53 protein-coding genes and 1 riboswitch (1 of these 54 only partly in view) are annotated in these 56,032 nt (G+C 72.8%); of the genes, 32 read left to right on the top strand and 21 right to left on the bottom strand.

Going from position 1 to position 56,032, the window contains the following annotated elements; all coding sequences use genetic code 11:
• Positions 1–7: 7 nt before the first annotated feature.
• A complete protein-coding gene (locus ACFZB3_RS11265) occupies positions 8–1,066 on the bottom strand; it encodes an NlpC/P60 family protein (RefSeq protein WP_391373090.1) in 1,059 nt (352 codons plus the stop codon).
• A 465-nt stretch (positions 1,067–1,531) separates the two neighbouring features.
• Between ACFZB3_RS11265 and ACFZB3_RS11270 the strand changes: the two genes are divergently transcribed.
• Positions 1,532–1,885, top strand: coding sequence for a hypothetical protein (locus ACFZB3_RS11270; RefSeq protein WP_365700879.1), 354 nt, complete (start codon positions 1,532–1,534; stop codon positions 1,883–1,885).
• Positions 1,886–1,897: 12 nt separating this feature from the next.
• Here the strand turns inward: ACFZB3_RS11270 and ACFZB3_RS11275 are convergent, their stop codons facing one another.
• A complete protein-coding gene (locus ACFZB3_RS11275; RefSeq protein ID WP_391373093.1) occupies positions 1,898–2,872 on the bottom strand; it encodes a tellurite resistance/C4-dicarboxylate transporter family protein in 975 nt (324 codons plus the stop codon).
• Between the two features lie 95 nt (positions 2,873–2,967).
• Positions 2,968–4,116, bottom strand: coding sequence for an NlpC/P60 family protein (locus tag ACFZB3_RS11280; protein WP_391373096.1), 1,149 nt, complete (start codon positions 4,114–4,116; stop codon positions 2,968–2,970).
• 7 nt (positions 4,117–4,123) lie between these two features.
• Positions 4,124–4,298: riboswitch (cyclic di-AMP (ydaO/yuaA leader) on the bottom strand.
• Between the two features lie 312 nt (positions 4,299–4,610).
• Here ACFZB3_RS11280 and pcrA point away from each other — a divergent pair.
• A complete protein-coding gene (pcrA, locus tag ACFZB3_RS11285; RefSeq protein WP_391373099.1) occupies positions 4,611–7,124 on the top strand; it encodes a DNA helicase PcrA in 2,514 nt (837 codons plus the stop codon).
• Between the two features lie 73 nt (positions 7,125–7,197).
• Here pcrA and ACFZB3_RS11290 read toward each other — a convergent pair whose 3' ends face one another.
• Together ACFZB3_RS11290 and ACFZB3_RS11295 are read right to left on the bottom strand one after the other, a co-directional pair.
• Positions 7,198–8,679 (bottom strand): peptidoglycan DD-metalloendopeptidase family protein, encoded by a 1,482-nt coding sequence (locus tag ACFZB3_RS11290; protein WP_391373101.1) that lies wholly within the window; start codon positions 8,677–8,679, stop codon positions 7,198–7,200.
• Between the two features lie 241 nt (positions 8,680–8,920).
• On the bottom strand, positions 8,921–9,796 hold the full coding sequence (locus tag ACFZB3_RS11295; protein WP_391373103.1) for an alpha/beta fold hydrolase: 876 nt from the start codon (positions 9,794–9,796) through the stop codon (positions 8,921–8,923).
• Positions 9,797–10,121: 325 nt separating this feature from the next.
• On the opposite strand from ACFZB3_RS11295, the gene ACFZB3_RS11300 reads away from it, so the two are divergent.
• Positions 10,122–10,538 carry a cobalamin B12-binding domain-containing protein gene (locus tag ACFZB3_RS11300; RefSeq protein WP_294008099.1) on the top strand — a complete coding sequence of 139 codons (417 nt, stop codon included), beginning with the start codon at positions 10,122–10,124 and terminating at the stop codon, positions 10,536–10,538.
• 119 nt (positions 10,539–10,657) lie between these two features.
• On the opposite strand, the gene ACFZB3_RS11305 is transcribed toward ACFZB3_RS11300, so the two are convergent.
• On the bottom strand, positions 10,658–12,250 hold the full coding sequence (locus ACFZB3_RS11305) for a DUF5691 domain-containing protein (RefSeq protein ID WP_391373106.1): 1,593 nt from the start codon (positions 12,248–12,250) through the stop codon (positions 10,658–10,660).
• 223 nt (positions 12,251–12,473) lie between these two features.
• Positions 12,474–13,829 (bottom strand): SWIM zinc finger family protein, encoded by a 1,356-nt coding sequence (locus ACFZB3_RS11310; RefSeq protein WP_391373109.1) that lies wholly within the window; start codon positions 13,827–13,829, stop codon positions 12,474–12,476.
• A gap of 132 nt (positions 13,830–13,961) precedes the next feature.
• On the opposite strand from ACFZB3_RS11310, the gene ACFZB3_RS11315 reads away from it, so the two are divergent.
• The 7 genes from ACFZB3_RS11315 to sucD all read left to right on the top strand — a co-directional run bounded on the left by ACFZB3_RS11315 (position 13,962) and on the right by sucD (position 22,994).
• Entirely contained in the window at positions 13,962–15,080 is a 1,119-nt protein-coding gene (locus ACFZB3_RS11315) for an AAA family ATPase (RefSeq protein ID WP_391373112.1), read from the top strand.
• Entirely contained in the window at positions 15,077–17,533 is a 2,457-nt protein-coding gene (locus ACFZB3_RS11320) for a DUF5682 family protein (RefSeq protein ID WP_391373114.1), read from the top strand. Before ACFZB3_RS11315 ends, ACFZB3_RS11320 begins: the two co-directional genes overlap by 4 nt.
• A complete protein-coding gene (locus ACFZB3_RS11325; RefSeq protein ID WP_391373116.1) occupies positions 17,530–18,738 on the top strand; it encodes a VWA domain-containing protein in 1,209 nt (402 codons plus the stop codon). The genes ACFZB3_RS11320 and ACFZB3_RS11325 overlap by 4 nt, the downstream gene beginning before the upstream one ends.
• Positions 18,739–18,942: 204 nt before the next feature.
• On the top strand, positions 18,943–19,845 hold the full coding sequence (locus ACFZB3_RS11330) for a hypothetical protein (RefSeq protein WP_391373119.1): 903 nt from the start codon (positions 18,943–18,945) through the stop codon (positions 19,843–19,845).
• Between the two features lie 234 nt (positions 19,846–20,079).
• Complete coding sequence (locus ACFZB3_RS11335) at positions 20,080–20,424, top strand: hypothetical protein (protein WP_391373122.1); 345 nt, start codon at positions 20,080–20,082, stop codon at positions 20,422–20,424.
• Positions 20,425–20,900: 476 nt separating this feature from the next.
• Entirely contained in the window at positions 20,901–22,082 is a 1,182-nt protein-coding gene (sucC, locus tag ACFZB3_RS11340) for an ADP-forming succinate--CoA ligase subunit beta (protein WP_391373125.1), read from the top strand.
• Between the two features lie 27 nt (positions 22,083–22,109).
• On the top strand, positions 22,110–22,994 hold the full coding sequence (gene sucD, locus ACFZB3_RS11345; RefSeq protein WP_391373128.1) for a succinate--CoA ligase subunit alpha: 885 nt from the start codon (positions 22,110–22,112) through the stop codon (positions 22,992–22,994).
• Between the two features lie 229 nt (positions 22,995–23,223).
• Here sucD and ACFZB3_RS11350 read toward each other — a convergent pair whose 3' ends face one another.
• Entirely contained in the window at positions 23,224–24,066 is an 843-nt protein-coding gene (locus tag ACFZB3_RS11350; RefSeq protein WP_391373131.1) for a sigma factor-like helix-turn-helix DNA-binding protein, read from the bottom strand.
• 96 nt (positions 24,067–24,162) lie between these two features.
• On the opposite strand from ACFZB3_RS11350, the gene ACFZB3_RS11355 reads away from it, so the two are divergent.
• A complete protein-coding gene (locus ACFZB3_RS11355; RefSeq protein WP_391373134.1) occupies positions 24,163–26,055 on the top strand; it encodes a DUF6350 family protein in 1,893 nt (630 codons plus the stop codon).
• Between the two features lie 31 nt (positions 26,056–26,086).
• Here ACFZB3_RS11355 and ACFZB3_RS11360 read toward each other — a convergent pair whose 3' ends face one another.
• A complete protein-coding gene (locus ACFZB3_RS11360; RefSeq protein WP_391373137.1) occupies positions 26,087–26,827 on the bottom strand; it encodes a hypothetical protein in 741 nt (246 codons plus the stop codon).
• A 341-nt stretch (positions 26,828–27,168) separates the two neighbouring features.
• Here ACFZB3_RS11360 and purN point away from each other — a divergent pair, with 341 nt between their 5' ends.
• Both purN and purH read left to right on the top strand, forming a co-directional pair.
• Entirely contained in the window at positions 27,169–27,798 is a 630-nt protein-coding gene (gene purN, locus ACFZB3_RS11365; protein ID WP_391373139.1) for a phosphoribosylglycinamide formyltransferase, read from the top strand.
• A complete protein-coding gene (purH, locus tag ACFZB3_RS11370) occupies positions 27,795–29,378 on the top strand; it encodes a bifunctional phosphoribosylaminoimidazolecarboxamide formyltransferase/IMP cyclohydrolase (RefSeq protein ID WP_391373142.1) in 1,584 nt (527 codons plus the stop codon). The genes purN and purH overlap by 4 nt, the downstream gene beginning before the upstream one ends.
• Before the next feature lie 129 nt (positions 29,379–29,507).
• On the opposite strand, the gene ACFZB3_RS11375 is transcribed toward purH, so the two are convergent.
• Positions 29,508–30,098: an RDD family protein gene (locus ACFZB3_RS11375; RefSeq protein WP_391373145.1), complete on the bottom strand. Its 591-nt coding sequence runs from the start codon at positions 30,096–30,098 to the stop codon at positions 29,508–29,510.
• Between the two features lie 229 nt (positions 30,099–30,327).
• Here ACFZB3_RS11375 and ACFZB3_RS11380 point away from each other — a divergent pair, with 229 nt between their 5' ends.
• The 5 genes from ACFZB3_RS11380 (at position 30,328) to ACFZB3_RS11400 (ending at position 35,159) form a co-directional block, all read left to right on the top strand.
• The gene (locus ACFZB3_RS11380; RefSeq protein WP_391373148.1) at positions 30,328–31,182 is read left to right on the top strand and encodes a bifunctional methylenetetrahydrofolate dehydrogenase/methenyltetrahydrofolate cyclohydrolase; all 855 of its coding nucleotides are present in this window, start codon (positions 30,328–30,330) and stop codon (positions 31,180–31,182) included.
• Positions 31,172–31,600 (top strand): DUF3017 domain-containing protein, encoded by a 429-nt coding sequence (locus tag ACFZB3_RS11385; protein WP_391373151.1) that lies wholly within the window; start codon positions 31,172–31,174, stop codon positions 31,598–31,600. Before ACFZB3_RS11380 ends, ACFZB3_RS11385 begins: the two co-directional genes overlap by 11 nt.
• A 287-nt stretch (positions 31,601–31,887) precedes the next feature.
• Positions 31,888–32,364: a helix-turn-helix domain-containing protein gene (locus ACFZB3_RS11390; protein WP_391373154.1), complete on the top strand. Its 477-nt coding sequence runs from the start codon at positions 31,888–31,890 to the stop codon at positions 32,362–32,364.
• A 330-nt stretch (positions 32,365–32,694) separates the two neighbouring features.
• Positions 32,695–33,762, top strand: a complete 1,068-nt coding sequence (locus ACFZB3_RS11395; RefSeq protein WP_391373157.1) for a helix-turn-helix domain-containing protein — start codon at positions 32,695–32,697, stop codon at positions 33,760–33,762.
• 407 nt (positions 33,763–34,169) lie between these two features.
• The gene (locus ACFZB3_RS11400) at positions 34,170–35,159 is read left to right on the top strand and encodes a malate dehydrogenase (protein WP_361283170.1); all 990 of its coding nucleotides are present in this window, start codon (positions 34,170–34,172) and stop codon (positions 35,157–35,159) included.
• 69 nt (positions 35,160–35,228) lie between these two features.
• On the opposite strand, the gene ACFZB3_RS11405 is transcribed toward ACFZB3_RS11400, so the two are convergent.
• Positions 35,229–35,915 carry an SIP domain-containing protein gene (locus ACFZB3_RS11405; protein ID WP_391373160.1) on the bottom strand — a complete coding sequence of 229 codons (687 nt, stop codon included), beginning with the start codon at positions 35,913–35,915 and terminating at the stop codon, positions 35,229–35,231.
• A 40-nt stretch (positions 35,916–35,955) separates the two neighbouring features.
• Positions 35,956–37,359, bottom strand: a complete 1,404-nt coding sequence (locus ACFZB3_RS11410; protein WP_391373163.1) for an MFS transporter — start codon at positions 37,357–37,359, stop codon at positions 35,956–35,958.
• Between the two features lie 94 nt (positions 37,360–37,453).
• Between ACFZB3_RS11410 and ACFZB3_RS11415 the strand changes: the two genes are divergently transcribed.
• The 9 genes from ACFZB3_RS11415 (at position 37,454) to ACFZB3_RS11455 (ending at position 44,100) form a co-directional block, all read left to right on the top strand.
• Positions 37,454–38,380: a LysR substrate-binding domain-containing protein gene (locus tag ACFZB3_RS11415; protein WP_391373166.1), complete on the top strand. Its 927-nt coding sequence runs from the start codon at positions 37,454–37,456 to the stop codon at positions 38,378–38,380.
• A gap of 209 nt (positions 38,381–38,589) precedes the next feature.
• A complete protein-coding gene (locus tag ACFZB3_RS11420; protein WP_362652427.1) occupies positions 38,590–38,769 on the top strand; it encodes a hypothetical protein in 180 nt (59 codons plus the stop codon).
• A gap of 21 nt (positions 38,770–38,790) precedes the next feature.
• On the top strand, positions 38,791–39,492 hold the full coding sequence (locus tag ACFZB3_RS11425; RefSeq protein ID WP_391373170.1) for a DUF2637 domain-containing protein: 702 nt from the start codon (positions 38,791–38,793) through the stop codon (positions 39,490–39,492).
• A 350-nt stretch (positions 39,493–39,842) separates the two neighbouring features.
• Entirely contained in the window at positions 39,843–40,709 is an 867-nt protein-coding gene (locus ACFZB3_RS11430; protein WP_391373173.1) for a tyrosinase family protein, read from the top strand.
• Between the two features lie 125 nt (positions 40,710–40,834).
• On the top strand, positions 40,835–42,247 hold the full coding sequence (locus tag ACFZB3_RS11435; protein WP_391373176.1) for a condensation domain-containing protein: 1,413 nt from the start codon (positions 40,835–40,837) through the stop codon (positions 42,245–42,247).
• A 188-nt stretch (positions 42,248–42,435) separates the two neighbouring features.
• Positions 42,436–42,681 (top strand): hypothetical protein, encoded by a 246-nt coding sequence (locus ACFZB3_RS11440; protein ID WP_391373179.1) that lies wholly within the window; start codon positions 42,436–42,438, stop codon positions 42,679–42,681.
• A gap of 35 nt (positions 42,682–42,716) precedes the next feature.
• Positions 42,717–43,109, top strand: a complete 393-nt coding sequence (locus ACFZB3_RS11445; RefSeq protein ID WP_391373181.1) for a hypothetical protein — start codon at positions 42,717–42,719, stop codon at positions 43,107–43,109.
• A 131-nt stretch (positions 43,110–43,240) separates the two neighbouring features.
• Positions 43,241–43,591 (top strand): hypothetical protein, encoded by a 351-nt coding sequence (locus ACFZB3_RS11450; RefSeq protein ID WP_391373184.1) that lies wholly within the window; start codon positions 43,241–43,243, stop codon positions 43,589–43,591.
• Positions 43,592–43,755: 164 nt separating this feature from the next.
• Positions 43,756–44,100, top strand: a complete 345-nt coding sequence (locus tag ACFZB3_RS11455; protein WP_391373186.1) for a hypothetical protein — start codon at positions 43,756–43,758, stop codon at positions 44,098–44,100.
• A gap of 69 nt (positions 44,101–44,169) precedes the next feature.
• Here ACFZB3_RS11455 and ACFZB3_RS11460 read toward each other — a convergent pair whose 3' ends face one another.
• The 3 genes from ACFZB3_RS11460 to ACFZB3_RS11470 all read right to left on the bottom strand — a co-directional run bounded on the left by ACFZB3_RS11460 (position 44,170) and on the right by ACFZB3_RS11470 (position 45,617).
• Complete coding sequence (locus ACFZB3_RS11460) at positions 44,170–44,460, bottom strand: hypothetical protein (RefSeq protein ID WP_391373189.1); 291 nt, start codon at positions 44,458–44,460, stop codon at positions 44,170–44,172.
• A gap of 194 nt (positions 44,461–44,654) precedes the next feature.
• Complete coding sequence (locus ACFZB3_RS11465; protein WP_391373192.1) at positions 44,655–44,936, bottom strand: hypothetical protein; 282 nt, start codon at positions 44,934–44,936, stop codon at positions 44,655–44,657.
• Between the two features lie 207 nt (positions 44,937–45,143).
• Positions 45,144–45,617, bottom strand: coding sequence for a hypothetical protein (locus tag ACFZB3_RS11470; RefSeq protein ID WP_391373195.1), 474 nt, complete (start codon positions 45,615–45,617; stop codon positions 45,144–45,146).
• A gap of 464 nt (positions 45,618–46,081) precedes the next feature.
• On the opposite strand from ACFZB3_RS11470, the gene ACFZB3_RS11475 reads away from it, so the two are divergent.
• From ACFZB3_RS11475 to ACFZB3_RS11485, 3 genes are all read left to right on the top strand, one after another.
• The gene (locus tag ACFZB3_RS11475; RefSeq protein WP_391373197.1) at positions 46,082–46,882 is read left to right on the top strand and encodes a hypothetical protein; all 801 of its coding nucleotides are present in this window, start codon (positions 46,082–46,084) and stop codon (positions 46,880–46,882) included.
• Positions 46,883–46,956: 74 nt separating this feature from the next.
• Positions 46,957–47,235, top strand: a complete 279-nt coding sequence (locus ACFZB3_RS11480) for a hypothetical protein (RefSeq protein WP_391373199.1) — start codon at positions 46,957–46,959, stop codon at positions 47,233–47,235.
• A gap of 135 nt (positions 47,236–47,370) precedes the next feature.
• Positions 47,371–48,021: a chaplin family protein gene (locus tag ACFZB3_RS11485; RefSeq protein WP_391373202.1), complete on the top strand. Its 651-nt coding sequence runs from the start codon at positions 47,371–47,373 to the stop codon at positions 48,019–48,021.
• On the opposite strand, the gene ACFZB3_RS11490 is transcribed toward ACFZB3_RS11485, so the two are convergent.
• Both ACFZB3_RS11490 and ACFZB3_RS11495 read right to left on the bottom strand, forming a co-directional pair.
• On the bottom strand, positions 48,018–48,728 hold the full coding sequence (locus ACFZB3_RS11490; protein ID WP_391373204.1) for an isocitrate lyase/phosphoenolpyruvate mutase family protein: 711 nt from the start codon (positions 48,726–48,728) through the stop codon (positions 48,018–48,020). The two genes, ACFZB3_RS11485 and ACFZB3_RS11490, sit on opposite strands and share 4 nt — an antisense overlap.
• Positions 48,725–49,222, bottom strand: coding sequence for a carboxymuconolactone decarboxylase family protein (locus ACFZB3_RS11495; RefSeq protein ID WP_391373207.1), 498 nt, complete (start codon positions 49,220–49,222; stop codon positions 48,725–48,727). Before ACFZB3_RS11495 ends, ACFZB3_RS11490 begins: the two co-directional genes overlap by 4 nt.
• A 47-nt stretch (positions 49,223–49,269) precedes the next feature.
• On the opposite strand from ACFZB3_RS11495, the gene ACFZB3_RS11500 reads away from it, so the two are divergent.
• Positions 49,270–50,724 (top strand): aminotransferase class I/II-fold pyridoxal phosphate-dependent enzyme, encoded by a 1,455-nt coding sequence (locus ACFZB3_RS11500; protein ID WP_391373210.1) that lies wholly within the window; start codon positions 49,270–49,272, stop codon positions 50,722–50,724.
• 51 nt (positions 50,725–50,775) lie between these two features.
• Entirely contained in the window at positions 50,776–51,264 is a 489-nt protein-coding gene (locus tag ACFZB3_RS11505; protein ID WP_391373213.1) for a carboxymuconolactone decarboxylase family protein, read from the top strand.
• A 103-nt stretch (positions 51,265–51,367) separates the two neighbouring features.
• Here the strand turns inward: ACFZB3_RS11505 and ACFZB3_RS11510 are convergent, their stop codons facing one another.
• The 4 genes in view from ACFZB3_RS11510 to ACFZB3_RS11525 are tightly spaced (at most 28 nt apart) and all read right to left on the bottom strand, a layout consistent with a single transcriptional unit that may run on beyond the window.
• The gene (locus ACFZB3_RS11510; RefSeq protein ID WP_391373216.1) at positions 51,368–52,165 is read right to left on the bottom strand and encodes an aminotransferase class IV; all 798 of its coding nucleotides are present in this window, start codon (positions 52,163–52,165) and stop codon (positions 51,368–51,370) included.
• 28 nt (positions 52,166–52,193) lie between these two features.
• On the bottom strand, positions 52,194–53,408 hold the full coding sequence (locus tag ACFZB3_RS11515; RefSeq protein WP_391373219.1) for an FAD-dependent monooxygenase: 1,215 nt from the start codon (positions 53,406–53,408) through the stop codon (positions 52,194–52,196).
• Positions 53,405–54,964, bottom strand: a complete 1,560-nt coding sequence (locus ACFZB3_RS11520; RefSeq protein ID WP_391373221.1) for an AMP-binding protein — start codon at positions 54,962–54,964, stop codon at positions 53,405–53,407. The genes ACFZB3_RS11515 and ACFZB3_RS11520 overlap by 4 nt, the downstream gene beginning before the upstream one ends.
• 23 nt (positions 54,965–54,987) lie before the next feature.
• Positions 54,988–56,032, bottom strand: the 3' portion of a protein-coding gene (locus ACFZB3_RS11525) for an AMP-binding protein (RefSeq protein ID WP_391373223.1). Its footprint extends 464 nt past the window's final position; only the last 1,045 of its 1,509 coding nucleotides appear in the window; the start codon falls outside the window, past its right edge — the gene reads right to left on this strand; its stop codon occupies positions 54,988–54,990.

The following is a 56,032-nucleotide window of genomic DNA, read 5'->3' on the forward strand; positions in this document are numbered from 1 at the left end:
CGCCCCGTCACACGACCCGCGTCGCCCCCGCGAACGGCATCTCGTCGATCGGTGCGATCCGTACCGGCGCCGACGGGTTGGGCGCGTGGATCATCTCGCCGTTGCCGATGTAGATGCCGACGTGGCTGATGCCCGAGTAGAAGAACACCAGGTCGCCCGGCTGGAGCTCGGAGCGGGAGACGCGGCGGCCGGCGTCGATCTGGGCGTAGGTGGTGCGGGGGATGGAGACGCCGGCGGAGCGGTAGGCGGCCTGGGCGAGGCCCGAGCAGTCGAAGGCGTCGGGGCCGGTCGCGCCCCAGACGTAGGGGCTGCCGAGCTTCGAGTAGGCGTAGGCGACGGCGGCCGCGGCGCGGGAGTCGGTGGCGGCGACGCTGTCGGCGGTCAGGGGGGCGCGGGCGTCCGGCGCGGAGCGTGAGGCGCGTCCGGTGCCGTCGCCCGCCGCGACCGCGGACCGCTGCTGCGGGGAGAGCCGGTCCAGCAGCTGCCGCGCCTCGCCCAGCTTGCCGTTGATGGCGGTCTTCTCCCGCTTCAGCTCGGCCTGCCGGGACCGCAGCGACGTCAGCTCGACATGCGCCGCACCCCGCAACCGCTCGATCTCGCGCAGCTGTTGCCGTACCCGCGCCACCGCACCGGCCTGCCGGTCGCCGGCCCGCTCGGCGAAGGCCGCGTCGTCCAGGTACCGGTCGGGATCGCTGGACAGCGCCAGCTGCCAGGCCGGGTCGATGCCGCCGTCGCGGTACTGCGCGGCCGCTATGGAACCGAGCGCGTCCCGGGCGGAGTTGAACGTCTCCTGTGCGCGGGCGGTCTCGTCCTGCAGCGACTTCAGCTGCCGCTGGGCCGTGTCGGCCTTCTCCTTCGCTCCGTCGTACTTCTGGGTGGCCTCCTCGGCCTCCTGGTACAGCTGGTCCACCTTGGCCTTCACCTGCGCCGGTGTCAGTTGCGGCTCGGCGTTTCCGGTCCCTTCGAAGGCCGTCGCGGTGGCCGCGCCCGCCAGGGCGAGGGTGGCGGCCGTGCGGGCCGTGTTGCCGCTGAGCGAGCGCTGTCGGGGCTTGCGGTGCGCTGCCACCTGGACTGTCCCGTCCTTTCGTACGACCGCCGCGACCGCCGTCTCGCCCGCAGGCACGCCAGGGGGAGCGTCCGTACGGCCGCGAGGGGTGCGGATTGCGCGTCCGGCGGCGGCCCGCACAGGGGGAGTGGGCCGCCGCCGGGCTTTCTCGGCGGTGGTGCCCGACTGCCGCCCCTGGCCCGGGCGGCGGTGGGGAGTCGGTCACCTGGGGGAGGACGCTAGGCCCGGGTGTGTCGGCTCGGTAACGCGATGCACGGAATTGGCGTGACCGGATCGTTACCCGACGGTATGTGTACGGGATTCCGGTCCGGAGTCGTCGGCTTCTCGGGGTGGGATGACCGAAGCGGCGGTTCCGGGGCTGGTGGGAGACGCGGGCTGCTATGGGGTGCATATATGCGGGGCGGCGGGTGCCGAGGGAGGGGCCGGTGACCGGTGCCCCGTACGGCCCTGATTAGGCTCCGGGCCATGGACGTACTCATCCATCTCTTCGTCGGCCTGCACATCATCGGCATCGCCGCGCTCCTCGGCGGTTTCCTCACCCAGATGAAGGCGATGGGCCAGGGCACGGCCCGGTTCGTCCCCGGGATGCTGCACGGCGCGTTCACCATGCTCGCGACCGGCGTGATCCTGGTCGGCCTCAACGAGGCCGACGACCACCACGTCAACACCGTCAAGATCGGCGTGAAGCTCGCCCTGCTGATCGTGATCCTCGGGCTCGTCTACGTGAAACGGGACGACGAGAAGGTCGAGAAGGGCGCCTTCGGCCTGGTGGGCCTGCTCACCATGGTGAACATCTTCATCGCCGTCCTGTGGACCTGATCCCCGGCATCCTCACCGGGCCTTCCTGAGAGCGGCGCGGGCGCCCGCCGCCGCACCGGCCGCCACCGCCAGCCAGGCCGCCACCGTGACCCACACCAGCACCCGCCCCGGCCACTTCAGCCACGCGCCGCCGACGGCGGCCGCGACCGACAGCGTCGCCGTCGCCGTCATCCCCATCGGGAACACCGTCGCCCAGCGGCGCACGTCGTAACGCGGCCGGGGCCACGCCGCCTCCGCGGCCAGCAGGACGGCGTACCAGGCCAGGCTCAGGACCAGCAACGCCACCGTCACCACGCGCAGGACGCCCCGGTCGTCGTCGTTCCACAGGTACAGCCGCGCACTGTCGGCGGCCAGCAGCCGCGCCCCGGCCAGCGCGGAGATCGCGAGCCCGCCGCCCGCCACCCACTGGTCCCCGGGCCCCTGGGCGATCTGCCGCCACTCGAACCGGGGCACGGCGAGCCCGTACATCGCCAGCCCCAGCCAGAAGAGGACCAGCGAGAGGTGCGCGAGCCACGCCGTCGTCAGGGCCGCCGCCAGCGTCGCGCCCAGCACGGCCGACCCCTGTGTGGCCACGCAGGCGAGGAACACCGTTCCCGGCATCCTCGGCTTCCAGTGCCGCACGACGAGGACCAGCAACGGCGGCCACAGCGCCACCGACAGCGCCAGCAGGGCCTCGGCGAGGGGCTGCCACCCGAGCGCCGAGAACCGCGTCCCCAGCACCGTCGTCGCCGCCACGGCGGTGAGCGCGCCCGGTGTCCGCGCCTCCGCCGCCCACCGCCGGCGATCGAGCGCCAGCCGTGCGGCGAAGTCCGCGGCCAGTGCCGCCCACAGCGCGCAGGCCGCCGCCAGCGCCACCCGGGACACGGTCTCCGCGCCCGCCAGGTACAGCCCCTCCGACATGATGCCGGTGGCCATCACGGCGCCCCCGGCCCCGGCCGCAGGCGAACACCGCGCCCACCAGGCGCCGAGGGGTGAAATGCCGGACATGCCCCTGATGCTAGGGAGAGTCGGCCGCGGCAGGGGCGGGGCACGCGCGCGTACGGCCCGAAAAGCGTGCGGGCGACGGCGGGCGCCCCGTGGGATCAGGCCGGGCGCACCACGCTGTGGATGATCGACTCGCCGCCGTAGTAGATCGACTCCTCCCGGACGTACGCGCCGGGCTTCGGGGCGTGGATCATCATGCCGTTGCCGATGTAGATGCCGACGTGGCTGACGTCGTCGTAGAAGAAGACCAGGTCGCCGGGCTGGGCGTCGGAGAGGGGGACGGTGGTGCCGGCGTTCACCTGGTCGTAGGTGGTGCGCGGCAGGGAGACGCCCGCGGCCTTCCAGGCGGCCTGGGAGAGTCCTGAGCAGTCGTAGGAGCCGGGGCCGGTGGCGCCCCACACGTACGGCTTGCCGATCTGCGCGCGGGCGAAGGCGATCGCCTTGGCGGCCTTCGTGGCGTAGGTGGAGGAGCCGGAGCCGGAGGACGAGCCGCTCGACGTCGAGGACGAGGAGGACGACGACGCCTCCTGGTCGGCCGCCGCGGCCTGCTGCTTCGCCAGCTCCGCCGCCTTGCGGTCGGCCGCTTCCTGCTGCTGCTTCTCGATCGCCGCCAGCCGGGCCTTCTCCGCGGCCGTCAGCTGCGACAGCAGCTCCCGTGCGGAGGCCAGCTTCGTCTGCACGGTGGTCTTGGCCGTCTTGAGGTCGTCCTGCGTCTCGGTGAGCGTCTCGAGGCTCCGGGCGGCCTCCTGCCGCTTCTTCATGGTCGCGGACCGCTGGGTGACGTAGTCGTCGACCGCGCCCTTCTGGCGCGTGGTCAGGCGGCTCATCAGCTGGTCCTGGTCGAAGTAGTCCTGGGGACTGTCCGCGAGCAGGAAGGTCGCCGTGTCGGGAACGCTCGCCCCGGTCCGGTACTGGGCCGCCGCGAACGAACCCAGTTCCTCACGTGCCTCGTTGAGCCGGTCGGTGCGCCGGGCGACGTCGTCGAGCAGCGTGTCGACCTGCTTGCGCTGCTTGCCGGTCCGCTCCTTCGCCGCGTTGTACTTCTCGGTCGCCGACTCCGCCTGCCGGTAGAGGGCGTCGACCTTCTTCTCCACCTCCTCCAGGCTCGGCTTGCCGTCCTCGGAGGGCGCGGCCTCGGCCGTCTGGGAGAACAGGGCCATGGAGGTGAGTGCGGCGGTGGCCAGTGCGGGGGTGCGTATGCCTGCCGTGCGCGTTCCTGACGGCCGGGACTTGCGGTGCGACGCCAACGGGGGCGACTCCTTCCAGTGTTCCGCCTACCGAGTTAGCTGTCGGGTTCGGGCGGGTGGTTCGGAAGGGTTGCCCTACGGTCCGTTCCCCGGAGGGGAGTCGGGACCGATTCACCCCGGGATCGGTGTGGGTCCCCGGCTCCGGATGCGCGGTGGCGCCCCGGACTCGGCGGAGGCCGTGCGGCCCGGCGATGTTCGCCGGTGGGGGTCGTACGGCCTGCCCGGCACGCTAGCCAACTCGTGTGGTCTCTGTGAAGTTTGATGTGCGATATGCCCGATACATTTTCGTGACCTTGATGTTGGGAATTGTTCAGGCGGGGCGATCTGGGGTGCTATGGGCGACTTGCCCGAGGTGACAGGGAGGCTCGCGGTGGGCGTTCGCCGCTGCGTGACGCGCGTCGACCGGCCGTGACCGAGTGGTTCTGTTCGGTTACCCGGCCGAGTTTTCGGGGCGGCGGCCGGTTGTCGGTGGGGCGCCCTAGACTCGGAGAGCGATGAGCAGCCTCTTTGACGACAGCTTCCTGGCGAACCTCCAGGCCCCCCGCGGCCATGACGAGGAACCTCCGCCGCCGCCCGAGGACGAGCACGCTCCGGAGTCGATTCCGGACGATCTGTTCGGCGGGAAGTTCGACGTGCCCCCGGACCGGGACGCCTACTACCGCGACGGCGCCGCACGCCCGGCCCTGGACCCGGCCGCGCTCCTGGAGGGGCTGAACGACAACCAGCGGGCGGCCGTCGTGCATGCCGGCTCTCCGTTGCTCATCGTGGCCGGCGCCGGTTCCGGCAAGACGCGCGTGCTCACCCACCGCATCGCCCACCTCCTCGGCGCGCGCCAGGTGCACCCGGGCCAGATCCTCGCGATCACCTTCACCAACAAGGCCGCGGGTGAGATGAAGGAGCGCGTCGAGCACCTCGTGGGCCCGCGCGCCAACGCGATGTGGGTGATGACCTTCCACAGCGCGTGCGTGCGGATCCTGCGCCGGGAGAGCAAGAAGCTCGGCTTCACCTCCTCCTTCTCGATCTACGACGCGGCCGACTCCAAGCGCCTGATGGCCCTGGTCTGCCGCGACCTGGACCTCGACCCCAAGCGGTTCCCGCCGAAGTCGTTCAGCGCCCAGGTCAGCAACCTCAAGAACGAGCTGGTCGACGAGGAGGACTTCGCCGCCCGCGCGAGCGACGGCTTCGAGAAGACCCTCGCCCAGGCCTACGCCCTCTACCAGTCGCGGCTGCGCGAGGCGAACGCCCTCGACTTCGACGACCTGATCATGACGACGGTCAACCTGCTGCGCGCCTTCCCGGACGTCGCCGAGCACTACCGCCGCCGCTTCCGGCACGTCCTGGTCGACGAGTACCAGGACACCAACCACGCCCAGTACGCCCTCGTGCGCGAGCTGGTCGGCACCGGCGCGCGCGCCGACGGCACCGGCGCGCGCCCCGACGGCACCGGCACCCCGCCCGGCGAGCACGACCTGCCCCCCGCCGAGCTCTGCGTCGTCGGCGACGCCGACCAGTCGATCTACGCCTTCCGGGGCGCGACGATCCGCAACATCCTCCAGTTCGAGGAGGACTACCCGAACGCGACGACGATCCTCCTCGAACAGAACTACCGCTCCACGCAGACGATCCTGAGCGCCGCCAACGCGGTCATCGAGCGCAACGAGTCCCGCCGCCCGAAGAACCTGTGGACCAACGCGGGCGCGGGCGCGCAGATCACCGGCTACGTCGCCGACACCGAGCACGACGAGGCGCAGTTCGTCGCCGAGGAGATAGACCGTCTGACGGACGCGGGCGAGGCGAAGGCCGGTGATGTCGCCGTCTTCTACCGCACCAACGCGCAGTCCCGGGTCTTCGAGGAGATCTTCATCCGGGTCGGCCTGCCCTACAAGGTGGTCGGCGGCGTCCGCTTCTACGAGCGCAAGGAGGTCCGGGACGTCCTGGCCTACCTGCGGGTGCTGGCCAACCCGGAGGACTCCGTCCCGCTCCGGCGCATCCTCAACGTCCCGAAGCGCGGCATCGGCGACCGCGCGGAGGCGATGATCGACGCCCTCGCCCAGCGCGAGAAGATCAGCTTCCCGCAGGCGCTCAAGCGCGTCGACGAGGCGTACGGCATGGCCGCGCGGTCGACGAACGCGGTCAAGCGGTTCAACACGCTGATGGAGGACCTCCGTACGGTCGTGGAGTCCGGCGCCGGACCCGCCACGGTCCTGGAGGCGATCTACGAACGCACCGGATACCTGGCCGAGCTGCAGAACTCGACGGACCCGCAGGACGAGACCCGCATCGAGAACCTCCAGGAACTCGCCTCCGTGGCACTGGAGTTCGAGCAGGAGTCCGGCGAGGGCGAGCAGCAGGCGGGGCTCGCCGACTTCCTGGAGCGGGTGGCCCTGGTCGCCGACTCCGACCAGATCCCGGACGACGACGAGAACGGCGACGGCGTCATCACCCTGATGACCCTGCACACCGCCAAGGGCCTCGAATTCCCCGTGGTGTTCCTGACCGGCATGGAGGACGGCGTCTTCCCGCACATGCGCGCCCTCGGCCAGACCAAGGAGCTGGAGGAGGAGCGGCGGCTCGCCTACGTCGGCATCACGCGCGCGCGGGAGCGGCTGTACCTCACCCGGTCGGCGATGCGCAGCGCCTGGGGCCAGCCGTCGTACAATCCGCCCTCGCGCTTCCTGGAGGAGATCCCGGGCGCGTATCTGGAGTGGAAGCGGACCGGGGCGACGGCGCCGGTCTCCGCTGGGCCCGTCGCGGGTGTGGCGGCCTCGCTCTCCTCGACCCGCTCGCGCTCCTCGGCGTCGGGTGCGTCCGGCTTCGCCACCCGGCGGACCTCGGAGAAGCCGGTGGTCTCGGTGGCCGTCGGCGACCGGGTCACCCACGACCAGTTCGGCCTCGGCACGGTCGTCGCGGTGAAGGGCACGGGCGGCAACGCGGAGGCGACGATCGACTTCGGCGACGCCAAGCCGAAGCGGCTGCTGCTGCGGTACGCGCCGGTGGAGAAGCTGTAGTGGCGCAGGTGCCGTAGTTCCGGGCGGGCCCCGCTGCGGCGGGGCGCACCGGTATCGCCGGTACCGGCCGGGGTCAGGTCGGGTCGAGCCCGTGGCTGCGCAGCCACGGCAGCGGGTCTATGGCGGCGCCGCCGGCCGGACGCACCTCGAAGTGCAGGTGCGGGCCGGTCGAGTTGCCGGAGTTCCCGGAGTACGCGATCGGGTCGCCGGCCTTCACGGTCGTACCGGCGGCGACGCGGTACGACGAGAGGTGGCAGTACCACGTCTCCGTGCCGTCCTTCGCCGTCACGATCATCATGTTGCCGTAGGCGCTGTTCCACTTGGTGGAGACGACGCCGTCGGTCGCGGCCATCACCGTCGTGCCGTAGGAGACGGGGAAGTCGATGCCCGTGTGGACGGACATCCAGTTGACGCCGGCCTGGCCGAAGTAGGCGCTGAGCCCCCGCTGCGTGACCGGAAGCGCGTACTTCGGGCGCAGCCGCTCCTTGCGGGCCGCCTCCGCCGCCGCCTTCTTCTTCTCGGACTCCTGCTGGGCCTTGAGGTCGATGCGCTCCTGCGTCCGGCTGGCCCGGTCGGCGAAGTCGTCGGCGCCCGCAGAGAGCGTCCTCAGCTGGGCGTCCAGCTTGCTGTTGGCGGCGGACGGTTTCACCGACTGCGCGTCGGAGGCCGAGGCCGTGGTGTCCTTGCCGTCGTCGGTCAGGCCGTTGACGGAGGCGGCCGCGATCCCGGCGACCCCCATCACACACACGGAGGGCACGGCGACCGTCAGCAGCGCGGACCGCTTGGGAGGCGTACGGCGACGGGAACGCGCCCCCGCGCGGGAGCCGACGCGAGTCGCCGCCGGCGTGGCCGGGGTGACCTCTTCCTGGTCCTCCAGCAGTGGCGTTACTGCGGGCATCTCGCCGGTCGCGGACAACTCCGAGTCGTCCGGGGAGTCCGCCGAGGACTCCGCGAACCCGTCGTGCCCGCCGTACTCGCCGTAGTGCCCGTGCTCCGCCTGCTCCTCGAAGTCCCCGTACGGCTCGTGCTGCTGTGCGTGCTCGGGCTCGTGCTCGGGGACCTGCGCCGGGGTGCCGTCGGAGTTCCACTGCGTGGCGTCGTAGACGCCGGTGTCGAAGGCCTGGGTGCCCCACTCCCACTGCTGGGTCGCACCGGCCATGCCGGGCTGGTCGGGCTGCAGCCAGGCGCTCGCGTCCCACTGGCCGCTGGTGTCGGGGGCCGTGCCCTGTGCCGGGACGGTCCACGCGGTGCTGTCGTAGGCGCCGGAGTCGTAGGCGGCGTGGTGCTGGGCCGCGTACGGGTCGTAGTTCAGCGTCTGGCCGCCGGCGGTCTGCCACTGCGTGGTGTCGTACGCCCCGGTGGCCTGGGCCTGGCCCGGGAGGCTGCCGAAGAGCGGGTCGGTGTGGAACCCGGTGCCGGTGGCGGTGTGGTCGCCGTACGTGGTGAAGTCGCCGTACTGGGCTTCCTGGGTGCCGTACGGCGCGTAGTGCGCCGGATCGGCGTCGGAAGCCGGGGCCGGGGTGGTCATGGTCCCCGACGGGTGACGGTCGTTCACCAACTTCTCTTTCGCCTCGACAACAGGGGCTGCCAGAGCAGTGCGGCGACTGTACCCGGCGGTATGCGGGCGCGACAATCTTCAACAGGTTTCGCTGTTTCGGGAAACGGGCATTCGGCCGTGTTTCGGGGGACGACGGGCGCGGGTTTGGCCTTGTGTTCGATGAGCGTTCGAGGCGAGAGGCGGTCCCGGGCGGTCCTCGGCGGTCCCCGGCAGCCCCGAACGGGCCCTCCGGGGGCCCTCAGGCCACCGTCAGACCGCCCGCGGTCCGCTCTTCCGCGTGTGTTTCGTCGAGGGCCTGTCGTATACCGGTCGCGATCGCCGGGTGGACGGGCAGGGCGAGGTGGCCGATCCCGGTCACCCGCACGTTCGTCGCCATGAGGTCCGGGTGGTCGACGCGGGCCGTCTCCACCGGCTCCATCAGCGAGTCGAGGTCGCTCCAGAAGCTCACGAACCGGGTACGGCAGCCGGGTGCGGGCCGGGTCAGCTCCTCGATGACCGCGGAGCCGGGGCGCATCTGCCGCACGATCGGGTGCGCGTCCGCCAGCGGCGCCACCCGGGTACCGGAGTGCGGGGTGCCGAGCGTCACCAGCGTGCGGACGCGCAGGTCACCGCCGAGGCGCTGAACGTAGTAGCGCGCGATCAGCCCGCCCAGGCTGTGCCCGACGATGTCGACCCGGCCGCTGCCGGTGCGCTCGCAGATCTCCTCGATGTGCCGCCCGAGCAGTTCGGCGGCGGTGCGGATGTCGCAGGTCAGCGGCGAGTAGTTGAGCGATTCGACGCGCTGGCCGCCGTGCTGGGCGAGGGCGCGGCGGAGCAGGACGAAGACCGAGCGGTTGTCGATGAAGCCGTGCAGCAGCACGACCGGCGGGGCCGCCCGGACCGGCAGCCTGGCCGGGCCGTCGAGCTCCGCGGACGCTCCGGTGGGTCCGGGCGGTACGGGAGCGCGGCGCTCCGGGGTGAGGCCGGTCGGGTAGAGCAGCAGATGCCCGGCCAGGATCGCGGCCTCCAGGGCGGTCGACTTCAGGAGGGCCAGCGACAGGCCGGCGACCCTGCTCGGCAGGAAGCGGCGGCAGAACGGGAGGAGCGGCTCCAGCAGTACCTCGGTGACCTTCATCGGCCGGCCTCCTGTCGGCACGCCGAGGACAGCTCCGTCCCCCGTGTGCCCTCATGGGGAGACCGGGCGGAGGCGGCGGGGGCGGCGGGCTGCGACGACGTGCCGCGTCGCGTGTCCCTACCGTCCCCGCGGACCACGCTGCGGCTCCCTGACGTGTCCCGCTCTGTGTGATTTCCCCCTCTGTAACCTCCGCGAAACTGCCGGTTGCGGGATGCTGGAGATAACGTTCGTTCACTTGGGACGGGTGGCGGAACGCGCCGAATGTGCGGTACTTCTCGGTACGAATGGATGTTGGCGTGTTCGTTTCTTGGTCATGGAGGCAGTGATGGGTGTGGCAGCCGGTCCGATCCGTGTGGTCGTGGCCAAACCGGGGCTCGACGGCCACGACCGCGGGGCCAAGGTCATCGCGCGGGCGCTGCGCGACGGGGGCATGGAGGTCATCTACACCGGGCTCCACCAGACGCCGGAGCAGATCGTCGACACCGCCATCCAGGAGGACGCCGACGCCATCGGCCTCTCCATCCTCTCCGGCGCCCACAACACCCTCTTCGCCGCGGTCATCGACCTCCTCAAGGAGCGTGACGCCGAGGACATCCTCGTCTTCGGCGGCGGCATCATCCCCGAGGACGACATCGCCCCCCTCAAGGAGAAGGGCGTCGCCGCGATCTTCACGCCGGGGGCGACGACGGCGTCGATCGTGGAATGGGTGCGGGAGAACGTGCGGCAGCCGACCCAGGCGTAGGCCGCGTTCGCGGGGGCCGACTTCGGGTCGGGGGTGCGGGTCGTGTGTCGGCCGCGGGCCGGTGGGTGCCTGTCGCACAGTTCCCCGCGCCCCTGCCGGGGCGCCGTTGCTCGCCTTTCTCACGGGGCGCGGTCGTCGAGCTCCGCGAGCATCGCCGCCCGTAGCCTCAGCGTCGTCACCAGACGCTGGAACGCCTCCGCCCAGTAGTCGCCGGCGCCCGGTGACGCGTCCTCCCGTTCGTCCCGGACGGCGAGGAGCGCGTCCAGCCGGCCGGCTTCCGCGGGGTCAAGGCAGCGTTCGGCCAGGCCCATCACCCCGCTGAAGCTCCACGGGTAACTCCCGGCGTCCCGCGCGATGTCGAGGGCGTCCACCACGGACCGGCCGAGCGGCGCGGACCAGGGTACGGCGCACACGCCGAGCAGCTGGAACGCCTCCGACAGGCCGTGCGCCGCGATGAAGCCGGCCACCCAGCCGGCCCGCTCTCCGCCCTCCAGCGTGCCCAGCAGCTTGGCCCGCTCGGCCAGGGACACCGCGCCCGGACCGCCCGCCTCCGGTGCCGCCGGCACCCCGAGCAGCGCTCTCGCCCACTCGGCGTCCCGCTGCCGTACGGCGGCCCGGCACCAGGCCGCGTGCAGCTCGCCCTGCCAGCCGTCCGCCACCGCCAGCGCCACGATCTCCTGAGGGGTACGGCCGCCGAGCCGGGCCGGCCAGCCGGAGAGCGGGGCCGCCTCCACCAACTGTCCCAGCCACCACGACCGTTCACCGCGCCCGGTCGGCGGTTTGGCGACGACGCCGTCGCGCTCCATCCCCGGGTCGCACTCCGGCGGGGCCTCGACCGCGATCACGGGCCCGCTCCCCGTGTGGTCGACCGCCACGCACGCTCCGGCCCGTACCGCCATCCGTCCGGCGAGCGCCGAGCCGGGCAGCGCGGACAGCAGCTCGGCCGCCGTCGTCCGTACGTTACGACTGCGGTCCGACAGGGCCTGCTCCAGGAACGGCTCGTCCCCGGCGGCCAGCCCGGTGCGCAGCGAGTCGAGGAACATCAGCCGGTCCTCGGCCCGCTCCGTCGCCCAGGTCCCGGCCAGCAGCTCGCGCGCCGCCTCGGGCGAACGCGCCCGCAGCGCCGACAGCAGCGCGACCCGCTCGGCGAACAGCCCCTCCTGCCACAGCTGCCGGATCGCGTCGGCGTCCCCGGGGCCGGGCAGGGCCGCCCCGCCGCCCGGGGCCGCGCGCAGGGCGAACCGCCAGTCCTGGTTGAGCCGGGCCAGCCACAGCGCACGCGGTCCGGCGAAGGCCAGCGCGGCGGGCCGCAGGTCGGTACGGCCCCGGGCCGCGTCCAGCAGCGCGGGCAGCACCTGCGGGGGCGCGGCGAACCCGCGCGCGTTGGCCGCCGCGAGCCACTGCGGCAGCAGCTCCATCAGGTCGGGCGAAGTGCCGCGGCGGCCACCGGCCCCGGTGCCGGGGCGGTCGGACAGCAGCATCGCCAGTCTGCGTGCCGCGGCGGCCGGCAGCGCCGGGCGCGGGTCCCCGGGGGCCGGTTCGGGGCGGCGCGCGGCCGGTGCCGGACGCAGCCCGGCCCGCCGCCGTACGGTCGCCACCGCCGCCTCGTCCAGCAGGGCCGCCGGCGCCGCCCGGCCCGGCCCGCCGGTCGCGGGCGGCCGCCGGTCCGTGCCCAGCAGAGCCGTGGTGACGAGATCCTCCCAAGCGGTCACGGGGTTCCCCTTCCACGAGATGCAGGAGTGCTGCGAGTTCTGCGAGTGCTGCGAGTTCTGCGGGTTTTATGAGTGCTGCAAGTGCTGCAAGTGCTGCGGGTTCTACGGGTTCCGCGAGTTCTACGGGTTCCGTGGGTTCCGCGGGTTCCGCGGGTTCCGCGGGTTCCGTGGGTCGGTTCGGGCGCGGGGTGGTGGTGCCGGGCCGGTTCGGGTGTCGGCCGGGTCAGCACAGCGGCACCGCCTCGCCCGCTTCCTCCGGCCAGGCCGTCAGCGGGGTGAAGCCGCGGTGGCCGCACTCGCCGAAGACCGTGACCGGGGCGCCGCCCGACAGCGCGACCAGCCGCCACAGCCCCGGCCCGGACCGGGCGCCGGGAGTCAGGGGCAGCGCCGACTCCCCGTCGGCGTCCGCCAGTTGCCAGGAGTCACCGTCCGGTACCGGCACCACCCGGTCGAGGGTCACCGGCACCGAATCCAGCCACGGGTCGTCGCGCAGTGCCTCCCCGTATCGGGCCGCAGCCTGTGCCGTCGCCATGCCCGGCGGCCGTGTCGGCAGGGGCGCGGGCGCCGCGAACCGCTCGCCCAGCGCCGCCCGGTGCTGACCCGCGCCCGGATAGGCGGACAGCTCCGCGTCCAGGGCGAGCCCGACCGGCAGCGCCAGCTCGGGGGCGCGGCCGGCCGCGCCGTAGGAGAGGAGCAGTGCCGTCCGGCCGGATCCGGCGCCGTGCAGCCAGATCCGGCGGGTCGTCAGCTTCGGGTCCGCCGTGTCGTACTGGGCGAGGACCAGCCAGCGGTCGCGCACCGGCGGGCCGTCCGGCTGGGCGGGCAGGCCGATGCGGGAACGGACCGTGGCCGCGAGATTCGCCGGGAGCCGGTCGCGGCGCAGCCAGCCCTGGTCGAGGAGGTGCAGCAGCGCGCACTCCTCAAGGAGCCGCACCGGCCAGCCCGGACCGGAACCCGGTATCGCCCCCAACTCCCGCACCCGCGCAGCCAGTCCGGGAGCCTGGGCGTCGACCATGCGGGCCGCCGTCTCCTCCCACAGCCCGTACCCCGCCTGCTCGGCCGCGGCCAGGCCGCCGCGCAGCAGGTCGGACAGCCGCTGCTCCAGCTCCGTGGCGCCCGCCGTGACCCGCTCGGCCCGCTGCTCCGCCCGGCGCCGGGCCGCCTCGGGATCAGCGGCGGCCGGGGAACTCCCGGCGCCCGCCGGCCGTTTGTCCTCCGCACGCCTGCGTCTGCCGGCGATCCACTGCTCGGCCCAGTCCGGCGGCTGCTGCGTCGCGGGCACCGAGTCGTCCTCGCCCGCCCAGAGCAGGAGCAGTCCGAGGGCGTGCTTGCAGGGGAACTTCCGGCTCGGGCAACTGCACTTGTAGGCGGGCCCCGCCGGATCGGCGACGTCCACGATCGTCTGGTACGGCTTGCTGCCGCTGCCCTTGCACAGTCCCCATACCGTCCCCTCCTCGCAACTCCCGGCTCCGGACCACGGCCCCGCCGCTCCGAGCCTGCTTCCCGCTTTGCGTGACGCGGCGTCAGGCGCCAAGGCCAGCACCTGGTCCGCACTCCAGCGCACCCCCTGCTGAGTCATGCCATCGAAGGTAGATCCCGCCACTGACAATCGCCCCGGCGAGCGCGTCTGTGCAGGTCAGAGCGATTGTCAGTGGCGTGGTGCACGGTGGACACCAGATCCGAACCGGCCGAGCTGGAGGGGGCCTCAGCCATGACTGTGTCCGTGGAACCGACCGACCCGACGACCGTCGAGAGCGCGCTGCGACCGCACGCCGAGCACGCCTTCGCCGCCGAACTCGCGGCACTGGCCGCACAGGACGACCGGCCGCGCCCGGCCCGCTGGAAGCTGTCGCCGTGGGCGGTGGCCACCTACCTGCTGGGCGGCACGCTGCCGGACGGCACGGTGATCACACCGAAGTACATCGGCCCGCGCCGCATCGTCGAGGTCGCCGTCACCACCCTGGCCACCGACCGCGCCCTGCTCCTGCTCGGCGTGCCCGGCACCGCCAAGACCTGGGTCTCCGAGCACCTGGCCGCCGCCGTCAGCGGCGACTCGACCCTGCTGGTGCAGGGCACGGCCGGGACCCCGGAGGAGGCGATCCGCTACGGCTGGAACTACGCGCAGCTGCTCGCCCACGGCCCGAGCCGCGACGCCCTCGTGCCGAGCCCCGTCATGCGGGCCATGGCGGAGGGCATGACGGCCAGGGTCGAGGAGCTCACCCGGATCCCCGCCGACGTGCAGGACACGCTGATCACGATCCTGTCCGAGAAGACCCTGCCCATCCCCGAGCTGGGCCAGGAGGTGCAGGCGGTCCGCGGCTTCAACCTGATCGCCACGGCCAACGACCGCGACCGGGGTGTCAACGAGCTGTCCAGCGCCCTGCGCCGCCGCTTCAACACCGTGGTGCTGCCGCTGCCGGAGAGCCCGGAGGCCGAGGTCGACATCGTCGCGCGCCGCGTCGACCAGCTCGGCCGCTCCCTCGACCTGCCGGCCGTGCCCGACGGCATCGAGGAGATCCGCCGGGTCGTCACCGTCTTCCGCGAGCTGCGCGACGGTGTGACCACCGACGGCCGCACCAAGATCAAGTCGCCGAGCGGCACGCTCTCCACGGCCGAGGCGATCTCCGTCGTCACGGGCGGCCTCGCCCTGGCGGCCCACTTCGGGGACGGCGTGCTGCGGGCCGGAGACGTCGCCGCCGGCATCCTCGGGGCCGTCGTCCGCGACCCCGCCGCCGACCGGGTCGTCTGGCAGGAGTACCTGGAGACGGTCGTCCGCGAGCGGGACGGCTGGAAGGACTTCTACCGCGCCTGCCGCGAGGTGAGCGCGTGAGCGAGGACACGGCGTGGCGGCGGTCGCCCGGCCCCGGGCCGCTGCTGCTGGGGGTACGGCACCACGGTCCCGGCTCCGCCCGGGCGGTACGCGCCGCGCTGGACGCCGCCCGGCCGCGGGTCGTGCTGATCGAGGGGCCGCCGGAGGCCGACGCGCTGATCCCGCTGGCCGCCGACCCGGAGATGCGGCCGCCGGTCGCGCTCCTCGGGCACGCCGTGGACGAGCCCGGCCGCTCCGCGTTCTGGCCGCTGGCCGACTTCAGCCCCGAGTGGGTGGCCGTCCGCTGGGCCCTGGAGCACGAGGTCCCGGCCCGCTTCATCGACCTGCCGGCCACGCACACGCTGGCCTGGGAGAGCGAGGAGGGGACCGCGACCGCGACCGCGGCTCCCGACCCCGACCTCGACCCCAACCCCGACGGTGACGGTGACGGTGACGGGGCGGATGCCGGCACCGGAGACGCCGACGGGTCCGGCGCCGGGCGGCAGATCCGCGTCGACCCCCTCGCCGCCCTCGCCGAGGCCGCCGGTTACGACGATCCCGAGCGCTGGTGGGAGGACGTCGTCGAGCACCGGGGCGGGGCCGGGGAGCGGGACGTGTTCGCGCCGTTCGCCGCGGTGGCGGAGGCGATGGCGGCGCTGCGGGAGACGTACGGGGCTGGTGGCCGCGACCGGGATCCGGTGCGGGAGGCCCACATGCGGCTCCGGCTGCGCGCCGCGCAGCGGGAGTTCGGGGAGCGGGTCGCGGTGGTGTGCGGGGCGTGGCACGTGCCGGCGCTGCGCGCGAGGACCACCGTCGCCGCCGACCGGGAACTGCTGAAGGGGCTGCCCAAGGTCAGGACGGACATGACCTGGGTGCCGTGGACGAACCGCCGGCTGGCCCGGGCGAGCGGCTACGGCGCGGGCATCGACTCGCCCGGCTGGTACGGGCATCTGTTCCGCGCCCCGGACCGGCCGGTGGAGCGGTGGCTCACCAAGGTGGCCGGACTGCTCCGCGAGGAGGACCGGATCGTCTCCTCCGCCCATGTCATCGAGGCGGTACGGCTGGCCGAGACGCTGGCCGTGATGCGCGGCCGCCCGCTGCCCGGCCTCGGCGAGACGACCGACGCGGTGCGGGCGGTGCTCTGCGAGGGCTCGGACGTCCCGCTGGCGCTGGTGCACGACCGGCTGGTGGTCGGCGACGTGCTGGGGGAGGTGCCGGAGGCGGCGCCCGCGGTGCCGTTGCAGCGGGACCTGGCCCGGGAGCAGCGCCGGCTCAGGCTGAAGCCGGAGGCGCTGGAGCGGGAGCTGGAACTCGACCTGCGCAAGGACACCGACTCCGGGCGCAGTCGGCTGCTGCACCGGCTGCGACTGCTCGGCGTCGGGTGGGGGGAGCCGGCGCAGTCGCGGGGGAGCACCGGAACGTTCCGGGAGACGTGGCGGCTGCGCTGGGAGCCGGAGCTGTCGGTGCGGGTGGCCGAGGCCGGCGTGTGGGGGACGACCGTCGAAGGTGCGGCGACGGCCCGGGCCGAGGCCGACGCGGTGCACGCGGGCGCCCTCGCCGACGTCACCGGCCTCGCCGAGCACTGCCTGCTCGCCGGGCTGCCGGACGCCCTGCCGGTGGTGATGCGGGCGCTCGCCGACCGGGCCGCGCTGGACACGGACGTCGGCCATCTCGCCCAGGCGCTGCCGGCCCTGGTCCGCTCCCTGCGCTACGGCGACGTCCGGGGCACCGACACCCAGGCGCTCGCCGAGGTCGCCGCGGGCCTCGCCGAGCGGGTCTTCGTCGGGCTCCCGCCGGCCTGCACCGCCCTCGACGCGGACGCCGCCGACGAGATGCGCGGCCATGTGGACGCGGTGCACACGGCGGTGGGGCTGCTCGGGGAGACGGCGGCGCAGGCCGGTTCCGGCCACCCGGACCTGCGCCTTCGCTGGCGGGCCGTGCTGCGCACGCTCTCCGGGCGGGACACCGTGCCCGGGGTGCTGCGCGGGCGGGCCGTGCGGATCCTGCTGGACGAGGGTGAGCTGGGGCCACCGGAGGCGGCGCTCCTGATGGGGCTCGCGCTCTCGCCGGGAACCCCGCCGGCGGACGCGGCCGCCTGGATCGAGGGGTTCGTCGGCGGGAGCGGCGGGGGCGGGATGCTGCTGGTCCACGACGAGCGGCTGCTCGGCCTGGTCGACGCCTGGCTGACCGGGGTGCCGGCGGAGGCGTTCACGGACGTGCTGCCGCTGCTGCGCCGGACGTTCTCGGCGTACGAGCCGGGGGTGCGCCGGACGATCGGCGAACTGGTGCGCCGTGGCCCGGGGGAGCGGCTCCGGGGCGGAGCGGGACAGGCCGAGGGGACGCCGGGATTCGGCGCCGAGCCGGACACCGGGCGTGCCGACGCCGTACTGCCGGTGCTGCGCCTGCTGCTCGGCCTCGGCACCGGGGAAGACGCCGAGGAATCGGACAACGACCTTGTGGGGGCGGGGAGATGACCACGGACGTGACGGACGCGGACACCGGCACCGGCACTGGCGGCGGCACCGGCACCGGTGATCCCGCGCGGGAGCGGCTGCGGCGGTGGCGGCTGGTGCTCGGGGGCGAGGCCGCCGACGGGACCGGTTGCGCGCTGTCGGGGCGGGACGCGGCGATGGACGGGACGCTGGCCGCGCTGTACGGGAAGGGGGACAGACCGCAGTCGGGGCGGGAGCGTTCGGCCGGGCTGGGGGCGTCGGCGCCGTCGGTGGCGCGCTGGCTCGGGGACATCCGGACGTACTTCCCGTCCTCCGTCGTCCAGGTCATGCAGCGCGACGCCATCGACCGGCTCGGGCTGGCCTCGCTGCTGCTCGAACCGGAGATGCTGGAGGCGGTCGAGGCCGACGTGCACCTGGTCGGCACCCTGCTCTCGCTCAACAAGGCGATGCCGGAGACGACGAAGGAGACGGCCCGGGCGGTCGTGCGCAAGGTCGTCGAGGACCTGGAGAAGCGGCTGGCCACCCGCACCCGGGCCACCCTCACCGGCGCCCTGGACCGCAGCGCCCGCGTCAGCCGGCCGCGCCACCACGACATCGACTGGAACCGCACCATCGCGGCCAACCTCAAGCACTACCTGCCGGAGTACCGGACGATCGTGCCGGAGCGGCTGGTCGGGTACGGGCGGGCGTCGCAGTCGGTGAAGAAGGAGGTGGTGCTCTGCATCGACCAGTCCGGGTCGATGGCGGCCTCGGTGGTGTACGCCTCGGTGTTCGGGGCCGTGCTGGCGTCCATGCGGTCGATCGACACCCGGCTCGTCGTCTTCGACACCGCGGTGGTCGACCTCACCGACCAGCTGGACGACCCGGTGGACGTCCTGTTCGGCACCCAGCTCGGCGGCGGGACGGACATCAACCGGGCACTGGCGTACTGCCAGTCGCAGATCACCCGGCCGGCGGAGACCGTCGTCGTCCTCATCAGCGACCTCTACGAGGGCGGGATACGCAACGAGATGCTGAAGCGGGTCGCGGCGATGAAGGCGTCGGGGGTCCAGTTCGTGGCGCTGCTCGCGCTGTCGGACGAGGGCGCGCCGGCCTACGACCGGGAGCACGCGGCCGCGCTCGCGGCGCTGGGGGCACCGGCGTTCGCGTGCACGCCGGACCTCTTCCCCGAGGTGATGGCGGCGGCGATCGAGAAGCGGCCGATCCCGGTGCCGGACACCGTGTGACGCCCCGCCCGAAGGGTGACTTGTCGACTCGGCGGGGTCCGGCACCGGCCGTCAAAACGGACATGACTACCCATCGGTAACGGGGGGCTTGCGCAACCTCGGGAGTCCCGTGCAAGGATCGAAGTCTCCACCGGTCTTTCACCGGCCTTCACGCCGTTGGGCCCCTTCTGCCCTGTTCCGCCGCACGGATGGATCCTCCCCGTCTTGACCTCGCCAGCAGTTCTGCCCGGTGCCGTCGTACGCGTGGTGCGTACGGCGCTCGGACGGCGCGCGCTGCAACTGGCGCTGCTGGTCGGCGGAGTGCTCGCGCTCGGCTTCCTCTGCGGGCAGCAGGCACAGGCGGCCGAAGGGACGGCGCCGGCCTCCTCGCCGACGTCGGCGGTGACCCCGAAGCTCCCGCTGCGGGACGTGGTGACGCCCCGTCGGGCGCTGGAAGCGCGGAAGGCGGTCACCGGGGCGGTGCCGTTGGTGTCCGCTGCGACGGTGACGACGGCGACGACCGTGGCACCGGTGGTGGACGGCGTCCACGAAGTCGTCCGGTCGGTGACGGACAAGGTGACCACTCCCGTCACCACGGCCCTGACCGAGACGCTCGTCGAGACGGTACGGCAGGTGACGGAGCTGCCCGTCGTGCAGGTGCCGCAGCTCCCCGTCGTCTCCGAGCCGCCCGCCGAGCCGGCCCCGGCCCCGGCACCGGTGACACCGGCGCCCGGTGCCACGCACCCGCGGACGCCGGTCGCCCACGGCGCCGGGCACGACAAGCCCCGTACGGAATCGGCAGCAGAAACGGCACCGGGCGCCGACGCGTCGTACGGGCCGCGGATCACCGCCGTACCCTTCCCGTCGGCCGGGGCGACGCACGCCGGCGGCCACCACGTCCGTACCGCCCGGGCCGCCGACGGTCCCGCCCGCCCCGCGCCCGCCGGGGACCCGGACGGCGCGCTGGGCAAGTCGGCGGCGGACGGCGGCCCCTCCCGGCACGGTGACGCACACGCCGTGACCTTCGCCGACCGGGCGCCGCTCAGCCTCGCGCCCGGTGCCGCCGCGCGTGCCGACGCGGCCGGGACCCGGGACAGGTACCGGGACATCCCCCTCTTCCCCGGCTAGGACCGGCGACCACCTTCCCCGCCTCAGACCTGTCGCGCGGGGGCGGAACAGGTCTGCCCGCCCGCCCGGACCCTTGCGGATCCCCCTTCCGGACTCCGTGAGCACGCCTCGGTTCCCCTGCCGAGCGCTCCGGGCGGCGATGTCCCCAGCCGCGCTTCCGGTCGCACCGGAAGCTCTCCCGGCTCCGTACCGCGTGCGGAACGCACGCCGGAGCCCCGAAGGACTGACGCACGTATGAACGAGTACATCGGCCGTTCCATGGTCACAGCCGCCGGCGGGAGCTGGGCATGGGCGTTCGGCCGCCCCGCGGCGGCCGGCGCCGAAGAGCCGCCCGCCGTGTCGAGCCGGGCGGACCGGATCCGCGGCGCCCAGGCCATCCAGGGCGCCCGTGCGGCCCGCGCCGCGACCGCCACGGCCAGGGCGCAGGCCACCGCCCGGGCCCACGCCCAGGCCCTCCAGAGCCGCGCGGAGGCCATGCTCACGGACACCGCCCCCGGCCACGTCCCCTTCCCTTCGCCTTTCCCTTCGCCCTTCGCCCCGCCCCTCTCCTCCGCCTTTCCTCTCGGCGGTACCCCCTGACCCCGGAGGCCGGCCGCGGGGCGTAGGCCCGCGGCCGGCCGGCTCTCCACGACTCCGTGGGCGGTCCGGTACGGGCGGCCGAACGCCGTCGGTCCGTCCGGCAGGAATCCCACGGTCGGGGCGGCGCTCCCCCCTGGGGCGGGGTGCGGCCGCCCGCCCCGAGGACCGGAAGTCCTCGGGGCCTGAGGCCTCACCGGGCCAACCCCAGCCCGGTGAGGCCTCGCACTTCGCACGTGGGACGGCACGCCGTGCCACCGAAACCCGGGATACCCGGCATCATGTGACAGGTATCACCGCTCAGGTGTGACTCCCGATTTAGAGACCCCCAGCGAGCGGCGATAATCTGCGAGACGGACATGCCGCGCGCTCGGACACCGTGTGCGCCCCCCTTGTGACACACGCGGACGTCACGTTGCCCATCGCGGCACGCCCACGCATCCAACGAACCGCGAGATCACTGATAGGGACGGAAGCGCGTGGACCTGTTCGAGTACCAGGCGAGGGACCTCTTCGCCAAGCACGATGTACCGGTGCTGGCCGGTGAAGTCATCGACACGCCTGAGGCGGCGCGCGCGATCACCGAGCGGCTGGGCGGCAAGTCCGTCGTCAAGGCGCAGGTGAAGGTCGGTGGCCGCGGCAAGGCCGGTGGCGTCAAGCTGGCCGCCTCCGCGGACGAGGCCGTCGCCCGGGCGACGGACATTCTCGGCATGGACATCAAGGGCCACACGGTCCACAAGGTGATGATCGCCGAGACGGCCCCGGAGATCCTTGAGGAGTACTACGTCTCCTTCCTCCTCGACCGTGCCAACCGCACCTTCCTCTCCATCGCCTCCGTCGAGGGCGGCATGGAGATCGAGGAGGTGGCGGCCACCCGTCCGGACGCCGTCGCCCAGACCCCGATCAATCCGATCGACGGTGTGGACCTGGCCAAGGCCAAGGAGATCGTCGCCGCCGCGAAGTTCCCGGCCGAGGTCGCCGACAAGGTCGCCGACGTCCTGGTCACGCTGTGGGACACCTTCATCAAGGAGGACGCCCTCCTCGTCGAGGTGAACCCGCTCGCGAAGGTCGCCTCCGGTGACGTCATCGCCCTCGACGGCAAGGTGTCGCTGGACGACAACGCCGAGTTCCGCCACGCGGACTGGGCGGAGCTGCACGACAAGGCCGCGGCCAACCCGCTGGAGGCCGCCGCCAAGGAGAAGAACCTCAACTACGTCAAGCTCGACGGTGAGGTCGGCATCATCGGCAACGGCGCGGGTCTCGTCATGAGCACCCTGGACGTCGTCGCGTACGCCGGTGAGAACCACGGTGGCGTCAAGCCCGCCAACTTCCTGGACATCGGCGGTGGCGCCTCCGCGCAGGTCATGGCCAACGGCCTGGAGATCATCCTGGGCGACCCCGACGTCAAGTCGGTCTTCGTCAACGTCTTCGGCGGCATCACCGCCTGCGACGAGGTCGCCAACGGCATCGTGCAGGCCCTGAAGCTCCTGGAGGACCGCGGCGAGGACGTCTCCAAGCCGCTCGTCGTCCGCCTCGACGGCAACAACGCCGAGCTGGGCCGCAAGATCCTCACCGACGCCAACCACCCGCTGGTGCAGCGCGTCGACACCATGGACGGTGCGGCCGACAAGGCCGCCGAGCTGGCAAACGCCGCCAAGTAAGCACTCAGGACGAGGACACAACACACCATGGCTATCTGGCTCAACAAGGACAGCAAGGTCATCGTCCAGGGCATGACCGGCGCCACGGGCATGAAGCACACCAAGCTCATGCTCGGCGACGGCACCAACGTCGTGGGCGGCGTGAACCCGCGCAAGGCGGGGCAGACCGTCGACTTCGACGGCACCGAAGTACCGGTATTCGGTACGGTCGCCGAGGCCATCGAGAAGACCGGCGCCAACGTCTCCGTCATCTTCGTGCCGGAGAAGTTCACCAAGGACGCGGTCGTCGAGGCCATCGACGCCGAGATCCCGCTGGCCGTCGTGATCACCGAGGGCATCGCCGTGCACGACTCGGCGGCGTTCTGGGCGCACGCCGGCAAGAAGGGCAACAAGACCCGGATCATCGGCCCGAACTGCCCCGGCATCATCACCGTCGGCCAGTCCAACGTCGGCATCATCCCGGGCGACATCACCAAGCCGGGCCGCATCGGCCTGGTGTCGAAGTCCGGCACGCTGACGTACCAGATGATGTACGAGCTGCGTGACATCGGCTTCTCGACCGCCGTCGGCATCGGTGGCGACCCGATCATCGGCACCACGCACATCGACGCGCTCGCCGCGTTCGAGGCCGACCCCGACACCGACCTGATCGTCATGATCGGTGAGATCGGCGGCGACGCCGAGGAGCGGGCCGCGGACTTCATCGCGAAGAACGTGACCAAGCCGGTCGTCGGCTACGTCGCGGGCTTCACCGCGCCGGAGGGCAAGACCATGGGTCACGCCGGCGCCATCGTCTCCGGTTCGTCGGGCACCGCCCAGGCGAAGAAGGAGGCCCTGGAGGCCGCGGGCGTCAAGGTCGGCAAGACCCCGACCGAGACGGCGAAGCTGGCGCGCGAGATCCTCGCAGGCTGAGCAACGTCATAGAGGTACGTCGGTAGGCCCGTTCCCCGGGGGTGGGGGCGGGCCTACCGGCGTTTCGCTTGCCCGCGCTTGCAGGGTGCCTCCCCCAGCCTTCGGCCGGGGGGACCCCCAGCGCCCACCCGTGCCGCCCCAGCGGCACGACTGCCCGCAGCTATGTTCTTCAGGGGCGCGGGAAACCGCGCGACCAGCCCCCACCGGCCCACACCCGCACCCGAACCCACTACCTCGCCAGCGGCACCACTCTCTCCGGTCCGTTCTCGGCCGCCCGCAGCAGTTTCGCCTGCAGCGCCCGCTCCCCGGCGGACAACGGCCCCAGCCCCACCTCCGCCGGCACCCCGCTGATCGCCTGCGCCGGACCGATCGGCGCCTCGTAGTGCGTCGGCGCCGACCGCAGCGTGAGGGTCGTCGCCGCGATGATCGTCGCCGTGAAGGCGAGCGCGGACCGGGTCCAGAATCGGGTCCGCTGTTCGGCGTACGTCCGCACGGCGGGCGGCTGGGCCGCCCGCAGCCGCTCCGTCGAGGCCAGTTCGGCCAGCCGGCGGTGCAGCGCGGCGGGGTCGGCGAGTTCCGGCACCTGGCCGGCGACCAGCCGCCGTGCCCGGGTCAGCCGGCCGGCCGCGGCCGGCGTGCTCGCCTCCGTCTCCGCCGCGGTCTCCGGCAGGTCGAGGCCGACGCCGTCGTACAGCAACAGGGTGCGCCGGTACGTCGGCGGCAGCTTCAGCAGCGCCTCCAGGAGCGCGCGGTCGGCCGCGTCGGCCGGCGGCGGCTCGGGATGGCGGTAGCGCAGCCGGAAGCGGTGCCAGGGAGAGAGCGCACACTCGTGCGCCACCGCCCGCACCCAGCCGGCCGGGTCCCGGTCGCGGGCCACCTGCGGCCAGTTCTGCCAGGCCAGTTGGAAGGCCCGCTCGACGGCCTCCTGCGCCAGCTCCCGGCGGCCGGTGAGCAGGTAGGCCTGCCGTACCAGGGCCGGGGCGCAGAACGCGTAGAGCGCGTCGAAGGCCTGAGCGGGCGTCAGAGCGGGGGACGGTCCGGCCTCGTCGGTACGGGCAGGGCTCTGCGTCATCGGGCGCACCTCCCTTCGAAAAAGCACATAAACATATATTGAGCGACACTTCGGCTGTTCACGGGTTACGACGGGAAAGCGCGTGTCGTTGGGAGCATGGCGGTCGTGATTCGGATGACCGCCCGCCGACCGTCCTTGCCGTCCCGCCGACCGTCGTCGCCGCCGCTGCTCAGCCGGGTGCGCGACCGTTCCCCGGGGCTGGGCGCGAGCCTGGCGGCCGGAGCGCTCGCGGCCGGACTCGGACTCGGTTCCTTCGCCGTACTGGCGATCGCCCTGTGGGTCAGTTCGCCCTACCCCGACAGCGGTCCGGGCGGCGCGCTGCACGTCGCGGCGGCCATGTGGCTGCTCGCCCACGGCGTCGAACTGGTCCGGACCGACACGCTCTCCGGAGTGCCGGCCCCGGTCGGGGTGACGCCGTTGCTGCTGCTCGTACTGCCCGCGCTGCTGCTGTACCGGGCGGCGCGGTACGCGGTGGACGCACCGGACGGCGACGACCCCGACGCGCCGCCACCGGTCCGCGCCCGTACCGCCTGGGCCGGGGTCGTCGCCGGCTACCTCGGCATCGGCGGCTGCGCCGCCCTGTACGCCTCCGGCGGCGACCTGCGCCCCCAGTGGGCGTGGGCGGCGGTGAGCCCGCCCCTGCTCGCGGCGTGCGCGGCGGGCGCGGGGGTGTGGGCGGCGTACGGCCGCCCGCGTGAACCGCTGCTGAGCCTGGTGCCGGTACTGCCGGGTGCGGTACGGCGACGGCTGCTCGGGCGCGACACACGGGTGCGGTGGGGTACGGCCCTGCGCGCGTCCCTGGCCGGGACGGCCGTGTTCCTCGGGGGCGGGACGCTGCTGCTCGCGGTGTCGCTGGTGGGGCACGGCGACGCGACGCGGGCGTCGTTCCTCCAGCTGACGGAGGGCTGGACGGGCCGGTGTGCGGTCCTGTTGCTCTGCGTCTCGCTGATCCCGAACGCGGCGGTGTGGTCGGCGTCGTACGCCGTGGGCCCCGGTTTCGCGCTCGGCGCCGGGCACCTCGTGAACCCGCTGGCCTCGGATCCGGCCCCGCTGCTCCCGCCCTTCCCGCTGCTGGCGGCCGTGCCCCAGCACGGTCCCGGAACCCCGGTGCACTGGGCGGCCGGGGCGGTGCCGGTGGCGGCCGGGTTGACGGTGGCGTGGTTCGTGGCGGCGCGGGCGGTCACCCGGCGCTGGTCGGCGGAGCGCACGGCCGGGGTGGTGGCACTGGCGGCGCTGCTGGGCGCACTGCTGCTCGCGGCGCTGGCCGAGCTGGCGGGCGGCCCGCTGGGCGTCGGCGCACTCACCTGTTTCGGCCCGGTCTGGTGGCAGACCGGCGCGGCGACCGGCGGCTGGCTCCTCGCGGTGGCCCTGCCGGGAGCCCTGGTGCTGCGGGCGTGGCGGAGAGAGGGCGCCGCCTCACTCGCCGCATGGCTGGGGTTCGCCGGACGCAAGCCGCGGGACGGGCAGACCGCGGCGAAGGAGACCCCGGCGAAGGAGACCCCGCAGACGGCGAAGGAGACGGCGAAGGAGAAGGTGCAGACGAAGGCGCAGGGCGGCCGCACCTCGTCGGCCTCGAGACCCGCTGCCGCCTCGACTCCGCCCCCCGCCTCGACTCAGGCCCCGGCCCCGGCCCGGGTCTTCGTGGCCGGACTGCTGCCCGACCAGGTCGACGGCGACGGCGACACCTCCGAGCGGTACGAGGCGCTGCCGGCCGAGCCGCACGAAGCGCTGCCCGTCGACCGCCTGCCGCACGAAGCGCTGTCCGTCGACCGCCTGCCGCACGAAGCGCTGTCCGCCGACCGCCTGCCGCAGGAGCCGCTGTCCGTCGACCGCGTGCCGCACGAGCCGCTGTCCGCCGACCGCCTGCCGCAGGAGCCGCTGCCCGTCGATCCGCCGCCCGGTCCCTGGGAGGACGAGGCGGCGCGCAAGGCCCGCTGGACGGCGTTGCGGAAGCTGTCCGAGCCGGGCGGGGACGCCGACGGCCCCTGACCTTCCGTGGCGTCTGCCCCGTCCCGTCCCGTCAGCTGTTGCCGCTGCCCAGCACGCCCCGTAGCTCCTTCGGCAGCAGATGGTCGCAGGACTGCTTGGCCTCGTTGGTGAGGGCGTCCGTGACACAGGTGTAGTAGTCGCGGTAGACCATCTGGGCCGTGAAGTTGGCCGCCACCAGGGCCAGCGCCAGGGACGCCGTGACCAGGCCGCTGATCGCCGCCGTCGTCTGGGGGCGGCCGGTGGCGGCCTCGTCCGGGTCGCGGGGCTTGGCACGGAGCGCGCTGATGCCCCAGTACACGGCCAGGGCGCCGAGCAGCAGCGCCACGTAGGGCCAGCTGAAGAGCGCGAAGAGGAAGGCCCACATGCCGCACAGCAGGGCGTAGCGCGCCCGCCGCTGGGCCGGGTCGGTCGGGTCCCAGCGCATGCCGGGGCCGCCGGGACCGCCGGGGCCGTTCTGGCCGCCGCCCGGGCCGCCGTCGGGACGCTCGCCGAAGCCGCCGGACTGCCGGCCGGGCTGGCGGTCGCTCCACTGACTGCCCCACGGCGCTTCCCGGTCGTCGTCACCGGACGGGCGGCGCGGCCGCCACGGGCTGTCGGGCGTGCCCTCCGGCGGCGGGGCGAAGGGGTTGTCGTCCTGCTGGTCGCCCTTCGGCCGGTCCGAGGGCGCGTCCGGCGTCGAGGCCGGCCGCTCCCGCAGCAGCACGGCGAAACGCGTCCCTCCCTGCACCGACTGCGGGGGGAGCATGCGAAGTCCCAGGCTGCGGTCCGGCATCAAGTGAGCGTCTTCCCCTAGATCAAGATGAACAGAACAGAGCTGATGGATCGGCTGGATACGGCGGACGGCTGTGGGTGATCGGCACAGCAGCCGAAACGACCGCCTACCCCGTGAACGCGTCGTATCCCGGACGCGTTCCCGCCTCGGTACCTCCCAGACGCTACCTTCCGGCCACGCCCCCGTCCCGTGGGGGCCGCCCGGTGTGCCGGTATCGTTGCTGACGGTCGGCCGCTTCGTAGACTTCCCCGTATCCCGGGGCGCGAAGCACTCGTACGAATGTACAAAGCGGGTACGAGTCCGGCCGCCGTACCGACGCTCCCCCGAGAAAGGGCCCCACCGTGGCCGCCAAGCCCGTGGCCAAGCGCCTCGTCGTGCTGGTCTCCGGATCCGGCACCAACCTCCAGGCGCTCCTCGACGCGATCGCCGAGAACGGCATCGAGGCCTACGGCGCCGAGGTCGTCGCCGTCGGTGCCGACCGGGCCGGCATCGAGGGGCTCGCGCGTGCCGAGCGGGCCGGGATCCCGACGTTCGTGACCAGGGTGAAGGACTTCGCGACCCGGGAGGAGTGGGACCGGGCGCTGGCCGACGCCGTGGCCGTCCACGAACCCGACCTGGTCGTCTCCGCCGGGTTCATGAAGATTGTCGGGAAGGAGTTCCTGGCGCGGTTCGGGGGGCGGACCGTCAACACGCACCCCGCCCTGCTGCCCAGTTTCCCCGGGGCCCACGGCGTACGGGACGCGCTCGCGTACGGCGCCAGGGTCACCGGCTGCACCGTCCACTTCGTCGACGACGGCGTCGACACCGGGCCGATCATCGCTCAGGGCGTGGTGGAGGTCCGGGACGAGGACGACGAGAGCGCTCTGCACGAGCGCATCAAGGACGTCGAGCGAAGGCTGCTCGTCGAGGTCGTGGGGCGGATCGCCCGCAACGGCTATCGCATTGAGGGACGAAAGGTAGTTATCCAGTGACCGCCGAGAGCACTGTCACGGCCGAGAGCGGCAAGCGGGCCATCCGTCGCGCGCTCGTCAGCGTCTACGACAAGACCGGGCTCGAAGAGCTCGCCCGCGGACTGCACGAGGCCGGTGTCGCACTCGTCTCCACCGGCTCGACCGCCGCCCGCATCGCCGCCGCCGGCGTCCCCGTCACCAAGGTCGAGGAGCTGACCGGCTTCCCGGAGTGCCTGGACGGCCGGGTCAAGACCCTGCACCCCAGGGTGCACGCCGGCATCCTCGCCGACCTGCGTCTCGAGGACCACCGCCGCCAGCTCGAAGAGCTCGGCATCGAGCCGTTCGACCTCGTGGTCAGCAACCTCTACCCGTTCCGCGAGACCGTCGCCTCCGGCGCCACCCCCGACGAGTGCGTGGAGCAGATCGACATCGGCGGCCCGTCCATGGTCCGCGCCGCCGCCAAGAACCACCCCTCGGTCGCGATCGTCACCAGCCCCGCCCGCTACGCCGACGTCCTCAAGGCCGTCGCCGAGGGCGGCTTCGACCTCGCCACCCGCAAGCGGCTCGCCGCCGAGGCGTTCCAGCACACGGCGTCCTACGACGTGGCGGTGGCGTCCTGGTTCGCCTCGGAGTACGCCCCGGTCGACGACTCGCAGTTCCCCGACTTCCTCGGGGCCACCTGGGAGCGCGAGAGCACCCTGCGCTACGGCGAGAACCCGCACCAGCCCGCCGCCCTCTACGTCGACGCCGTCGGCGGCGGCCTCGCCGAGGCCGAGCAGCTGCACGGCAAGGAGATGTCGTACAACAACTACACGGACACGGACGCCGCCCGCCGTGCCGCGTACGACCACGACGAGCCGTGCGTCGCGATCATCAAGCACGCCAACCCCTGTGGCATCGCCGTCGGTTCGGACGTCGCCGAGGCGCACCGCAAGGCGCACGCCTGCGACCCGCTGTCCGCGTTCGGCGGGGTCATCGCCGTCAACCGGCCGGTGAGCAAGGAGATGGCCGAGCAGGTCGCCGAGATCTTCACCGAGGTCATCGTCGCGCCCGACTACGAGGAGGGGGCTCTCGAAGCCCTCGCCAGGAAGAAGAACATCCGGGTGCTGAAGGCGCCGGGCGCCCCCGCCAACCCCGTCGAGGTCAAGGCGATCGACGGCGGTGTGCTCCTCCAGGTCACCGACCGCCTCCAGGCCGACGGCGACGACCCGGCGAACTGGACCCTCGCGACCGGCGAGGCGCTCAGCCCGGCGGAACTGGCGGAGCTCGCCTTCGCCTGGAAGGCCTGCCGGGCCGTGAAGTCCAACGCCATCCTGCTCGCCAAGGACGGCGCCTCGGTCGGCGTCGGCATGGGCCAGGTCAACCGCGTCGACTCGGCGAAGCTCGCCGTCGAGCGGGCGGGGGAGGAGCGGGCGCGCGGCTCCTACGCCGCCTCCGACGCGTTCTTCCCGTTCCCCGACGGCCTGGAGATCCTCACCGCGGCCGGCGTCAAGGCCGTGGTGCAGCCGGGCGGTTCGGTCCGTGACGAACTCGTCGTGGAGGCCGCGAAGAAGGCGGGCGTGACGATGTACTTCACCGGGACGCGGCACTTCTTCCACTGAGCCGCTTCGGCGCCGCCGCGGAGCCGCGACCGAACCGTCGCCGAACGGTCGCGGCCAGCGGTAAGCGGTGCAAACACCAGGGCCGTGCCCCCCTCGCGGGGACACGGCCCTTGGGGTACCGGCGAACGCTCAGTTGGTGCGGATCACGATCGTGCCGCAGACCTTGTCGGCGAACGTCTGGCGCTTGGCGTCCCACGCCGGCCACAGCCAGCCCAGGTAGCAGGCGAGGCTGTCCAGGAAGTGCGCTATTCGGCGCACGAAGGCCATGCCGACACCGATCGGCTGACCGGTGGCCTCCTTGACCAGGCGGATGCCCAGCGCCCTCTTGCCGATGGTCTGGCCGGTGCGGCCCTCCATGATCAGCTGCCAGATCGCGAGGCCGAGAAGGGCCAGGCCGCCGATGATCCCGAGCACCGCGGCCTTGCTGCTGAAGAGCACCAGGATGTACGGCACCAGGAAGACCAGGCCGTCGACGATCGTGCCGCCGAAGCGCTGGCCCCAGTTCGCGTAGGGCGGCGTCGCGCCGTAACCCTGCTGCGGGTAGCCGTAACCGCCCTGCTGCGGGTAACCCGGCTGCTGGGGGTAGCCGTAGCCCTGCTGCGGCGGCACGCCCTGCGGCGCCTGCGGGTAGCCGGGCTGCTGCGGGTAGCCGTAGCCGGGCTGACCCTGCTGCGGGTCCTGCGGCTGACCGTAGGGGTTGTTGGGCGCGCCGAAACTCATGACGGGTTTCCTCCGTTTGACCTGCGGGGACGACGCGGACAAGGACGGAGGTACGTCATGATCTGAGCGGTTTGCCCCCCACCGGACCGCGATACTGCGCCGCTCATCGTTTAGTACGGACGTGTTGTTGTCCACCCTGATTCGCGATGTGTTGTGCAAGTGCAACATCATTGATCATGACCGCGCACCCGACTGGAACCGGGAGACCGGTATCCGCGAGGATGGAGCCATGACCGCCCAGATTCTCGATGGCAAGGCCACCGCAGCCGCGATCAAGTCCGATCTGACCGCCCGCGTGGCGGTGCTGAAGGAGAAGGGCGTCACGCCCGGCCTCGGCACGATCCTGGTCGGGGACGACCCCGGCAGCCAGAAGTACGTCGCCGGCAAGCACCGCGACTGCGCGCAGGTCGGCATCGCCTCCATCCAGCGCGAACTCCCGGCCACCGCGAGCCAGGAGGAGATCGAGGCGGTCGTCCGCGAGCTCAACGACGACCCCTCCTGCACCGGCTACATCGTCCAGCTCCCGCTGCCCAAGGGCATCGACGAGAACCGCATCCTGGAGCTGATGGACCCGCACAAGGACGCGGACGGCCTGCACCCGATGAACCTCGGCCGCCTGGTGCTCGGCGAGCCCGCACCGCTGCCCTGCACCCCCAACGGCGTGCTCACCCTGCTGCGCCGGTACGGCGTCGAGATCAAGGGTGCCGAGGTCGTGGTCGTCGGCCGCGGTGTGACCATTGGGCGCCCGATGCCGCTGCTGCTCACCCGGCGCAGCGAGAACGCGACGGTGACCCAGTGCCACACCGGCACCCGGGACCTCGCGTCGCACCTGAAGCGCGCCGACATCATCGTCGCCGCCGCCGGCTCCCCGCACCTGATCCGCCCCGAGGACGTCAAGCCGGGCGCCGCCGTCCTCGACGTCGGTGTCTCCCGCACCGCCGACGGCAAGATCGTCGGGGACGTGCACCCCGGGGTCGCCGAGGTCGCCGGGTGGCTCTCGCCGAACCCCGGCGGGGTCGGGCCGATGACGCGCGCGCAGCTGCTCGTCAACGTGGTCGAGGCGGCGGAGCGCAGTGTCGGCTGAGCGCGGTCACGAGCAGGGTGCGGGGCGCCGGGCGACCCGGCGCTTCCCGCTGTTCACCCGGGACACGGCACGCCCCGAAGGGGGCGGCAGGGCCGCGTCGGGGGATCTGCCGGCGCCGGCCCGGCAGTGGCCGATGCTGGTGGTCCTCGCGACCGTCGCGGTCGGGCTGCTGCTGACCTCCCTGGACCAGTTCCGGATCGGCGCGCTGCTGATCGGGGCGGCGCTGCTGGCCGGGGCGGTGATGCGCTGGATACTGCCGAGCGTGGGCATGCTGGCGGTCCGGTCGCGGTTCACGGACATCGCCACCTACGGGGTGCTGGGGCTGGCGATCGTGCTGCTGGCGTTGATGGCGCAGCCGAAGCCGTGGCTGGTGATCCCCTATCTGAAGGACACGCTGCACTTCACGATGAAGAGCTAGCGGGCTCCGTTCCGTTCCGTTTCGATCCGTTCCGTTTCGGGTGCGGGTGCGGGGCGCCGAGGCGGCCCGTCCCCTCCCCCGAGCAGGACGGACCGCCGTCGGGAACCAGCCTTCCCACCGCGCGGCGGCTGTTCAACGGCTGTCAGCCGGCTGTGGCAGAGAGGTGACAGTTCCGCTACGGGCCGCCCGTACTGCCGCTGCCTGCGGGAACCGGCGGGCCGCCCGCCGTCGTCACCCGCTCTGAACTGGCAACGAACTGGCAACGAGGCAGGCCGTGGAGGTGCGTGATGGGCGGCTGGCAGCCGCTGCCGGAGGGGCTCCCGCCGGAGGTGCGGCACTTCGTGGAGCAGCTGCGGCTCCTCAAGGACGACACCGGCCTCAGCCTGGTCGCGCTGGGCGCCCGCACCGCGTACAGCAAGTCCTCCTGGCAGCGCTACCTGAACGCCGTGCAGCCGCCGCCCCGCCAGGCCGTCGTCGCGCTGTGCCGGGTGGCGGGCCTGGCCGGCGCGGACGCCGAACGGCACGCCGTGCGCTGGGAGCTCGCCGTCGAGGCCTGGCCGCGCCCGGCGACCCCGCCGGACCCGGACCGCCCGCCCGGCACGGGGGAGACGGAGGGGTACGAGGACGATCCGACCCTTCCCTGGTGGGACCGGCCGGAGCAGGACCCGGCGCCCCGCCCGCACGGCCGCCTGCTGCTGTCCGCGGTCCTGCTGCTGCTCGCCCTGCTCCTCGTGACGGTCGTCGGCGCCGTGGCTCTCGGGTGACCTGTGCCGCCTGTGACCTGCGAGGTCACGGCTGGATGACCGGTGTGCCGATGTGTTGACAAGTTCGCGGATATGTCACGGAGCCGACCCACAACCGGGCTAACGTGTCCAATCGGGACGAGCCGAGGGCCTGTTGGACCGTAAGGCGGACGGCGTGCGACGGTGCATGCCGGACGGGTCGATGCTCCAGTGCGCCCCCTGTCCGGGGACTGTTCTCCGCGACCGCCGCATCCCGCTGGGTAGCCAGAACGGGGACCGGCGCGGGGGGCACCGCGCGAGGGGAAACGCGGGGGAAGACACGGTACGAACCGGGGGAAGAGGGGGGAAGCAATGCCTCGTTGGAAAGCCCTGCCGGACGAACTCGATCCGCAGGTCAAGGAGTTCGCGACCCAGCTGCGGCGGCTCGTGGACCGCAGCGGTCTGAGCGTCGCGGCACTGTCCGACCGCACCGGCTACGCCAGGACGTCCTGGGAGCGCTATCTCAGCGGCCGCCTGCTGGCACCGAAGGGCGCGGTCGTCGCGCTCGCCGAGGTCACCGACACCGATCCGGTCCACCTCACGACCATGTGGGAGCTGGCCGAACGGGCCTGGAGCCGTTCGGAGATGCGCCACGACATGACCATGGAGGCGATCCGGATCTCCCAGGCGCGGGCGGCGCTCGGGGAGTTCGGGGCACCGCCCGCCACGTCCTCCGGTGCCGAAGGCGGAGGCGGGGGTGGAGGCGGGGGCGGCAAGGCCCCCCGCCGGGTGGGCAGTGCGGTGGCGATGCCGGGGATCGCCGGACCGGCGGGCGTCTCGCCCACCATCCCGCCCCAGCCGACGGCACCCGACGCGAACCGCCGGGAGGGCCCGGGCGCCCGCGGCCCGGCCGCGCCCCCGCCCCCGGCCCCGCCCGGTGGCGGGGGCAGGCGGCGGCTGACGATGTTCCTCGCCGGGGTCGTCGGCGTGGTCGTGGTCATCGCCGCGGTCCTGTTCCTCACCGGAGGCGACGGCGGCGGCCGGAAGAACCAGGGCAACGGCGCCTCGGCCACCCCGTCCTCCGCCACCAGCAGCGACCTCCCGGCCGGGGTGAAGTGCGCGGGCGCCGGCTGCACCGGCAAGGACGCGGAGGCCATGGGGTGCAGCGGGGACCTCGTGACCACCGCGAAGACCGTCTCGGTCGGCGCGGCCACCCTGGAGGTCCGCTACAGCCGGAGCTGCGGCGCCGCGTGGGGCCGGATCACGGGCGCCGCCCGGGGCGACGCGGTCCGGGTCACGGCCGGCACCGCCACGGAACGCGGTGACATCACGGCCGCCGGGGACACGATCGCGTACACGCCGATGGTGGCGGTGCGGGACGCGGCGCAGGCGAAGGCGTGCGCGACGCTGGCGTCGGGGCAGACGGGCTGCACCACGTAAGGAAACGTGCGCGCGCCGAGCTGTCGGACCGCGGCCCGCGGCCCGCAGTCCGCAGTCCGCAGTCCGCGGCCCGCAGTCCGCGGTCCGCGGGCCGCGAAGAAATCGGCGGCCCACAGGAATGCCTGCCTCCGTTCTGGGCACGCGACACGTATCCCCCCACGGGAGTCCGGAATCCGGCCCCCCGAGTGGCGGCCGTCCTGTCTCACCTCTCCCGGACAGGCGGCCGCCTCTTTCGTGGGGGAGTTTTGTGGGGTGAGCCACACCGACCCCTCGCCCTCCGGCATCCTTGATGCGCGATAGCCTGACCGGTGGATCTCTTGATACCAAGAGATCGATCATTTGTACGTCCGCACCCCAGGGCACCCAGGGCAAGGACGCCCACCGCCAGCTGTCATACGGAGAACGCCATGACCCGCACTCCCGTGAACGTCACCGTCACCGGCGCGGCCGGCCAGATCGGTTACGCCCTGCTCTTCCGCATCGCCTCCGGCCAGCTGCTCGGCGCGGACGTGCCGGTCCGGCTCCGCCTCCTGGAGATCACCCCCGCGCTCAAGGCCGCCGAGGGCACCGCGATGGAGCTCGACGACTGCGCCTTCCCGCTGCTCCAGGGCATCGACATCTCCGACGACCCGAACGTCGCCTTCGACGGCGCCAACGTCGCCCTCCTGGTCGGCGCCCGCCCCCGTACCAAGGGCATGGAGCGCGGTGACCTGCTGGAGGCCAACGGCGGCATCTTCAAGCCGCAGGGCAAGGCCATCAACGACCACGCCGCGGACGACATCAAGGTCCTGGTCGTCGGCAACCCGGCCAACACCAACGCGCTGATCGCCCAGGCCGCCGCCCCGGACGTACCGGCCGAGCGCTTCACCGCGATGACCCGCCTCGACCACAACCGCGCGCTGACCCAGCTCGCGAAGAAGACGGGCTCGACGGTCGCCGACATCAAGCGCCTGACGATCTGGGGCAACCACTCCGCCACCCAGTACCCGGACATCTTCCACGCCACGGTCGCCGGCAAGAACGCCGCCGAGGTCGTGAACGACGAGAAGTGGCTGGCCGAGGAGTTCATCCCGACCGTCGCCAAGCGCGGCGCGGCCATCATCGAGGCCCGTGGCGCGTCCTCCGCGGCCTCCGCCGCCAACGCGGCCATCGACCACGTGCACACCTGGGTCAACGGCACCGCCGACGGCGACTGGGCCTCCATGGGCATCCCGTCGGACGGCTCCTACGGCGTCCCGGAGGGCCTGATCTCCTCCTTCCCGGTCACCACCAAGGACGGCGTCTACGAGATCGTCCAGGGCCTGGAGATCAGCGAGTTCTCCCGTGCCCGCATCGACGCCTCGGTCAAGGAGCTGGCGGAGGAGCGCGACGCGGTCCGCGCCCTCGGCCTCATCTGAGCCTCCCGCACCTCGACGGGCCCCGCGCCGGATTCCTCCGGAGCGGGGCCCGTCGCCGTGTCCGCGGTGTCATTCCATGCCGCGCTTCCCCGGTGTCCAGAACGGCTTGGTGAGCACCGCGCGCCGGTCCCAGCCCGCCTCCTGGACCAGCACCTTCCGCACCGCCTGCACGGCCCGCGCCTCCCCGGCGACGTACGCCACCCCGCCGGGTTCGGGAGCGAGCCGCCGTACCGCCTCCGGCAGCGAGGTCTCTGTCCTGAGCAGCCAGTCGAGGCGGTCCGCGTGAGGGAGGGGCAGCCGGTCGGCGGCCGTCTCCGTCTCGACGCAGCCGGAGATCAGGGCGTCCTCGGGCAGTGCCGCGAGCATCGCGCCGAAGGCGACCGCGGCCGTCTCGTCGCCGACGAAGACGTGGTGGCCGGCGTCCGGGCGCAGGGTGAAGGTGCCCTCCGGCCTGCGCAGCCGGACCTGCTCGCCCGCCTCGACGGTGCGGCCCCAGCGGGCGCCCGGTCCGCCCTCGGAGTGGTCGAGGACGCACAACTCGACCACTCCGGACGGGTCGTAGCGCCAGACGGAGTAGGTACGGAGGGTCAGGCCGGTGACCAGGACCCGGACCTGCTGGCCGGGGCGGACGTCGAGGCCGGCGAGCTGGTCGCCGTCGATGCGCAGGCGGCGCATCCGGGCGGTGATCTGTTCGGCCTCGGTGACGGTGCCGCGCAGGGTCAGCAGGTCGAGGACGGGGTTCAGGAGGGCGGGCATCGGGGGGCTCCTCAACGGGCCGTAGTGTGCGGGGAGTTGCTCAGGCGCCGGTAGAACGCGATAGTACGCGTTCCGGGTCGGACGCGATAGTGCGTGTCGGGGTGCGGCGGCCGTGACCGGCCACCACGAGTGCCGTCGCGGCGAGGACCAGCGTCGCGACGGTACGCAGAGCGGGGCCCATCCCGGAGGCGAGGTCGGCGTGCCCGGACAGGACCGTGCCGGTGACCGCGACCCCGAGGGCCGCGCCGGTCTCCCGGGCCGTGGTGCCGAGCCCGGAGCCCAGGCCCGCCTGGTGCGGTGGGAGCGAGCCGACCACGCCGAGGGTGAGCGCGGGCATGGACAGCCCGGTACCGGCCGAGATGACCAGCAGCCAGCAGGCGTACGTCCAGTACGGCGTGGCCGCGTCGACCGTGGAGGCGCCGAGCAGACCGAGGCCGATCAGGGCGAGCCCGGCGCCGACGACCGCGCGCGGGTGGCCCGCCCAGCGGGCGGCGAGCCTCGGGACCAGGGCCATGCCGATCGTCAGCGGCATGATGGCGACGCCGGTCACGGCCGCGTCGTAGCCCTTCACACCCTGCAGGTACTGCGAGTTGACGAAGAAGAGGGAGAAGAGGCCGAAGAAGCAGGCCGCCGTGCCCAGGGACGCCGAGCGCAGCCGGGCCGAGGCGAAGACGCGCGGGTCGAAGAGGGGGCGCGGCGAGCGCAGCGCGTGCGCGGTGAACAGGGCGGTCAGGACGGCGCCCGCCGCGAAGGAGCCGAGGATGGGCGCCGACGTCCAGCCGTACGTGGTGCCCTCGATGATGCCGAACAGCACCGCCACCAGACCGGCCGTCAGGAGCAGGGTGCCGAGCGGGTCGAGGTTGCTGCGCGCGGAGCGTTCGGTGCGCGGGGTGACGACGGCGACGGCGAGGGCGAGCAGGGCGGCCAGCGGGACCATGGCGGCGAACAGGGCCCGCCAGGACAGGAACTGCCCGACCAGGCCGCCGCCCAGGTTGCCGGCCGCGCCGCCCAGGCCCAGCGCCAGGGTCCAGGAGGCGAGGGCGCGGGCGCGCCGCTCCGGGGCGGAGAGGTGGACCAGGATCGACATGGTCGCCGGGGTGATCAGGGCGGCCCCGGCGCCGGACAGGCCGCGGCCCGCTATCAGCACGGCCGGATCCGGCGCGAGCGCGCTGGTGGCCGCGCCCGCCGCGAACAGGGCGAGCCCCGCGAGCAGGGCGCCCTTGCGGCCGTACCGGTCGCCGAGCGCGCCGGCCGGGATGAGCAGGGCGGCGAAGGCGATGACGTAGGCGTCGACGGTCCACAGGATCTCGCTGTGCGAGGGGTGCAGCGACGACGCGGCCAGTTCGGGGATGAGCAGGTTGATGGCGGCCACCATGCTCTGCGCGACCAGCACACAGGCGCACAGGACGAGCAGGACAGGGCGTTTCAGGGCGTGCGAGGGCACGGCTCCTCCCGGGAGCTGGTGGGTGGTGTGGGATGCCCTGTCACCGTAGGGTCGGCACCGACCTGCTTTCCAGTGCAACCTTTGCAAGGGGTAAATGCGCGTGACGCAATCCGCTGGTTCCCCCGGCAGCCTCGACCTGAACCTGCTGGTCGCGCTGGACGTCCTCCTGGAGGAGCAGAGCGTGCAGGGGGCCGCGCGGCGGCTGCACCTGTCCGAACCGGCCATGAGCCGCACCCTCGGCCGGATCCGCCGGGCCCTCGGCGACCCGGTGCTGGTGCGCGCCGGACGCCGGATGGTGCCGACCCCGCACGCGCTGGCCGTGCGCGCCGAGGTGAGCGCGGTGGTGGAGCGGGCGCGGGCGCTGTTCGCACCGGGCCGGGACACCGATCTGCGGACCGTGTCCCGGACGTTCACGATCATCGGCTCGGACGCGATCGCCGGCACCCAGGCCGCCGCCCTCTTCGCCCGGGCCGCCGCGGAGGCGCCCGGCATCCGCATCCGCTTCCTCGCCGAGGCCCACGTGGACCTGCCGTACCTGCGGCAGGGCACCGCCGACCTGGAGGTCGGCGCGATCGACACCACCGCGCCCGAGGTGCGGGTGGAGCAGCTCCACGAGGACCGCATGCTCGGCGTCGTACGCTCCGGACACCCGCTGCTCGCGGGCGAGCTGACGCCCGAGCGGTACGCGACCGCGGCCGGTCACCTGAACGTCTCGCGGCGCGGCAAGCTGTACGGCCCCGTCGACGCCGCGCTGGCCGAACTCGGCCTGGAACGCCGTGTGGTGGGAACCGTCGGCACCTTCCCGGCCTCCCTCTTCGTGCTCCGCGACTCCGACCTGATCGGGCTGATCAGCTCCTGGGGAGTCCCGCTGGCCACCGCCCTGGGCCTCACCACCTTCGAGGTCCCGCTGCCCCTGCCGCCGATTCCCCTGGGCCTGGCCTGGCACCCACGCCACGACGCCGACCCGGCACACGCCTGGCTGCGTGGCTGCGTACGGGAGCTCGTAGCCTCCGGGGCATGACCGGCGCCCCCCGGCTGGCGGCGAGCCGGTTCCTCCGGACGGCCGTGTCGCCGTTCATTTAAATTCAGTATTCACGGAGTGCAATCCCCTGCATATTCATAATTTCCTCGGCGGGGGAGGCAGCGGGCGGTGGGAATTATATAACTTCTCTTCCGGGTGACGGAATTCCCCCGAACGCTCCAAATCCCACCCAGTGTGACGGTCGTTAGGTGACCGTGACGCGATTGGACTGGTGCGCAGCCGAAGATCATCCGACAACCCTGCTCCGCTGGCCCGGCGGTATGGATATCACCTCATGCTCGGACTTGCTCGATGATTTCCTGAAGAGAATCAACGCGATGGAAAATGAATATCGGCGGACCATGGCTGATCTGTACGGCGCGTTCTGAGGCAGGCTGCGGAGGTATTCGATGGACGGGATTCAGCACGACCCGGGGCCGGGTCTGTACGACCACACCGGCTTCTACGACCATCCCGGTCTCTACGAGCACGCCTGGGGTGCCCCGGAGCCCGACGTCGCGCCGAGCGACTGGGACCCGGTCGAGGAGCTGGCGCAGATACTGTCCGCGCCGACCGGTGTCGCTGCGGCCCCCACCCTGCTGGACGTGCCGGCCCAGCGCCGGGGCAGCCGCCGGCGGGTCCGCCATCGGGTCCGCCACGACTCCCACCTGCTCGACGGCGGCCGGAGCGTCACGCACATCACGCTCCTGATCGCGATGGTCTCGCTGTGCGCGGTGTCCATGCTGGCCTGGTCCCTCTGCTACTCCTACGCGCAACTGCGCGGCATCGCCTCGTCGGTGCTCCCCGGGGGGCTGGCCCGGTACTGGCCGCTGACGGTCTACGGCCCGTGGTTCGTGGCGGCGCTGTCCGTCCTGCGGGCCACCGCGCAGCGCCGGAGCGCGCGGCGGTCCTGGTGTGTCGTGCTGGTCGCCTCCGTCGTGGCCGTGGCCCTGTGCGTCAGCCACTCCTCCCATGCGCTGTTGTCCTTAGTCATCTTCGGGATTCCGCCCGTCACCGCCCTGGTCTGCTTCTGGGAGCTCGTCGGCCAGATCTCGACCAAGGGCAGGCCCCGGCACGCCACGCCCACCGCGTCGGCGAGCACCACGCCCTGAACCCGGGCCCCGACCCGGACCCGGGGGGCGTCGCCCCCCGGACCCCCGTCGCCGAGTGCGCCACCGCTCGGCGACGCCGCGTTCGTGCACAGCGGCCAGGTCCGCCTGCGCCTGTCCGCGCACCCCGCCGCGGGAGTACCTCGACACGGACTCCGCGCGGAGCGGCGGCAGGGTGGCGGCCGTCCTGAAGGGTTCCTGAAGGGGTTCGGGTCCCTGGTGATCGCCGACCGGAAGCCGGGTCCCGGGCCGGCCGCCCGGCACGGCGCTGTGTCACCGGTCCGGCCGCAGGGCGGTGACCCGAAGGTATGTCCGGCGGTTACCCCTCCGGCCGATACCCGAGGGAGGCGCAGGTGGTCTACACCCGGAAGAACGTCAACAAGCTGACCGCGGCCGAGCGGCGCCGGTTCGTGGGCGCCCTGCTGGAGGTCAAACGCCGCGGCGAGTACGACGAGTTCGTACGGATCCACATCGCGCACAACTCCGCCGACCGGGAACACCGGTTGCGCACCGCCCACATGGCGCCCTCCTTCCTGCCCTGGCACCGCAGGCTGCTGCTCGAGCTGGAGCGGGCACTGCGCCGGGTGGACGCGTCGGTGACGGTTCCGTACTGGGACTGGACCCGTGACCGGGCGCCGAACTCCCTGCCGTGGACCGACGATCTGCTCGGCGGCAACGGGCGGCGCTCGGACCGGCAGGTGATGACGGGCCCGTTCGCGTACCGGACGGGCCACTGGAAGATCACCGAGAACGTGACCGACGTGCCCTACCTCACCCGCGATCTCGGCCATCCCCGGGCGCCGATCCAGTTGCCGACCGGAGACGACGTCGAGTCCGCCCTCGCCGACCCGGTCTACGACAGCTGGCCCTGGAACTCGGCCGTCACCCGCGGCTACCGCAACAAGCTGGAGGGCTGGGGGAGCGGCCGGGGCAGCGTCTCCTGGCAGAACCACAACCGGGTCCACCACTGGGTGGGCGGGGCGATGGTCAGCGCCGCCTCCGTCAACGACCCGGTCTTCTGGCTGCACCACTCCTTCGTCGACCTGTTGTGGACCCGCTGGCAGCAACGGCACCCCGGCCACACGTACCTGCCCGCCGAACCCCCCGGCGCGGGCGACCCCCAGCGCGGCCGGATCGTGGCCCGGCACGAGCGGCTGCCGCCGTGGGACGTCACACCGGCCGAACTGGAGGACGTGCGCGGGATCTACAGGTACGAGTGAGGCGGGGCGCTTGTCCGTTCGAGATGTCACACATCCCGCTGAAATCGCGGCGACACAACGATCATCGCGCGCGTACGGCTTGCCGTTGGTGACGAAGCTGGTGTCTTCTGCGAAGGAGAGCCACCGTGCGAATTTCTGACATCCAGCGCTGTGAGATCCGGCCCGGACGGCTCGTCGAGTGGAGGTTCAGCCCGGTGACGATCGCGGCCGCGGCAGCGCTGCCGCCGGATCCGCGGCCGCCGGCGTACATCCAGGAGTCGCACATCAGAACAGCCCGGTCGGTGCGGGAGGACGGACTGTTCGTACCGACCTGGCTCGGCGCGGCGTTCGATCTCCCGGGCGAGGTCGATCTCGACGCGCTGGAAGGGGCGTTGCGCGGCTGGACGCTGCGTCACGAGACGCTGCGCAGCGGATTCCGCTGGGCCGGTGACGAGATGCAGCGGTTCACCCTCGACGAGAACGACGTGTCGCTGCACCGCGAGGAGGTCGGCGAGTTCACCGACACGGGGGCACTCACCCGGTACCTGCAGGATCGGTTCGACGCCGCCGCGGACGCGCTCGGCTGGCCGAACCTCATCTACACGGCGGTCGTACGCGAGGACTCCACCAGCGTGTACATGGCCTTCGACCACACCAACGTCGACGCCTACTCGATCCACCGGCTCCCGGAGGAGATCCACGGACTGTACGCGGCGGCCGTCGCGGGAAGCCCGGTCACCGGTCCGTCCGTGGGGAGTTACGTCGACTTCTGCGAGCAGGAGCGGGCGAACGCGGACGGCATCGACGACTCCCACGCGATCGTCGCCCGCTGGCGGGAGTTCATCGCCCGGTGCGGCGGGCGGCTCCCGGAGTTCCCCGTCGACCTGGGGCTGGAGCCCGGCGGTGCGCTGCCGACCCAGAAGCTGGTGTGCGAGCCGCTCGTCGACGCGGCCGCCGCCGCCGCGTTCGAGGCGTACTGCCGCCCCTACGGCGGCAGTCTGGTGGGCATCCTGGCCGCGACCAGCCTGATCGTCCACGAACTCGGCGGCCAGCCGGTCTACCGCACCGTGGTGCCGTTCCACACCCGGCTGAAGTCCGCGTGGTCGGACTCCGTGGGCTGGTACGTCGGCGGCGCACCCATCGAGGTACCCGCGGCACGGAACCTGGAGGGCGCGCTCGACACGGTCCGCGCCGAGCTGCGGGCCAACCGGTCGCTGGCGCGCATCCCGCTGGCCCGCGTACTGCGGCTGCTCGGGTCGGACTTCCGCCCGACCTCGCCCGACATGTACTCGATCATCTCGTACGTGGACGCCCGCCTCATCCCCGGCGCGGCCGACTGGGCCGAGCAGAAGGCGTACGGGCTGCTCCGGGTCTCCTACGGCGACCAGGTGTGCGCCTGGGTCAACCGGCTGCACGAAGGACTCTGGTTCGCCTGCCGCTACCCGGACACCGACATCGCCTACAAGAACGTGCGGCGGTACGTCGAGAGACTGCAGGACCTGATCCTCTCCGTGCCGGCGCCCGAGCGCCCGCGGCCCGCGGAGCTGGCGCTCTCCTGACCCAACTCTCCCCGCCCATAAGGTGATTATGTGTTGCTATATCACCCTCGGGGCGGATGTCCGTTGTGGAGCGGCTTATCCCGCTACTGCTAGTGTTCACGCCATCACGCTAGGCAATCAACTCGCTGTGTGAGCAGCTGTATGAGCAGCTGTGTGAGCAGCTGTACGAGCAAAGGACCGAGGGTTCCATGCGCAAGCTTCAGCAGGTCGTGATCGCAGCAGTGGCGGCCGCCGGCGGCCTGTCCGCCGTCGGTGCCACCCCGGCCGTGGCCGACTCCTACGACAGTGGGCCGCAGGTGTCCAACCACTACCGCCCCTACCAGGAGTGCAGCCCGCAGACGGTGGCCGAGAACGACGTCCCGATCGGCGTGCTCGGCCTCGCCGACGCCCTCGACACCAACTGCGGCCAGTACAACCAGGCTTTCACCGGCTGAGTCGGCGGGTGTCCTCTCGACAGGAAGCGCAGCGCATGTTCAGCGGGAAGATCAGCGGGAAGAAGATCGCGGCCGTCTCGGGTCTCGTCGGCGGTCTCGCCGTGGCCTGTGCCGGCCTCGCCCCGGCGTACGCCGCGGCGGGTCCGGGCGGGTGCACCGACGATCTCATGGGCAACCTCACCTGCACCCAGCGGATCAGGGGCGAGGTTCCCGAGGGCGGGACCCCGCCGCACCAGGAGACCTGCAAGCCGGTGCAGCCCGTGCAGTTGCCCGCCGTCCTGGGGCAGGGGAGGGAGCGGCTCGGGCCCGAGGTGACCTGTTCCCCCGGAACCGTCGGGGTGGCGCCCGTGGAGAAGGGTGACGAGCCGGATTCGCCCGCCGACCCGTTCCGCGTCATGGGCCGGATCCTTCCGGTCGGCGGCCGGTAGCGCCAATACGGCAGACGGGGCTGATGCGCAACATGGCGGGCGTAGATCCCCGGTTGACTACGGAGGGTGTGTATATGCTCACATTAAGTAGTCGAGCCGGGCGTCAACGCCTGGACCAGAAAGGGTCAATCATGCGTAAGTTTCAGCGCGTCGCACTCGTAGCGGCGACGGTTGCGGGGCTCTCCTTCCTCGGTGCCGGGGTCAGCTCCGCCGCCGGTGGCGAGGACGCGCCTCCGCAGATCACCGCCGTGGCCAACTCGTCGGCCAACGCCCTGGCCGTCGGCGGTGGTTACTACGCCCCTCCGCAGACCCAGCTGCAGCCGCAGGCCCAGCTGCAGGCGCAGCCCGAGGCGCAGCCGCAGGCCCAGCCGCAGGTGCAGGCGCAGCCCGAGGCCCAGCCGCAGGTGCAGGCGCAGCCGCAGGAGCAGGGGAACTCCAGCCCCGAGCAGGGTGGTTACGACCAGAACCAGGGTGGCGAGTAAAAACGCACCCCGCGCGAACTCGGTACCCCGCGCCGGCACCGCTTCGGTCCGTTCGCCGGTGTGCTGAGTGACAACCATGGCGAAGGCAGCCCGGACGCACCCCGACTCCGTCGAGGTATGCGTCCGGGCTGCTGTGCGTCGCCCTTCACAGAGGAAGACAACTCATGTTCACTGCACGGAAGATCGCCACCGTCTCGGGGCTCGTCGGCAGTCTCGCCGCGCTCTGTGTCGGCGCCGGGCACGCGTACGCGGACCCGGCCCCGAGTGACTGCAGGACCACCGCCCAGGGCGGCACCGTCTGCGTCCACAAGAGCGAGTCGCGTATCGACAAGAACGGGACGCACGTCCTCAAGCAGGCGCAGGACTGCTCCACCTCCGACCGTCCGCGCGTGGTGTTCCCGGACGACCAGACGGCGGGTGACGGCTCCACCCGCGCCGGGGAGGTCGTGGACTGCTCCAACAAGGCGGAGCTGCCCAAGGGGTTCAAGAGGCCGCACATCGAGTTCTGAGCGCCGCACACGCAGAAGTCCCCGGTTTCCCGGCCGTCGGCCGGGAAACCGGGGACTTCTGGTCTGGCCCTACTTGCCGAACGCGCTGTTGCTGCAGCCCATGGACGACCCCAGGGACGACTGCTGCGCACCCGAGTTGCCCTCGCCGTTGAGCAGGTTGCCGCCCAGGCCGTTGAGGATGCCGACCTCGCCGAGAATGTCGAGGTTCAGGTCGTGCGACTTGCAGCTGCTGCTCTGCTGGATGTTGAATTCGTCGCCCTTCTTGCCCCAGCCCTGGTCGGCATGGGCGGCGCCGGCGCCGAGGAGCCCGAGGCTCCCGAATGCGGTGACGAGAACGGCGGCGGTGCGGAGCTTGTGCATGTCATCTCCGATGAACGAGGTGGATGCGATCTGCGAGAAGTCGCGATCTGTGTCATAAAGGCTGATACGAAATAACCGAGATATCCGTGCGACGCGCCGAATTCCGTTGTAATTCGCTGCCTTGGCGCCGGCCGACACACACGAATGGTCCCGGCGCCCGGCGCCGGGACCATTCACTGATGCTGTTGCCGGCCTCAGAAGGCGCTGTTGTTGCAACCCATCGTCGAACCGAGGTTGGTGGCCTGGGCGCCCGGGTTGCCCTCGCCGTTCAGGGCGCTGCCCAGCAGGCCGTTGAGCAGGCCGACCTCGCCGAGGACGTCCAGGTTCAGGTCGTGCGACTTGCAGTGCGAGCTCTGGTTGATGTTGAACTTGTCGCCGTGCCCGTGGCCCTCGCCGCCGGCGTAGGCCGTGCCGCTGACGAGGCCGATGCTGCTGAGCGCGGCGACCAGGACGGCAACGTTGCGAAGCTTGCGCATGTCATCTCCGTGGAGTGGGGGGTTGCGATCTGTGGAAGATCGACTTTTTACAGTTACGGGAGATTAGTACGTAATACGCCAAATTTGGCAGCGACGCGCTGTTCTCTCCGGTGCACTGAAGAAACACCCGAAAAGTCGTATGCCCCGTGGCCGGGCCTGTCGGCCGTGGCTCTCGAAAGACCCGTGCGGGGCTGCGACTTCCGGCCGTCAGCCCTGGCGCTGGGCGCTGGCGAGGGCGTTCGACTGGCTGTTGGCCTGGCTGCAGTCGATGCCCCGGGTCTGGGAGGCCGCGAGCACGGCGACCGGGATGTTCGCGTCGAGCAGGGACTGCGGGCTGCACTCCTGGTACGGGCGGAACAGGTTGTTCTGCTCCACCGGTCCGCCCTGCGCCTGTTGCGGGGCCTGCGGCGAGATCTGGGGGCTGATCTGCGGGTTCAGCTGGGGGTTGAGCTGCGGGGCGACCTCGGTGCCGCGCTGTGGCGCCTGTTGGGGGGCCGGCGCGCCGTACGTCTGGGCGGTCGCCTGGGCGGAGGTGGCCGCGGCGGCCTGGGCGTCCGGCTGGGACAGGGGGGTCGGTCCGGTCCCGTAGGAGACGGGGGCGGCGGAGCTGGGGCCGGCACCGACAGCGGTCAGACCGCCGGCTGCTGCGACGATGAGCGCGACTTGCCGAAACTTGCGCATGGAATCCTCGGCTCTTCATTTGATCTGTGCACGGAACCTGATGAAATGACTGATGCGGCAGCGCGGTTATCGCCTTATCGCCGCCCCGGGCGCCTGGGATGGCCCTTCGCCCTCACCCCGTGGGGAACGAGAGGTGTGCGGACCCGGATACGGGCGCATGGTCGCGTCACCCGTTTGCCAAAAGGCATATGAGCGGCAACGTCCGTATCGGTGACGGCAATTGGGTGACGCGGCTCGGAATTCCCGTGACCATCGCCGGACATTCCTCGTTCCGGAAGGGAGAGGGCAGCGGCCGAGGACCTGAGGAGAACGAGGCGAATCGCTGCCGGCTCCGATGCGAAGTTCGCGTGCTGCTCAGGAGTACCGCTGCTGAAAGTGCAGTGTCATTACCGCACCATCTGCACGCGACCGCACTGAACGCAATGGACTTTCTCATCTCCAGGTATCGAAGGGCCGAGGGTTTCATGCGCAAGCTTCACAAGGCCGCGCTCGTTCTGGCAGCGGCCGGCGGTCTGTCCGCCATCGGCGCAGGCGTCAGCTATGCCGACGCTCCCGTCGGATACGGCGGTCCGGCTCCGGCACCGGCTCCGGACCAGCCGTATCCCCAGGCCCCGGCGCCCGCTCCGCAGCAGGCCCCCTACGCCGCGGGCCAGACGCAGGGCTCGGCCCAGGCCACCGTCCCCGCCTACCCGCAGCAGCAGGCCGCGCCGCCGCAGTACCAGCAGCAGGCCCCGCCGCCGCAGTACCAGCAGGCGCCGCCGCCCCAGCAGTACCCGCAGCAGACCGGTTACGCCGCCGCCTCGGCCTCCTCCCAGGGCTCGGCGCAGGCCACCGCCGCTCCCGCGTACGCGCAGCCGCAGCCGCAGTACGCTCCGGCACCGCAGTACCAGCAGGCGCCGCCGCCCCAGCAGTACGCCCAGCCGCAGGCCGCTCCCGTGTACGCGCAGCCGCAGCCGCAGCCGCAGTACGCCCCGGCGCCGCAGTACCCCCAGCCGCAGCCCCAGCCCGCCCCGCCGCAGGTCGTGCCGCAGGTGATGCCTCAGGTCATGCCGCAGGTCGCGCCGCAGCTGGCCGTTCCCCAGGGCTACGCCCCGGAGGGCCCGACGCGCGTCACCCCGCAGGTCAACCCCCAGGTGAACCCGCAGGTGAACCCGCTCATCAACCCCGTCCTCGGCGCGCCGGGCGTGCCCGGCCTCGCGCCCGTCGGCCTCGGCCAGGTCGCGGCGCCTCCGGTCGGCCAGCTGGGTCTTCCCCGCCTCGGCTGACGCGGTCCGGCCACCCTCCGCACCGTCCATTCGATCCGTAGCGGACCACCGTCCGCTCGACCAACGGAGAACACATGCGCAAGTTCCACAAGGCGGTCCTCGTGGGCGCCGCCGTTCTCGGCAGCGTCTGCTCGTTCGGCGGCAGCACCGCCTTCGCACACGGTGAGCCGGGTCACGACATCGACGTCACCCAGGGCACCGAGTGCCGCTCGCACGACATGAACATCGAGGTCCTCGGCAACGTCAGCGCCCTCACGGGTCTGGCGGGCAACCTGCTGAACGGCGAAGGGAACCCGGGTGCGCAGCAGAGCCACCTCGGCTCGGACATGGGCTGCAACAACCAGGCGCTCTGACCTGACCGGCCGCCTCTCTCCTCGTCTCTCCCCACCTATCTCCCCAACGTTTCACCGAGTCCGGGTGACTGCCCGCGACGCGTCTGGAAGGGCAGGTACCCCATGAAAAGGGTTACCCGGAACAGTGTGATCGCCATGGCCGTCGCCTCTGGCGCGATGGCGGTCGCGGGGACGGCGCACGCCGACTCCGCCGCGGAGGGCACCGCGAGCAACTCGCCCGGACTGGCGTCCGGCAACAACATCCAGTTGCCGGTGGACATCCCGGTGAACGTGTGCGGGAACACCGTGGACGTGATCGGGCTGCTGAACCCCGCGATGGGCAACAAGTGCGCCAACGAGGGACACAAGGCGCCGGACAAGGCGGGCTCCAGGACGTCGGGCCGGGCCTCGGCCGAGGGAACCGCCCACGACTCGCCGGGAGTTCTCTCCGGCGACCTCGTCCAGATTCCGGTCGACGTGCCCGTGAACCTCAGCGGCAACAGCGCGAACCTGGTGGGCATCCTCAACCCGGTCTTCGGCAACGAGTCGAGCAACGGCTCGGACGACCAGCCCGACGGGCCCGGCCCGTCCACCCCCACCACGCCGCGGGTCCACCAGCAGCCGCACCACCCGGCCGAGGCGCACCCGCGGACCACGGTCGTGCGGCAGCGGACGACCGGCACGCTCGCCCAGACCGGAGCGACGAGCCCCTGGGCGCCGGCCGCCGTGAGCCTGGCATCGCTGGCGGCCGGCGCGGTGCTGTACCGGCGCTTCCGTCCCGGGACGGGCAGCGCCTCGTACGTCTAGCGCGGAACCGCGTGCAGTGACCGCAGGGCCAGCCGCAGCAGGCCAGGTCCGAACGTGACGCGGGTGGCCCCGAGTCCGCCGAGTCCGGCGGGCGAGGGGCCGTCGCCGTCCAGGGCGGCGTACATGTTCAGCGGGCCCTCGATGCCGGCGCGCAGGAGGGGGAGCACGGCGGTCGGGGCGTGGATCGGGTAGACGCAGTCGGCGCCCGCCGCCACGTACAGCGCGGCCCGCTCGATGGTCCGGTCGGGGTCGGTGACGCCGCGCGCGAAGGTGTCGACGCGGGCGTTGAGGAACAGCCGGTCACCGGCGGCCGCGCGGACCTCGGCCAGCCACTCGGCGTGCTCGTGCGGGTCCTTGAGGACACCCCCGCCGGAGTCTTCGAGGTTGCAGCCGGCCACGCCCGCCGCCAGCAGGCGTTCGACCAGCTCCTTCGGCGCCAGCCCGTAGCCGTCCTCCACGTCCGCCGACACCGGTACGTCCACGGCGCGGGTGATCCGGGCGACCGCCGCGAACATCTCCGCCGCCGGAGTGCCGCCGTCCGCGTACCCCAGACTCGCCGCCACCCCGGCACTGGGCGTCGCCAGCGCCGGGAACCCGGCCGCCGCCAGGGCCCGGGCGCTCGCCGCGTCCCACGGGCCGGGCAGCACCAGGGGGTCTCCCGGCGGGCGCCCGTGGTGCAGCGCCCGGAAGGCGCCGGCCTTGCTCACCCGTGCTGTCCCGGCGTGTAGTGCCCGGGGACCATCCGGGTCGTCACGGCGAACCGGTTCCAGGAGTTGATCACGATGATCGAGGCGATCAGCTGCGTCAGCTGCACCTCGTCGAAGTGCTTGGCGGCCCGCTCGTAGACCTCGTCCGGCACGAAGCCGTCGGTCAGCACCGTGACGGCCTCGGTCAGCTCGATCGCGGCGATCTCCTTCTCGGTGTAGAAGTGCTTCGACTCCTCCCACGCGCTGAGCTGGACGATGCGCGCGATGCTCTCGCCCGCCGCGAGCGCGTCCTTGGTGTGCATGTCGAGGCAGTAGGCACAGTGGTTGAGCTGCGAGGCGCGGATCTTCACCAGCTCGAACAGCTTGGCGTCCAGGCCCTTACGGGCGGCCCCGTCCAGCCGGACCATCGCCCGGTAGACCTCGGGCGCGTGCTGCGCCCAGGCGAGGCGGGGGGTGTGCTCGGGGACGTACTCGGCGTTCTCCTGGTTGCTCATGGTGACGACACTAGGTGCCAGGCAGCCCAGAGGTATGGTCCATTTCCATGGAGAATCCATGGGCCAATCAGCCCGCCCGCCGCACTCCGCCCACGCGGGCCGCCCTGGGCATCGACCTCCACCTGGAACCGGCCGCCGGTCCGGGCCTGCGCCGGGGCCTGACCGACGGGCTGCGCGAGGCCGTGCGCAGCGGCCGGCTGCTCCCCGGCACCCGGCTGCCCTCCTCCCGCTCCCTCGCCGCCGACCTGGCCGTCGCCCGCAACACCGTCGCCGACGCCTACGCCGACCTGGTCGCCGAGGGCTGGCTCACCGCCCGGCAGGGCTCCGGCACCCGGGTCGCGACGGGCCTGCCGCCGGTGCGGCAGGCGGAGCCCCCCGCGGGTACGGCCGCCCACCAACCCGCCTACGACCTGCGCGCCGGCTTCCCCGACGTCTCCGCCTTCCCGCGCGCCGAGTGGCTGAAGGCCGCCCGCCGCGCCCTCACCGCCGCCCCCAACGAGGCCTTCGGCTACGGCGACCCACGCGGCCGCCCCGAACTGCGCACCGCGCTCGCCGCCTACCTCGCCCGCGCCCGGGGCGTGCGCGCCGACCCCGAACGGATCGTGATCTGCGCCGGGTTCTCGCACGGCCTGAGCCTGCTCGGCCGGCTACTGCGGGCCCGCGGGGCGGACACGGTCGCCGTGGAGTCGTACGGCCTCGACGAGCACTGGCAGCTGCTCACGGCGGCCGGTCTCCGCCAGGTCCCGCTGCCCTTCGACGATCTCGGCACGGACACCACGAAGCTGGCCCGGGGGCCGGCCGCCGTACTGCTGACCCCCTCCCACCAGTTCCCGATGGGCGTGCCGCTGCACCACGACCGGCGGGCGGCCGTCGTGGACTGGGCGCGGCGCACCGGCGGCCTGGTCCTGGAGGACGACTACGACGGAGAGTTCCGCTACGACCGCCGGCCCGTCGGCGCCCTCCAGGGCCTGGCCCCCGACGAGGTGGTCTACCTGGGCACCGCCAGCAAGTCCCTCGCGCCCGGCCTGCGGCTGGCCTGGATGGTGCTGCCCCCGGAGCTGGCCGGGGAGGTGACGGCGGTCAAGGGCGGCGTGGACACCTGCGGGACCCCGGACCAGCTGACACTGGCCGAGTTCATCACCTCCGGCGGCTACGACCGCCACGTCCGGGCGGCCCGCTCCCGCTACCGGCGGCGCCGGGACGCCCTGGTCGGAGCCCTCGCCGAGCGCGCCCCCGCGATCCGGGTCACCGGTATCGCGGCGGGCCTGCACGTCGTGCTGCGGCTGCCGCCCGGCACCCGGCGCCGGGTGGTCCGCGCCGCCGCCGAACGCGGCCTCGCCGTCGAAGGGCTCGTCCCGCGCCACCGCCACCCCGAGGCCGCCGTCGAGGCCCCGGACGCCCTCGTCCTCGGCTACGGCACCCCGCCCGACCACGCCTGGTCGGGCGCGCTGGAGATCCTGTGCACGGTGCTGTCCGACCCGGCCGTGACCGGTGTCTCCTGAATTCCCGGACAACGGCCCCGGAATGGAATTGTGGCGGCTAGAGTCTCTGACATGAGCAATGGCGATCAGATTTCCCGTGTGGCCCTCAAGAAAATCACCCCTGACGTCTCCTCGGCGATGGGTTCCCTGCATGCCGCCGCCGTCGCCGCGGCCGTGGACGCCAAGGTCGAACCGGAAATACTCGAACTGGTCAGAATCCGCGCCTCCCAGCTGAACGGCTGCGCGTTCTGCCTCGACATGCACACGAAGGACGCTCGCGCGCAGGGCGAGACCGAGCAGCGGATCTACGCCCTCAGCGCGTGGCGGGAGACGCCCTTCTTCACCGAACGGGAGCGGGCCGCACTGGCGTTGGCCGAGGCGGTCACGCTGGTCGCCGACGGTCACGTGCCGGACGACGTCTACGCGGAGGCCGCCGGGGTCTTCGACGAGGCGCAGCTCGCGGCGCTCGTGTGGGCGGCGACCGTCATCAACGCGTACAACCGGATCGCCATTGCGACGCGGATGGTGCCGGGGGCTTATCAGCCCAAGGGTGCCGCATAAAAGAAGCCTGATGTCCGGCCCGGTGAGATATCGCCGGGCCGGTTTCTATTTGCGTGTTTCGACTGCGGATGCGGTGGGGCTGGTCGCGCAGTTCCCAGCGTCCCTAAAGGGGCGCTATCGGTTCCGGCGCTTTTTCGTCCAGCCACTCCCGCCATTCCGGTGCCCGTGGCGCCGGGCCCGCGTTCGCCGGGCCTCCCACCCATCGCGTCACCGGTCTGATCCCGTGCAGGGCGTTCACCAGCCACACCTCGCGGTCCGCGAGTTCGGTGAGGGTGCGTTCCCGGTGGGTGACCGGGATGCCGGTGTGTTCCGCGCGCTCGCGGATCAGGGCCAGGGTCACCCCGGGGAGTACCGGGAGGCGGGGCGGCGGCAGGCACAGGGTGTCGTTCTCCCACCAGAGGACGCTCGTGGTGGCCGCCTCCAGGACCACCCCGGACGGGTCCACCAGCACCGCCTCCTGGGCCCCCGCCCGGACCGCCCGGGCGCGCAGCCGGGCCAGGGCGGCGAGGTCGGGTCCCTTGCGGCGGGGTGCGGTGCGCGGGTCCGGCTGGCCGGCCGCCCAGACCTCGACCGTGGAGCCGAGCGGCGGGGCGGGCCGCAGCCGCAACCGCACGTGGTGGGGCGTGAGTTCGACGCGGGGGAACCACTCACCCGTGCGGGGCAGCGCGGCCGTCATGGCCTGCCAGAACTCCAGCATCCGGTACTCCGGCGGCCCGCCGCACTCGCGGCAGGACCGTACGAAGCGGTCCCGGTGGCGGTCCAGGCCGCGCACCCTGCCGTCCCGCACCAGCCAGGAGTCCGCGACCAGCAGCGGTTCGTCGGTCTCCGTGTCCGCGACGGACCGCAGGCCGGCGGCCGGTGACCACGCGAACAGGCCTTCCGGCACGGGCGGTCGTGTCATGACGCCTCCTTCGCCTCCTTCGCCGCGCTCAGTATTTACGGCCCGACAGAGCCGGTGCCCCGCCCCGCGGCCCGTACGGCGCGTGCTCCAGCCAGGATCCGCAGGACGGCAGGACCGGCGCCAGCGCCGCCGCCGCGCGCTGCCGCAGCCGTACGATCCGGCGCCGGGGCCGCAGCTGCTCCAGGGCGGCCCCGGCCGCCTCGCTGTTGAACAGGGCCGCGGCCCGCCGTACCGCCGCGAAGTCGGCCACCGTGCCGGTCGCGACCGCGTCCGCCGCCGCTGCCGCGTCGGCGATCCCGCTGTTCATGCCCCGCGCCCCGAACGGCGGGAAGAGATGTGCGGCCTCCCCGACGAGCAGTACCCGGCGGTGCGGGTCGGTGAAGGAGGCCGCGACCTTGCGCAGGAAGCGGTACGTCGACACCCAAAGGATCCGGTCTGCGTATCCGTCGTGTCCCTCGTGTCCCCCGTGTCCCTCGGCCCCTTCGTGTCCCCCGCCCACCACCGCGGGCAGCCAGCGGCGGACGGCCTCCTCGGTGCCGTACTCCTCCGCCCGGTCGTCGGCGTGGCACTGGAGGTCCACCTGGAAGCCCCCGGTGAACGGCACCCGCAGCACGGTGCGGCCGCCGGCGCCGGGGTGCTCGTAGTGGAAGACGCGTTCGAGGGGCAGTTCGGCGCCCGGCCGGTCCGCCACGTCGACGACCACGTGGAAGCCCTCGCCGTGCGTGCCCTCCATGGGGATGCCGAGCCCGGCCCGGACGGCGGACCGGGCGCCGTCCGCCGCGATCACGTACCCGCAGCTCAGCTCGCGGCCGTCCGCGCAGCTGAGTGACACGCCCGAGGCGGTGGTGCGGACGCCGATCACGCGCGCGTTCCACACGAACTCCACGCCCGCCGCCGCGCAGGCGCCTCGCAGGAAGCGTTCGGTGTCGACCTGGCGCAGGCTGGTGAAGGGCGGCCGGCCGGACGGCGGCGGGAAGGTGCGGGAGTACACCTCCCGCCCCCGGTACAGGGTCCGTCTGGTGTGCCAGGTCCGGCCGTACGAGGTGATCTCGGCGGCGAGTCCCGGTCGCATCGCGTCCAGCAGGGCGAGGCTCTCGCCGTGCACGAACAGGGCCCGGCTGCCCGGCCGTTCACGGTCCTCCGGGTCCGCTTCGAGGAGCAGCACCGGCAGGTCGTGCGCGCGCAGCGCGAGCGCCGCCGACAGGCCCACCGGACCGGCCCCGACCACCACGACCGGGGTCACGCGCGGACACCCGCCGCCAGCATCCGGGTGATCTCCACCCGCTTCACCTTCCAGGTCGCCGTCATCGGCAGTTCCTCGAACCGCCACTGCCGCGGCTCCGCCATCGCCGGCAGGTCGGCGGTCGCCGCCCGCCACCGCTCGGGGTCCAGCGGCCGTTCCCCGCGCACGCACACCACCGGGACCGGCTCCCGGTCGGCGCCCGGCACGATGACCACCTCGCGCAACTCCTCCAGCCGGTCCATGAGGGTGTCCTCGACCTCCAGGTTGCTGTGCACGGAGTCGATCCGGTCGATCTCGCGGTCGATCAGGTACAGCGCGCCCAGCCGGTTCCGGTAGCCCATGTCGCCCATCTGCCACCACTCGCCGTCCAGTTGCCGCTCGTACTGCTCGCGGGCGCCGAGGTAGGTGAGGATGCGGCCCCGGGTGCGGGCCTCGATCCGGCCGGGGGTGCCGGGCGCGGCGGGCTGCCCGTCGGGGCCGGTGACGCGGACGCCGGTGAAGCCCGGGATCCCGATCCCGACCCGCCGCCCGTCGGCGCGGGCCGCGCTCCGGCGGGTGAACCACTGGAAGGCGACCGGGCCGGTCTCGCTCTGCCCGTACAGCTGGAGCAGCCACGGGTTACGGCGCTTCGAGGCGTCGAGGAGCCGCCGTACCGTGCGCGGGTGGATGGCGTCGAACGTCGAGCCGTACGACCTGACGCGCGACAGCGGGGCGCCGGGCGCGTCGGCCAGTTCCTCCCACAGGACGAAGGTGTTGGGGTGGGTCTCGACGATGCCGGGGCGGTGCCGGGCCAGCATCGGGCCGACCTTCGCCGGGTCCGGGTCGGTGATCAGCAGCAGCGGGCTGCCGTAGTGCAGCAGGACGCCCAGCAGGTGGTAGAAGCGGGAGTGCACGAAGGACATGTGCAGGGCCGCGACCTCGCCGCGGGTGGGCCAGCCCATCGCCTGCTGCGGGACCAGGCGGTTCCACATGGTCTGCGGGCAGTGCACGGCGAGTTTCGGGACGCCGGTGGTGCCGGAGCTGTGGGTGATCAGGGCGGGTTCGCGCGGGTGCAGCCGGATCGGCGCGGGGACCTTCGCGCCGGTGTGCTCGGTCAGGGACACCGCGCCGGGCACGCTGTCGACGGTGAGGGTCTGCCGGACCAGCCCGGCGACCTCCAGGCCCTTGAGCCTGGCCCCGTCCGTGACCAGCCACGGCTGCTGCAGTCTGGCGAGCAGCTTGCCGACCACCTCGCCGGACAGCGCGGGCGAGAGCAGCACCGGCACCGCGCCGATCCGGGAGACGGCGCAGGTCAGCAGCACGATGTCCACGTTGTCCGTCTTGTGTACGACGACCTGTTCGGCGGGCCGTACCCCGGCCGCCCACAGCCGCGCCGACAACTCGTCGACGGCGTCCGCGAGTTCCGCGTAGCTGAGGTGGACGCCGAGGTCGGGGTGGGTGTCCAGGGGCCGGTCCAGGGTGACGAACACCCCGCCGTGCCGCTCGGCCGCCCGCCGGAACAGCGGGCCGAGGTAGAAGCCGCGGTCGCCGATGAGGGACACCTGCGAATCCTGCATGGAGACGGTCCTTTCAGTCATGGTCACCACGCGCCCCGGCGGACCAGATGGCGGCGGAGCTTCCCCGACGACGTGCGGGGCAGGGAGGGCAGCAGGCTGACGCTGCGCGGGACCTTGAAGGCGGCCAGCCGCTGCCGGGCCAGCGCCAGCAGTTCGTCCGGCAGCCCGTCCGGCGCCGGGGTGACGGCGGGGACCACGAAGGCGCGCAGCCGTCCGGCGCCGGTCCCGTCCGGCACGGCCGCCACCGCGACCTCGCGCACCCCGGGATGGGTGCGCAGCACGGCCTCCACCTCCAGCGGGGAGACGGTGATCCCGCCGACCATCTCCATGTCGTCGCTGCGGCCCAGGTGCCGGTAGGCGCCGTCGGGTTCGCGGACCGCCCGGTCGTGGGTGGCCAGCCAGCCGTCCACGAGGGTGCGCGCGGTGTCCTCGGGCCGGTTCAGGTAGCCGGGTGTCACCGTCGGCCCGCGCACCCACAGCTCGCCCTCGTGGCCGTCCGGCACGGGCCGCCCGTCGCGGTCGCGCAGCTCCACCTCGAAGCCGGGGACGGGGCGGCCGACGGTGCCGGGGTGGTTGTGGGCTAGGCCGTTGGCGCAGAAGGCGTGCCCGGCCTCGGTGGAGCCGATCTGTTCGAGGACCGGTGCGCCCAGCAGCTCCGTGACCCGGTCGCCGAGGCCGGCCGGCAGCCCCTCGCCGGCCGACACGGCGGCCCGTACCGAGGTGAAGCAGGCCTGGTGCCCGCTGCCCCGGTCGGCGACGAGCGCCGCGTACGCGGACGGCACCGAGTACAGCAGGGTCACCCGGTGCCGGGTGATCAGCTCGTCCACGGCGGCCGGGTTCGGACGCCGGTCCGCGAGGACGGCGCTGGACCCCGAGAAGAGCGGGAAGACGAAGGCGTTCCCGAAGCCGTACGCGAAGTACAGCCCGGACACCGACAGGGTCACGTCCTCCTCGGTGATCCCGAGCAGCCGCCGCCCGATCAGGTCGTGGTACGCGGCGGGATGGGCGTGGGTGTGCACGACGCCCTTGGGCCGGCCCGTCGTCCCGGACGTGTACTGGACGTACAGC

It is taken from the genome of Streptomyces sp. NPDC008092, assembly GCF_042957285.1.
GTDB lineage: Bacteria > Actinomycetota > Actinomycetes > Streptomycetales > Streptomycetaceae > Streptomyces.

Coding starts and splice junctions, on each gene's coding strand:
- ACFZB3_RS11270 (WP_365700879.1), top strand. CDS start 1,532: ATGGACGTACTCATCCATCTCTTCGTCGGCCTGCACATCATCGGCATC.
- ACFZB3_RS11275 (WP_391373093.1), bottom strand. CDS start 2,872: ATGTCCGGCATTTCACCCCTCGGCGCCTGGTGGGCGCGGTGTTCGCCT.
- pcrA (WP_391373099.1), top strand. CDS start 4,611: ATGAGCAGCCTCTTTGACGACAGCTTCCTGGCGAACCTCCAGGCCCCC.
- ACFZB3_RS11295 (WP_391373103.1), bottom strand. CDS start 9,796: ATGAAGGTCACCGAGGTACTGCTGGAGCCGCTCCTCCCGTTCTGCCGC.
- ACFZB3_RS11300 (WP_294008099.1), top strand. CDS start 10,122: ATGGGTGTGGCAGCCGGTCCGATCCGTGTGGTCGTGGCCAAACCGGGG.
- ACFZB3_RS11310 (WP_391373109.1), bottom strand. CDS start 13,829: ATGACTCAGCAGGGGGTGCGCTGGAGTGCGGACCAGGTGCTGGCCTTG.
- ACFZB3_RS11315 (WP_391373112.1), top strand. CDS start 13,962: ATGACTGTGTCCGTGGAACCGACCGACCCGACGACCGTCGAGAGCGCG.
- ACFZB3_RS11325 (WP_391373116.1), top strand. CDS start 17,530: ATGACCACGGACGTGACGGACGCGGACACCGGCACCGGCACTGGCGGC.
- ACFZB3_RS11335 (WP_391373122.1), top strand. CDS start 20,080: ATGAACGAGTACATCGGCCGTTCCATGGTCACAGCCGCCGGCGGGAGC.
- sucD (WP_391373128.1), top strand. CDS start 22,110: ATGGCTATCTGGCTCAACAAGGACAGCAAGGTCATCGTCCAGGGCATG.
- ACFZB3_RS11350 (WP_391373131.1), bottom strand. CDS start 24,066: ATGACGCAGAGCCCTGCCCGTACCGACGAGGCCGGACCGTCCCCCGCT.
- ACFZB3_RS11355 (WP_391373134.1), top strand. CDS start 24,163: ATGGCGGTCGTGATTCGGATGACCGCCCGCCGACCGTCCTTGCCGTCC.
- ACFZB3_RS11360 (WP_391373137.1), bottom strand. CDS start 26,827: ATGCCGGACCGCAGCCTGGGACTTCGCATGCTCCCCCCGCAGTCGGTG.
- ACFZB3_RS11375 (WP_391373145.1), bottom strand. CDS start 30,098: ATGAGTTTCGGCGCGCCCAACAACCCCTACGGTCAGCCGCAGGACCCG.
- ACFZB3_RS11380 (WP_391373148.1), top strand. CDS start 30,328: ATGACCGCCCAGATTCTCGATGGCAAGGCCACCGCAGCCGCGATCAAG.
- ACFZB3_RS11390 (WP_391373154.1), top strand. CDS start 31,888: ATGGGCGGCTGGCAGCCGCTGCCGGAGGGGCTCCCGCCGGAGGTGCGG.
- ACFZB3_RS11395 (WP_391373157.1), top strand. CDS start 32,695: ATGCCTCGTTGGAAAGCCCTGCCGGACGAACTCGATCCGCAGGTCAAG.
- ACFZB3_RS11400 (WP_361283170.1), top strand. CDS start 34,170: ATGACCCGCACTCCCGTGAACGTCACCGTCACCGGCGCGGCCGGCCAG.
- ACFZB3_RS11405 (WP_391373160.1), bottom strand. CDS start 35,915: ATGCCCGCCCTCCTGAACCCCGTCCTCGACCTGCTGACCCTGCGCGGC.
- ACFZB3_RS11415 (WP_391373166.1), top strand. CDS start 37,454: ATGCGCGTGACGCAATCCGCTGGTTCCCCCGGCAGCCTCGACCTGAAC.
- ACFZB3_RS11425 (WP_391373170.1), top strand. CDS start 38,791: ATGGACGGGATTCAGCACGACCCGGGGCCGGGTCTGTACGACCACACC.
- ACFZB3_RS11440 (WP_391373179.1), top strand. CDS start 42,436: ATGCGCAAGCTTCAGCAGGTCGTGATCGCAGCAGTGGCGGCCGCCGGC.
- ACFZB3_RS11445 (WP_391373181.1), top strand. CDS start 42,717: ATGTTCAGCGGGAAGATCAGCGGGAAGAAGATCGCGGCCGTCTCGGGT.
- ACFZB3_RS11450 (WP_391373184.1), top strand. CDS start 43,241: ATGCGTAAGTTTCAGCGCGTCGCACTCGTAGCGGCGACGGTTGCGGGG.
- ACFZB3_RS11455 (WP_391373186.1), top strand. CDS start 43,756: ATGTTCACTGCACGGAAGATCGCCACCGTCTCGGGGCTCGTCGGCAGT.
- ACFZB3_RS11460 (WP_391373189.1), bottom strand. CDS start 44,460: ATGCACAAGCTCCGCACCGCCGCCGTTCTCGTCACCGCATTCGGGAGC.
- ACFZB3_RS11465 (WP_391373192.1), bottom strand. CDS start 44,936: ATGCGCAAGCTTCGCAACGTTGCCGTCCTGGTCGCCGCGCTCAGCAGC.
- ACFZB3_RS11470 (WP_391373195.1), bottom strand. CDS start 45,617: ATGCGCAAGTTTCGGCAAGTCGCGCTCATCGTCGCAGCAGCCGGCGGT.
- ACFZB3_RS11475 (WP_391373197.1), top strand. CDS start 46,082: ATGCGCAAGCTTCACAAGGCCGCGCTCGTTCTGGCAGCGGCCGGCGGT.
- ACFZB3_RS11480 (WP_391373199.1), top strand. CDS start 46,957: ATGCGCAAGTTCCACAAGGCGGTCCTCGTGGGCGCCGCCGTTCTCGGC.
- ACFZB3_RS11485 (WP_391373202.1), top strand. CDS start 47,371: ATGGCCGTCGCCTCTGGCGCGATGGCGGTCGCGGGGACGGCGCACGCC.
- ACFZB3_RS11495 (WP_391373207.1), bottom strand. CDS start 49,222: ATGAGCAACCAGGAGAACGCCGAGTACGTCCCCGAGCACACCCCCCGC.
- ACFZB3_RS11500 (WP_391373210.1), top strand. CDS start 49,270: ATGGAGAATCCATGGGCCAATCAGCCCGCCCGCCGCACTCCGCCCACG.
- ACFZB3_RS11505 (WP_391373213.1), top strand. CDS start 50,776: ATGAGCAATGGCGATCAGATTTCCCGTGTGGCCCTCAAGAAAATCACC.
- ACFZB3_RS11510 (WP_391373216.1), bottom strand. CDS start 52,165: ATGACACGACCGCCCGTGCCGGAAGGCCTGTTCGCGTGGTCACCGGCC.
- ACFZB3_RS11520 (WP_391373221.1), bottom strand. CDS start 54,964: ATGCAGGATTCGCAGGTGTCCCTCATCGGCGACCGCGGCTTCTACCTC.